The following is a 57,671-nucleotide window of genomic DNA, read 5'->3' on the forward strand; positions in this document are numbered from 1 at the left end:
CCGGGCGGTTTCTACTTGGGCAACTCCGCCGGTTCGCGCCGCTGGAACACCCCATCGGGCCGCGCCAACTTCCGCCCCAACGTTCTGCCCAAAGACCTGATTCACGAACGCACCCACGCCACAGGCCGTGTGCCGGACCTGATCATGCAATCAATGCGCTCCCACGATCAGTACAACACCACCATTTATGGCCTGGACGACCGCTACCGCGGCGTAAAAGGTCAGCGTGACGTGTTGTTCGTCAACGAAGCAGACATCATCCGCCTGGGCTTCAAGCCAGGGCAGAAGGCCGACATCGTGTCGCTGTGGGAAGACGGCCGCGAGCGCCGCGTGAAGGGCTTCACCTTGCTCGCGTTTGATATTCCGGCAGGCCAGGCAGCCGCTTATTACCCGGAAGTGAACCCGCTGGTGCCGCTGGAAAGCACCGGGGAAGGCAGCCATACCCCGACGTCGAAGTTCGTGGCGATTCGTTTGGAAGCGGCGAGCGACAGTGGCTTGATCATGGCGCGCTCTGCCTGACGACAACAAGCTCTACAGCCTGAAGATTCTTCAGGCACAAAAAAGGCCGCTTTTGCTTAAAAGCGGCCGTTTCGAAGTCACTACTGACAGAAGCTACAGACCCGCAAAAATCACTTAAGTTCCTTATACAAAACAGTAACTTATAGAATTGTATACAACTCACACCACTGGTCGGATTTCGATTGTCAGCGTCTCGATACAACCTCAGGATCGCGCCGTCATCCTCTTGAGGTCTGTCTATGAAGTTCTCCTCGATTCTCTTGTTGTCCTTTAGCCTGGTCAGTGGCGCAGCCATGGCCGGTGGCACCACCGAAGCCGGTGTGGGCGGCGCATTGGGCGGGGTTCTAGGTTCGGTCGTTGGCCAGCAGCTCGGCGGCAACACCGGTTCGGCCATCGGCGCAGCCGTCGGCGGCGCGGGCGGCAGTGCGGTCGGCGCAGACAAGCGCAGCCGTGGTGAAGCAGCAATTGGCGGTGCCTTGGGCGCAGCCGGCGGCAACGTCGTAGGCCGCAGCATGGGCGGCACCACCGGCAGCCTGATCGGCGCAGCCGCCGGCGGCGGCGCAGGTGGTGCGGTCGGCAACTACATGGGCAACAAGAGCGATGACGACGACCGTCGTGACCGTGGGCGAGATAACCGTCGCTATGACCGCGATGACCATCGTGGTCGTGGGCACGCCTACGGGCATCGCAAGAACAAACATCACTACCGCGATCGTTAATCTGTGAGAGGGGGCTTGCTCCCGATGGCAGTGTGTCAGCCAACACCTGTTTGGCTGAGCCACCGCCATCGGGAGCAAGCCCCCTCCCACATTTGCGTTGGCTGAGTGTTCACGTTCAGGTTCACACCACCAACCGCTGCAACGCCTCGCGCAACATTCCCGGGATGGTCACCGGCTGGTTCGACGCCCGGTCCACAAACACATGCACGAAGCGCCCAGCCGCACAGGCGTCATCCTCGCCCGCCTTGAACACCGCCAACTCGTACTGCACCGAGCTGTTACCCAATTTGCCGACCCGCAGGCCAATGTCTATACGATCGGGAAACGCGATCGAGGCGAAATAATCGCACGCCGAACTCACCACAAACCCCACCACTTCGCCGTCATGAATATCCAACCCGCCCTGCTCGATCAGGTAGGTATTCACCGCCGTGTCGAAAAAGCTGTAGTAGGTCACGTTGTTTACATGGCCATACACGTCGTTGTCGTGCCAACGCGTGATGATCGGCTGGAAGTGACGGTAATCGGCGCGTAACGGCATTGAGTCAGGCATGTGCAGGTCTCGTAGATGTGGTTTTACAGGTCATTCAAATGGGCTGCGGCCCAATCGCGTACCTCTGCGAAGGGGTAGTCCTCCAGCGCACCGAAACCCGCAATGCTGCGCGCTTTAAGCTTGGTAAACAACGGCACGCTGATACCGCCCAGAAAGCGCGTGAGCCGCTCCGCGCCTGGCAAATCCCCGGTGGCCTCATGGTGCCTGTGGATAAAATCACCGCACAGCGCCATGAAGTTTTTATCCACAAGCGGCGGCAAACCCGGCGGCGGCGGCAAGTGCGCAACGTGGCCGTGACACACCGAGCAATGCCCGCAACGCTGAGGGGCATTTTCATCACCAAAGTACTCAGCCAAACGCTGCCCAAGGCAACGCTCGGTGGCAAACAGCTCAAGCATGGCGTGGATCCGCGCCACCTCTGCCACCTCGTGCTGTTTGAAGCCTGTGTATAACTCCAGGCTTAACGCTTCTGGGTCAAAATCGGTATTCAGCAGGCTGTACACCTCCGTCATCTGCTTGCTTTCAAGCTCGATCAGGCCCTGCTCCTGGAAGTAATCCAACGCCTTGACCACGCGGTTGCGCTCGGCGCCATGCTGTTGATACAGCGCGTCGAAATCCACGGTTGCCCAGGTTCTGGCGCGCTGACAGACCTGGATAATCGCCGCGACAAACTGCTGCCGCTCGCCAGCAAACCGCGCGAGCAAGGCGTCGGGTTCGATCAGGTACTTGAAGCGGTATTCGGCATAAAACGCGTAGCGCGGCGCGATCACGCCCTTGAGTTCCAATTGCACCAACAGCGTCTTGAGCGGCAGCTCACGGATGTTGCTGTGGTCCGACAATGACCTCAGCAAGAACTCCCACTGCCCATCAACCCGCGCCGCTTGCAGCTCCTCCAGCACACGACGAATGCCGCCCTGCTCCGGCGTGTCGCCGTACACGAAATTCTCCAGCACATTCAGGCTGTCGCGGTTGGCCAATACCAGGCAGTCCGATGGCAGGCCATCACGCCCCGCGCGACCGATTTCCTGGCTGTAGTTCTCGATGGATTTGGGCAGGTCAAAGTGCACCACATTGCGAATATCGCTCTTGTCGATGCCCATGCCAAACGCGATGGTCGCGACGATGCAATTGGAGCGCCCGCCCATAAAGCGCTGCTGAATGCCCTCGCGCTTATCGTGGGGCAAACCCGCGTGATACGCCTCGGCCAGAATGCGATTGCGGGTGAGGTGCTCGGCAATCTGCTCAGCCGTTTTCTGCAACGTGACGTAGACGATGCTCGGCTGATTGGCGCGCTCTTTCATCCACGCAACCAGCCGCGCACGCTTATCAGCACCGGCAACCGGCTCCACCAACAAATTGAGGTTGGGCCGGTAGAAGCCGGTGGTGACCACGTCGTCCGGTGCAATAGCGAACTTCGCCTGCATGTCGGCAATCACCTTGGGCGTCGCCGTAGCCGTCAACAGCAGCACTTGTGGGATATTGAACTGACGCTGGTAGTCCGGCAGCTTCAAATAGTCCGGGCGAAAGTTGTGGCCCCACTCGGAAATACAGTGCGCCTCATCCACCACCAGCAACGAGAGCTGCACGCTTTGCAGGAAATTACGGAAGCGCTCGTTCTTCAAACGCTCCACGGAAATCATCAGGATTTTCAACTCACCTGAACGCGCACGGGCCATCACATCATTGGCCTCGTCGCGGGTTTGCGCCGAATCGATACTGCCCGCCGAAATGCCGTGGCGTTGCAGGAAGCCCAGTTGGTCCTGCATCAGCGCCAACAAGGGCGAAACCACCAGCGTCAAATGCGGCAATAGCACCGCCGACAGCTGATAGCACAGGGACTTGCCCGAGCCCGTGGGGAAAATAGCGGCAGCCGAGCGACCGGCCAGCACCGCACTGACGGTTTGTTCCTGGCCCAAACGAAATTGTGAAAAACCGAAGACCTGTTGGAGGGTGTCGTGCATGAGCTGTCACTCCATTGACCGCTGAATGAGCCCAAAACATAGACCAGTGCGTTCAGCGAATCGAGAAAGGTCGCAAGGAAAAAAGAGACAGGATAATACACAGGGTAAAGGATGGCCTTGGGCCGAAGCAGGACATTTCGCACAGTATTGCAGGACAACCAACAACCCACAGTTTGGATCTGAGCCAGGTGCTAAAATCAAGTTTTGCGACCCATGAGTACGCCGCAATGAGCGAACCAACGTTTGAGCAAAAACAGGATCATTTCCACAAGATCCGCCGCTCCAATTACCTCGCCAGCCTGCGCCTGGAAGGATTCAATACCCAACCTGCCGACGTCGACAAACCCTTGCCAACCCGCGAAGCCGTTCTTGCCAAGTACCGCGCCCACCGGGCACATTTGACTGACAGTAAATGATCGTTCCTCACGCTCCGCGTGGGAATGCCGCTTGGGACGCTCCGCGCCCTGCCATCCACCCACTCCTGCGTGCACCCACCATGAACCTGGCTCCCAACTTCCCCGAAGACGCCGCCATGCAGCAACTCCTGCAATTGCTGCACGAAGAAATCGGCCTGCCGGAACACAAGACTATTCGCCTCGACACCTCGATCAACTTTGACCTTGGCTGCGATGGCGCCGAAGCCACGCAATTCATGGAAGCGCTGGAACAGGATTTTGCGCTCGACCTGGGTGACTACGACGCTTATCGTTATTTCCAGCCGCCGGTGTTTGATGTGTTCCTGAAACGCCGCGCCAAGGGCCGTGGCGATAAAATCGCGCTGACCATCGGCATGCTTTACCTGGCGATCAAGCACCACAACTGGGACACGCAAACGCTGGAAGACCTCAACTGACTTCAAGCACACGCCACGTCTAATTGTGGGAGCGGGCTTGCTCGCGAAAGCGGTAGGCCGGCCAATAATTCAGCTGGCTGACCCGCCGCCATCGGGAGCAAGCCCCCTCCCACCTTCGGGTCCCTCGCCCGCTAACCTTTCGCGCATAAAAAAGCCGCCTGCAAGAGGCGGCTTTTTCACAACAACCGAACCTTACAACTTAGGCCCGGCAGCCTTGATCGCATCGCTCACTTCAAACTTCTTGAAGTTCTCTACGAACAGAGCGGCCAGCGCTTTCGCGGCTTCGTCGTACGCAGCTTTGTCAGCCCAGGTGTTACGTGGGTTCAACAGGCCGGTGTCAACGCCCGGTACGGCCAGTGGCACGTCGAGGTTGATGGTGTCGAGGTGCTCGGTTTCAGCACCGACCAACGCGCCGCTCTGGATGGCTGCGATCACGCCGCGAGTGGTCGGGATGTTGAAGCGCTTGCCGACGCCGTAGCCACCGCCGGTCCAGCCGGTGTTGACCAGGTAGACCTTGGAGCCGAAGCCGCGCACGCGCTTGATCAGCAGCTCAGCGTATTCGCCGGCCGGGCGTGGGAAGAATGGCGCGCCGAAGCAGGTGGAGAAGGTCGACTTGATGCCGCTGCCCGAACCCATTTCGGTCGAGCCCACCAGTGCGGTGTAGCCGGACAGGAAGTGGTAGGCCGCTTGCTCTTCGCTGAGGATCGAGACTGGCGGCAGTACGCCGGTCAGGTCGCAGGTCAGGAAGATCACCGCGTTTGGCTCGCCGCCGAGGTTGTGCTCGGAGCGCTTGGCAACGTGTTCCAGCGGGTAGGCGGCGCGGCTGTTCTGGGTCAGGCTGACGTTGGTGTAGTCGGCGTGCTTGGCATCGTCGATCACTACGTTTTCGAGCACGGTGCCGTGCTTGATGGCTTTCCAGATAACCGGCTCGTTCTTCTCGGACAGGTCGATGCACTTGGCATAGCAACCGCCTTCGATGTTGAACACCACGCCTTCGCCCCAGCCGTGTTCGTCGTCACCGATCAGGTAACGGCTTTCGTCGGCGGACAGGGTGGTTTTGCCGGTGCCCGACAGACCGAAGAACAACGTCACGTCGCCTGCTTCGCCGATGTTGGCAGCGCAGTGCATCGGCAGTACGTCGGCGGCCGGCAGCAGGAAGTTCTGCACCGAGAACATGGCTTTTTTCATTTCACCGGCGTAACGCATGCCGGCGATCAGGACTTTTTTCTGCGCGAAGTTGAGGATCACGCAACCGTCGGAGTTGGTGCCGTCACGCTCTGGCACGCACTCGAAGTTGGCCACGTTAAGCACTTGCCACTCTTCACGACCGGCCGGGTTGTATTGGGCCGGGTTGATGAACAGGCAACGACCGAACAGGTTCTGCCAGGCAGTCTGGGTGGTCATTTTCACGGCCAGGTAGTGGTCCTCAGCGGCCCCTACATGAACGTGGGAAACGAAATGCTCTTGCGCGTTGTTGAATGCTTCTACGCGGCTCCACAGGGCATCGAACTTGTCGGCCGGGAACTTGCGGTTGATCGGGCCCCAGGCAATGGCAGCCTGGGTGGAAGGCTCTTCAACAATGAAGCGATCGACCGGCGAACGGCCGGTACGGTGACCGGTTTCTACGACCAGCGCGCCAGTATCGGCAAGCACGCCTTCACCGCGCTGCAGGGCTTCTTTGACCAGATCGTCAACACTCAGATCGGTGTATACGGCGTTATTGGCTTGCGTCATGAGGTTCCCCGTCGGCCTATGGCCGAGTGCTCCAAACGTTTTGTAGTAGAAAGTTGCGCACTACTACCGCGAAAAAAGTGGGCCGGATTATGCCAGAAAAGCCCAAAAAGAGTAGGGGCCTCCCGTCAGAACTGCGCTAATCCGGCGTTTTTCAGGTGATTCACCTGTGCTTAAACGTTTTAGTGGCGGGTGTCGGAGGGGGTGTCGATGCCTGCGCCGGCAAATAATTGGGCTACATCGGCGGCATCGAACAGGTAACGCTGGTTGCAAAACTGGCAGTCGATCTCGATATGGCCACCGTGCTCCACTACCAAATTCTGCGCATCTTCCAAACCAAGGCTGACCAAAGCATTGGCTGAACGCTCGCGCGAGCAACTGCAACGAAAGCGCAGACCCTGTGCGTCGAACAGGCGCACGGCCTCTTCGTGGTAGAGGCGGTGCAGGATGGTTTCGTTGTCCAGGGCCAGCAGTTCTTCAGCGGTCAGGGTGCCAGCCAGGGCGGTCAGCTTGCGCCAACTGTCGGTGCGCTCATCGTCGTCCTTGATGCGGTCAGCCGGCAATTGCTGCAACAGCAGGCCACGCGCACGCTTGCCGTCGGCGTTTAGCCAGAACTTGGTGCCGACTTGCTGCGACATCACGAAATAATTGGTGAAGCAGTCCGACAGCGTTTCGCCGTCGAGGTCGACGATGCCCTGGTAGCGCTGGCCTTCGGTCGGGTCGACGGTGATCGCCAGCACGCCATTGGTCATCAGGTCGCCGAGGGTGGCGTCGGCGGTGATCAGGTCGGCTTCGTAACGGGCCAGGCCACGGATCTCGCGCTCGCTGGAGCACTCGATCATCAGCATCGGAATCGGGCCATCGGAACGCGCCTGCAGAATCAGCAAACCGTCGAACTTCATGGTGCCGACCAGCAGCGCCGCCGCCGCCATCAATTCACCGAGCAGTTGCGCGACCGGCTCCGGATAGGCGTGCTTGGCGAGGACTTCGGCATAGCTGCGCTCCAGCGAGACCAGTTCGCCGCGGGCGTCGTTCTCGTCGAAGATGAAGCGTTGGGTGAAGTCGGTATCCGGTAGATCAGTCATAGGTCTCGGTATCTGAATGATGACAAATTGATGACAAGGTTTATAAAATAAAACGCTTTAGCACCAATTTGGTGCGGTTTTCTCCTGAAAAAAGGAGAGCAATCGAGCGATGAGGAACAGTTTATGAACAATCCGGGTTTGTTCCAAGCCACGTGGAACCTCCGGCGATGGGCCGTTTGCAATCTGGTCGCTGTTGCACTGTTGTGTTTTTGGCTGTGGCCCACGGGCCAGATGCTCTGTGTGATATTCGACGAATGGCTGTTCCACCTGCTCAATGACCCGCTGGCGAGCCATTCGATGTGGTTACACGTGTGGGCCGTGGCCAGTTTGCGACCGTTCGACGCGGTGGTCGGGGTCATTTTGCTGGCGCTGCTGGTGCGTGGTGACTGGGTGTTCAAGGCGATGCAGCTACGCCAAGCGTTTTTCGGCTTTTTCGGCATTCTGTTGTTGTTGCTGTTTATCCGCATGCTGTTTTCCAAACTCGCCGCGCAAATGGGTTGGCAACACAGCAGCCCGTCGATGGTGATCAGCGGCGCGGTGCAAATGAGCGATTACTTCCCGGGCCTTGAGAAAACCTGGGAGTTGAAGGACCGTTCAAGCCAGAGTTTCCCAGGCGATCATGCTTCGGTGCTGTTGATCTGGGCGATGTTCATGACGGTGTTCGCCAAGCGCATTGGCCAGGTGCTGGTGATCTGGGGCCTGGCACTGTTGTTCATGATGCCGCGGCTGGTAGCGGGCGCGCATTGGGGGCAGGACGATTACATCGGCGGTGTGCTGCTGGCGCTATTGGCACTGGGCTGGGGGTATTACACGCCGTTTGCGGCGAAGGTGTCGGAGGGGTTGTTACGGCTGACCGCACCGATCTTCAGGTTACTCGGCAAACTGCCAGTCATCGGGCGATTGAGCGTCATACGCGCAACTGCGTAACACCACAGGCTCAATGTGGGAGTGGACGTGCTCCCACATTTGATCGCCTTCTGGTTGCAGATTTGCGCATCAATCGTCATTGCCACTGCCGCGAAACTTGAACAAATCGCGGCGCTGCTTCTTGCTCGGTTTGCCGTCGGTGGTCATGCCGGTAGCACCCGCCTTGCGCATGGCCGCTGCGTTTTCGCGCTTGGCGATGCTGGCGTCGGTCTCGGCGTACAGCGCCTGCGCTTCGGGCGCACCACGGCGCACGACTGAAAGCGCCTGCACCACGATGGTTTTTTCATCAAACCCGTTACGAATCTGCAACTCATCACCCACGCGCGGCTCCTTGCCAGGTTTGCAGCGCTCACCGCGATGGTGCACCTTGCCGCCCTCGATGGCGGCCTTGGCCAGGGCACGGGTTTTATAAAAACGCGCCGCCCACAACCACTTGTCCAACCGGACCTTTTCTTCCTCTTCCTGCTTCTGAGCCACTTGAATTCCTCGCTCTGAAAAATGTCGCAACTGTACCGTTGAAACCCATCGACGCATAAACCCCCGAGCTCACCTAAGATACGCCAGGTAGCACCCTGTTTTCGCGAGGATACGCTGTGACCGACTTCCCTGCTTCACTCACCTCGCCCAACCAGCGTTGCGTGGGCTGCCAGCAAAGCGAACCGCTGAGTTTCGATTTTGCGTTCGCCTATCAGCCTATCGTAGACCTTCGGGACCACTCGGTTTTTGCCTATGAAGCGTTGGTACGAGGCACGCACGGTGAAGGCGCGCACTCCGTGCTAGGGCACGTCAACGAGAGCAATCGTTACCGCTTCGACCAGCGTTGCCGCACACAGGCGATTGCCGGGGCCGCTGCGCTGGGCATGCAAACCCACCTCTCGATCAATTTTCTGCCGAATGCCGTGTACCGGCCGGAGCTGTGTATCCGCAGTACGCTGGAAGCGGCGCGTGCGCATAATTTTCCGCTCAATCAGCTGATTTTCGAGACGCTGGAAAGCGAGCATGTAGATAACCATCGCCATTTGACGAATATTCTGCGTGAATACCGCGAATTCGGTTTCAAGACCGCGATCGACGATTTCGGCGCGGGCCATTCCGGGCTGAATCTGCTGGCCGATTTCCAACCTGATTTGATCAAACTCGACATGGCGCTGATTCGCGATGTCGATCAAGACCGTGTCCGTCAGGTGATCGTCCGGGGGATTGTCACAATCTGTGAGCAGTTGGGCGTTACTGTCATTGCCGAAGGCATCGAAAGTGCCGGCGAGCGCGATTTTTTGTCCGACTGTGGAATTTTTCTGATGCAGGGTTACTGGTTCGCCAGGCCTGCATTCAAAGCCTTGCCTGAGGTTTCAACTCAGGCCTGGGCGAATTAACCGGTTAACCCTATTGAAGACATTTGACCATTTGACCGTTGTGGGTCTGCGTGAGTGGGTGGCACTTCCCGACTTGGGAGTGGCTGGCCTGCGCGCGAAAATCGACACCGGTGCCAGCACCTCAAGCCTGCACGCCACCGAGATAGAGCCGTTTGAGCGCGACGGTGAAAAGTGGGTGCGCTTCACCGCGCACTTGGGCACTGTGGTGCAACTGCGTCACCGCCGCTGTGAAGCGCCGCTGGTGACGATGAAAACCATCAAGAGCTCCAACGGCCATGCGCAGGTGCGCTATGTGATCAGCACCACCCTGGCGTTGGGCGATCGGGTATGGCGGGTGGAATTCACCCTCGCCTGTCGCAAGGCCATGCGTTACCGCTTATTGCTGGGCTCCAAGGCGTTGATTGACGGCCATCTGGTGGTCAACCCCGGCGTCAAGTACGTTCAAGACAAGCCGGTGTTCCCGGTCTCTACTATTTCTGCCCCAGGTGCTGCATGAAGATTGCTGTGCTGTCGCGAAACCCGCGTCTGTATTCCACCCGCCGCCTGGTCGAGGCCGGCACCGAACGTGGCCACGAAATGGTGGTGATCGACACGTTGCGTGCCTATATGAACATTGCCAGCCACAAGCCGCAGATCCACTACCGTGGCAAGCCGCTGGAAGGCTTTGATGCGGTGATACCGCGTATCGGCGCCTCGGTGACGTTTTATGGCTGCGCGGTGTTACGCCAGTTTGAAATGATGGGCGTGTTCCCGCTGAATGAATCCGTGGCCATCGCACGCTCGCGCGACAAGCTGCGCTCGCTGCAACTGCTCTCACGCCGGGGCATTGGCCTGCCGGTTACCGGCTTTGCGCACTCCCCGGACGACATTCCCGACCTTATCGACATGGTCAACGGCGCGCCGCTGGTGATCAAGGTATTGGAGGGCACTCAGGGCATCGGCGTGGTGCTGTGTGAAACCGCCACCGCCGCGGAGTCTGTGATTGAGGCGTTCATGGGCCTCAAGCAGAACATCATGGTGCAGGAGTACATCAAGGAAGCCGGCGGTGCGGACATCCGCTGTTTCGTGGTGGGCGACAAGGTGATTGCGGCGATGAAACGTCAAGCCAAGCCAGGCGAGTTCCGTTCCAACCTGCACCGTGGCGGCAGCGCCAGCTTGATCAAAATTACCCCGGAAGAACGCATGACCGCACTGCGCGCAGCCAAGGTAATGGGCTTGGCGGTAGCGGGTGTGGATATTCTGCGCTCCAACCACGGCCCGCTGGTGATGGAGGTGAACTCGTCACCAGGCTTGGAAGGCATTGAGACCACCACCGGCAAGGACGTGGCGGGGATCATCATTCAGCATCTGGAAAAGAACGGCGGGCCGAACATGACCCGCACCAAGGGCAAAGGTTAGTTAGCTGCAAGCACAAGCTACAAGCTGCAAGCACAAGCACAAGCACAAGCTACAAGCTGCAAGTAAGGGCAAAAGCAGCTTGCTCTTTGCTTGCAGCTTGAAGCTTGACGCTAAAGCTTGTCGCTGCCCTTAAACTGCATCTCTTGGCAGCATCAGCCCCAGCGGCAAGCGTACACGCGCTTCCAGGCCGCCCTCTTCGCGGTTGCGCAGCTCGACATTGCCGCCATGCATCGAGGCGATCCGCCGCACAATCGCCAGCCCCAGGCCCGTGCCTTTGCCACCCCGGGCACGGTCGCCACGGGTGAACGGGTTGAAAATACCTTCAAGTTCGGCCGGGTCGATGCCCGCGCCACTGTCCATCACGCTCAACACCACATAAGGCGCTGTGCTGTCGCCGGACACGTACGCGGCCACTTCCACGTCCGAACCCGCATGGTGCAAGGCGTTGCCGATCAGGTTGTTCAGCAGGCGCTTCATCGATACCCGACGCAATGCGAACGGCTGGATCGGCTCCAGGCGCATGCGCACCTGTTCACCGTTCTGGTTGTAGGGCGCCACCACCTCACGTACCAGGTCCGTCAGGTCGACTTCTTCTACCACTTCATCGCGGCCGTCGCGGATAAACGCCAGGAACTGGTCGAGAATCGCGTCCATGTCCTCGATGTCACGGACCATGTCATCCGTGAGGTCGGAATGGTTGCCCATCAGCTCAAGGGACAGCCGCAACCGTGTCAGCGGCGTGCGCAGGTCATGTGAAACACCCGCCAGCATCAGCTCACGCTCGCGCCCGGCCTGCTCGACGTCTTCCGCCATCTGGTTAAACGCGCCGTACACCTCGGTCATTTCGCTGGGCGTATCGCTGACCGGCAGGCGCACACTGCGCCCCTGCCCCAGTTGGCGGGCGGCAAACACCAGGCGTTTCAGCGGCTGGTTAAGCTGACGCACAAAAATCCACGCGGACGCCGTTGAAAGCAAGCCGATGGCCAGGAACCAGCCCAACACGTTCCAGATTTTTTGCCCACGCAGCGGATGCGGGTACAGCGGCACTTTCAGCCAATCCTGACCCAGGCTTGGCGCACGCACCCACAACGCGGGGGAGACATGCATACGCAGGCGCACCTCGGTGTCGTCACCGAGTTCGGCCTGCATCTGGCGCTGGTAAATTTCACTGTAGGGCCAATGCTGCTCGCCCTCGGGCACGCCGGAGCCGGCAACACGCACCAGGGTCGCAGCCTTGGCGATCTTTTCACGGTTCTCAGGGTCGGCCGCCCAATAGGCGCGCAGCGTCAGCGCGACGCCGTGGCTGTATTGTCGGTCCACCAGCACGTCTTCGTTCATCAACAGATAAACCAGCGTCAGTGCCTTGGAAAACAGAACGACGATCAGCACCAGCCAAAGGGTGCGCGAGAAGAAACTTTGCGGGAACCACAACGGGGTTTTCATAGGAGACAGCTGGACACCTTGCAAGAACGAGCGGCGCTCGCAGAATTGCAGACGCCGGGCATCCCGTCGACCCTCATGGAGTCAAACGCCGGGATGCCCGCCCCTGCAAATCATCGATCACTTGGTTGCAGTGCCATCCGGCACAAACACATAACCCACGCCCCACACCGTCTGGATATACCGCGGCTTGGACGGGTCCGGCTCGATCATGCGGCGCAGACGCGAGATCTGCACGTCGATGGAGCGCTCCAGTGCATCCCACTCCCGGCCACGGGCCAGGTTCATCAGCTTGTCGCGGGTCAGTGGCTGGCGAGCGTTCATCACCAATGCCTTGAGCACCGCGAATTCGCCGGTGGTCAGCATGTGCACTTCTTCGCCACGCTTGAGCTCACGGGTCGCCAGCGACAGTTCGTAGTCGCCAAAGGTAACGCTTTCGTCTTCGCTGCCTGGCGCGCCCGGTACCGGGGCTGCCTGGCGACGCAATACGGCTTTGACCCGGGCCATCAACTCGTCAGGGTTGAACGGCTTGGCCAGGTAGTCATCAGCGCCCAGTTCGAGGCCTTTGATGCGGCTCAGCTCATCGCCCTTGGCGGTGAGCATGATGATTGGAATCTGGTTGTTCGCGCCGCGCAGGCGTTTGCAGGCGGTCAGGCCGTCTTCGCCAGGCAACATCAGGTCGAGCACGACCAGATTGAACACTTCGCGCCCCAACAGGCGGTCCATCTGCTCGGTGTTCGGCACCGCGCGTGCACGGTAGCCCTTGGAGTTGAAAAACCGCTCCAGCAGGCTGCTCAGCCCCGGATCGTCATCAACGATAAGAATTTTTTCGCCTTCAGCAGTTTGTGCAGTGCTGCTCATTAGATGCTCCTCTTGTCTCGGCGCGCATTATGGCCTAGCTGCCGTTATACGCACCGTGTGCATTGTTAGCAGATTTTTCCTTCACCGCCAGTGACCCAGCGCCCTGTAACCTCGGGCGCAGTAGCCCCCAAGGGCAGAACGCTGGTTATAATGCGCCGCCTTTGTACAGGGTAATGTCAGACTTTACTGCTTACTGCCTCACCCGTTTTTTCAGCGACGGGCAGCAATTTTCCGGTTTCGAGGGTCAACAGGCAGCCTCTTGACCCAGGCGCAGGCCCAGTCGGGCCGCTCAACCCGCCTCGCAACGCCTTGTTTTCCGGGCCTGCGAGCTGCTTTCAGAATTTCAGGTGGTTTTATGGACAGCATCAACAGCCGCATCGCCGAGGAACTCGGTGTACGCCCACAACAGGTCGAAGCGGCCGTCGCGCTACTGGATGAGGGCTCCACGGTGCCTTTCATCGCCCGTTACCGTAAAGAAGTGACTGGCAGCCTCGACGACATCCAGCTGCGGCACCTGGAAGAACGCCTGCGTTACCTGCGAGAACTCGACGAACGGCGCATCAGCATCCTCGCCAGCATCGAGGAGCAGGGCAAGCTGACCCCGCAATTGGAGCGCGACATCAAGCTCGCCGACACCAAGACCCGCCTTGAAGACCTGTACCTGCCGTACAAGCAAAAGCGCCGCACCAAGGGCCAGATCGCCCTGGAAGCGGGCCTGGGCGACTTGGCCGACGGCCTGTTCAACGACCCGTCGTTGAGCCCGGACACCGAAGCCGCACGTTTCATTGACGCGGAAAAAGGCGTCGCCGACGTCAAGGCCGCGCTCGAAGGCGCCAAGTACATCCTGATGGAGCGCTTCGCCGAAAACGCCAGCCTCCTCGAAAAACTGCGCACTTACCTCAAGCAAGAAGCCATTCTCAGCGCCCGCGTTATCGCCGGCAAAGAGGAAGAAGGCGCCAAGTTCCGCGATTACTTCGAGCACGACGAACCGCTCAAGAGCATGCCGTCGCACCGTGCGCTGGCGATTTTCCGCGGGCGCAACGAAGGTATCCTGAGCTCTGCGCTGAAAGTTGGCGACGAGCTACCGGGCAGCATGCACCCGTGCGAAGGCATGATCGGTCAACAATTCGGCATCCAGAATCAGAATCGCCCGGCGGACAAGTGGCTCGGTGAAGTGGTGCGCTGGACCTGGAAGGTCAAGCTCTATACCCACCTTGAAACCGACCTGCTCGGCGAGCTGCGTGACGGCGCCGAAACCGAGGCGATCAACGTGTTCGCCCACAACCTGCACGACTTGCTGCTGGCCGCTCCGGCCGGCCCGCGCGCAACGCTGGGCCTCGACCCGGGCCTGCGCACCGGTTGCAAGGTTGCGGTGGTCGACGCCACCGGCAAGCTGCTCGACCACGCCACCGTTTACCCACATGTGCCGCACAACAAGTGGGATCAGACCCTGGCCATTTTGGCCGCCTTGTGTGCCAAGCACGCGGTGGACCTGATCGCTATCGGCAACGGCACCGCCAGCCGTGAAACCGACAAACTGGCTGCCGAGCTGATCAAAAAATACCCGGCGATGAAAATGACCAAAGTCATGGTGTCCGAGGCGGGCGCTTCGGTGTACTCGGCGTCGGAACTGGCCTCCAAGGAATTCCCGGACCTCGACGTGTCGATCCGTGGCGCGGTTTCCATCGCGCGCCGCCTGCAAGACCCGCTGGCCGAACTGGTGAAGATCGACCCTAAATCCATCGGTGTCGGCCAGTACCAGCACGACGTGTCGCAGCTGAAACTGGCGCGCGGCCTGGATGCGGTGGTGGAAGACTGCGTAAACGCCGTGGGCGTCGACGTGAACACCGCTTCCGTGGCGTTGCTGGCACGAATTTCCGGGCTTAACGCCACGCTGGCGCAGAACATCGTCACCCACCGTGACGAAAATGGCGCGTTCAAAACCCGTGCGGCGCTGAAAAAAGTCGCCCGCCTGGGTGAAAAAACCTTCGAGCAAGCCGCAGGTTTCCTGCGTGTGATGAACGGCGATAACCCGCTGGACGCTTCTGCCGTTCACCCGGAAGCCTACCCGCTGGTGCAGCGTATTGCCGCCGAAACCGACCGCGACATCCGCTCGCTGATCGGCGACGCCGCGTTCCTCAAACGCCTGGACCCGAAAAAGTACACCGACGAAACCTTCGGTGTGCCGACCATCACCGACATCCTGCAAGAGCTGGAAAAACCCGGCCGCGACCCGCGCCCAGGGTTCAAGACCGCCGAGTTTCAGGACGGCGTCGAAGACCTCAAGGATTTGCAACTGGGCATGATCCTCGAAGGCGTGGTCACCAACGTGACCAACTTCGGCGCGTTTGTGGACATCGGCGTGCATCAGGACGGTTTGGTGCATATTTCTGCGCTGTCCGAGAAGTTCATCAAGGACCCGCGCGAAGCGGTGAAAGCCGGTGACGTGGTACGGGTCAAGGTCATGGAGGTCGATATTCCGCGCAAACGTGTAGGCCTGTCGATGCGCATGAGCGACACCCCCGGCGAGAAAATCGACGGTGCGCGGGGTGCACGCCCTGGCTCGGCACCGCGCCAGTCGCAGAACCGCTCTGAAAGCAGCGCACCGCGCAAGGAAACTGCCACGGCAGCGCCGAGCAACAACGCGATGGCGTCGCTGTTCGCGAATGCCAAACAGTTGAAGAAGCGCTGATGGAAATTCCCGCCGGTTTGACCCAAAGCGCGTTCAGCGAGCTGATCGGCTGCCGCCTGCAGCGCCTTGAAGAAGGCGTTGCCGAAGTGGCCCTGAGCCTGGAGCCGCAACTGCGCAACCGCGCGGGCAAGCTGCATGGCGGGGCGATTTTCAGCCTGGTGGACATTACGATGGGGCTGGCGTGTTCCAGCACCCATGGTTTTGACCAACAGAGTGCGACCATCGAGTGCAAAATCAACTATATCCGCGCCGTCTCGCAGGGCGAGGTGGTGTGCACCAGCCGGGTGATTCACGCCGGCAGGCGCACGCTGGTGGTGGAGGCGGATGTGGTCCAGGACGAAAAACTGGTCGCAAAAGCACAAGGCACCTTCGCTGTTCTATAGATCCCCACCCTTGATTTGAGTTAATTTCGGCGCTGCGACAACAGCGTCGGAATTTTCTTGCCGCGCCATAGCCAAACTCATGGAGTGAAGAAGGCTTTTTCAGAGCGGGTCAAATCGACTCAAAACCAGGCGATCACGCCAGTTTTAACTTCACCCTTGTAGACCGTCCTGCCCACCCCCATATTGGGGCGACTGACGCGTGAAGGAATCCAACTTGAGCGAACTTCTCAACCGCCGCCTGGCCCTGCTCGGCAAGCGCGAACACCTCTCTTTGCTAGAGCAATGCTTGCACGGCATCGAGCGCGAATGCCTGCGCGTCACCGGTGACGGTCGTCTGGCACAAACGCCGCACCCGGAAGCTTTGGGCGCTGCGCTGACCCACGAACAGATCACCACCGACTACTCGGAATCGCTGCTGGAGTTCATCACTCCCGCCCTGCCCAACCCGGCCGATACCCTGAGCAGCCTGGACAAGATTCACCGTTTTGCCTACACCAAGCTTGGCAGCGAATACCTGTGGAGCCCGTCGATGCCGTGCCCGTTGCCGGCCGAGGAAGATATTCCGATTGCCTACTACGGCACCTCCAATATCGGCCAGCTCAAGTACGTGTACCGCAAGGGCCTGGCCCTGCGTTACGGCAAGACCATGCAGTGCATCGCCGGTATCCACTACAACTTTTCGCTGCCGGAAAAGCTCTGGCCGTTGCTCAAGGAGACTGAAGGCTTCGTCGGCACCGACCGCGACTATCAGTCCACGGCGTATATCGCGCTGATCCGTAACTTCCGCCGCTACAGCTGGCTGCTGATGTACCTGTTTGGTGCCTCGCCGGCGCTGGACGCGGGTTTCTTGCGCGGTCGCTCGCACCAGTTGGAAATGCTCGACGCCGACACGCTGTACCTGCCGTACGCCACCAGCCTGCGCATGAGCGACTTGGGTTACCAAAGCAACGCCCAGGCCGGCCTCACGCCGTGCTACAACGATTTGAGCAGCTACACCGACAGCCTGCGCGAAGCGGTGGCGACGCCTTACGCGCCGTACGTCGAAGTGGGCACGCACAAGGACGGTGAGTGGGTACAGCTCAACACCAACATCCTGCAGATCGAAAACGAGTACTACTCCAACATCCGCCCCAAGCGTGTGACCTACACCGGCGAGCGGCCGATTCAGGCGCTGGTCGCGCGTGGCATCCAGTACATCGAAGTGCGCTGCCTGGACATCAACCCGTTCTTGCCGATGGGCATCGACCTGCCGGAATCGCGCTTCCTCGACGCGTTCCTGCTGTATTGCGCGCTGAACGACAGCCCGCTGTTCGCCAACAGCGACTGCGGCAACGCCACCTCCAACTTCCTCAGTGTGGTCAAGGAAGGCCGTCGCCCCGGCCTGCAATTGCAGCGTGAGGGCCAAGCCGTGGGCATGACCGAGTGGGCCACCGAGTTGCTCGAGCAGATTGCGCCGTTGGCCGCCTTGCTCGATGAGAGCCACGGCATGCAGGAACACAGCCAGGCGCTGGACGCCCAGTTGGCGAAGGTCAAGGACTCGTCCCTGACGCCATCGGCCCAAGTATTGGCGGCAATGGCCGAGCGCAAAGAGAGTTTTGCGCAGTTCTCGCTGCACCAGAGTGAGGTGCATGCCGAGTACTTCCGCAAGGAGCCGTTGCCGGCCGAAGAGCAGGCGCATTTTGAGCAACTGGCGCGCACGTCGCTGGCGCAACAGGCGGAGCTGGAGCAAAACGAAGTGGGCGACTTTGACGTGTTTGTCGGGTCGTACCAGGCCAGTATTCTGGCGATCAGTAACTAAGCCCGGGCTTGATGCCCTCCGGGAACTGAGGTTTATGTGGGAGGGGGCTTGCTCCCGATGGCGGAGTGTCAGTCAGTGAATCATTGACTGAAAGACTGCTATCGGGAGCAAGCCCCCTCCCACATTTGCCTGCATTGAATCTACTATTGGCATTCCCCCTTCTCCTCATAAGCTAATTCGAAAATGTTATTTATTTTCGGATTCTTAGATCATTTAGTCTCCTCACTCGCCGACCCTCGGCCGCCTGATTGAGGAGCTTCCCCTTGAAACGTTTAACCCCTCTGCGCCTCTTGGCCGCCTTGTCCCTGGCCGGTGCCAGCCTGTTTGCCCAGGCGGCGGACGTGACCATCGCTTACCAGACCACCGTAGACCCGGCCAAAGTCGCTCAGGCCGACGGCGCGTATGAAAAAGCCACCCACGCCAAGATCGACTGGCGCAAGTTCGACAACGGCTCCGACATCATCGCCGCCATCGCCTCCGGTGACGTGCAGATCGGCTACCTCGGTTCGAGCCCGCTGACCGCCGCGATTACCCGCAAAGTGCCGGTGGAAACCTTCCTCGTCGCCACCCAGATCGGCGGCGCCGAAGCGCTGGTAGCGCGCAACGGTTCAGGCATCAACAGCCCGCAGGACTTGATCGGCAAAAAAATCGCCGTGCCCTTCGTTTCAACCGGCCACTACAGCCTGTTGGCCGCACTGAAGCACTGGAACATCGACCCCTCGAAAGTGACCATCCTCAACCTCGCGCCACCGGCGATCATCGCCGCCTGGAAGCGCGGTGATATTGACGCCACTTACGTGTGGGACCCGGCCCTCGGCGTGGCCAAGGAAAACGGCAAGGTGCTGATCACCTCCGGCGAACTGGCCACGTTCGGCGCGCCGACCTTCGATGCGTGGATCGTGCGTAAGGATTTTGCCGAGAAGCACCCGGAAATCGTCAGTGCTTTTGCCAAAGTCACTCTGGATGCCTACGCCGAGTACCGCAAAGACCCACACGCCTGGCTTGCCGATAAAACCAATATCGACAAGCTGGTGAAGCTCTCCGGCGCCAAGGCCAGTGACATCCCATTGCTGCTGCAAGGCAACGTCTACCCGCTGGCGGCAGACCAGGTGACGCTGCTCGGCGCTCCGACCACCAAGGCGGTGACCGACACCGCCGCGTTCCTCAAGGAACAAGGCAAGGTTGACGCGGTACTGCCGGACTACGCGCCTTTCGTCAGCGCCAAGTTCATTACTCAGTGATTCAGGAGTCATCGCGATGGCCTTGCTAAAACTGGAGCGCATCAGCGCACAGTACCCAGGCGCCACAAAACCGGTACTGGCAGATATTTCACTTGAGCTTGGGCCTCAGCAATTGCTCGTGGCCCTCGGCCCGTCCGGCAGTGGCAAGACCTCGCTGTTGAACCTGATTGCCGGTTTTGTCGAACCCTCTGCCGGGCGCATCACCCTCGACGGCGTGCCGGTCAAAGGCCCCGGCGCTGAACGTGGCGTAGTGTTCCAGGACGATGCCCTGCTGCCCTGGCAAGACGTGCTGGCCAACGTTGGTTTCGGCCTGGAACTGGCCGGCATCGCCAAGGCGGCGCGCGAGGTGCGCGCCCGCGAGATGCTTGCCCTGGTCGACCTGGCCGGTTTCGACAACCGCCGCATCTGGCAACTCTCCGGCGGCCAGAAGCAGCGTGTGGGCCTGGCGCGTGCCTTGGCTGCCGACCCGCGTGTGCTGCTGATGGACGAACCCTTCGGCGCCCTCGATGCCTTCACCCGTGAGCACATGCAAGAACTGCTGCTGCAAGTCTGGCAGCGCACCGCCAAGCCGGTATTCCTGATTACCCACGACATCGAAGAAGCGGTATTTCTCGCCACCGACTTGATTCTGCTGGCGCCCAACCCCGGCCAGATCGTCGAGCGCCTGAGCCTCGACTTCGGCCAACGCTACGCCGCCGGTGAATCGGCGCGGGCGATCAAGTCCGACCCGCGTTTTATCGAAACCCGCGAACACGTGTTGGGCAAAGTGTTCTTGCAACGACAGGTGAGCGCATGAGCAGTTTTGAACTTCCCGCCAGCGTCGCCAAGCCGGCGGCGCACGCGGTTATTCCACTGCGGCGCAGCCTGAGCACGCGCTGGATCAGCCTGTTGACGCTGCTCGCGTTGCTGGCGATCTGGTGGGCCGTCACCGCCACCGGTTTGATTGAACCGCTGTTCCTGCCGCCGCCCTCTGCGGTGTTGCAAAAAGGCTGGTTGCTGGCGACCACGGGCTACATGGATTCCACCTTGTGGCAGCACCTTGGCGCGAGCCTCAGCCGCATCGGCTTGGGGCTGGGGTTTGCGGTACTCACCGCCGTGCCGGTCGGGGTTGCCATTGGCGCCAACCGTATTGCGCGCGGCATTCTCGACCCGCTGATCGAGTTTTACCGGCCGATCCCACCGCTGGCTTACCTGCCATTGATCGTGATCTGGTGCGGCATCGGCGAGCTGTCCAAGGTGCTGCTGATTTACCTGGCGATTTTTGCGCCGATTGCCATCGCCACCGCGACCGGCGTGCGCACTGTCGACCCGGCCAAGCTGCGCGCTGCGCAGTCGCTGGGAGCAACGCGGGCGCAGTTGATTCGCCATGTGATCCTGCCGAGCGCGCTGCCCGACATCCTCACCGGCGTGCGCATTGGCCTGGGTGTGGGCTGGTCGACATTGGTCGCCGCCGAGTTGATCGCGGCCACCAGCGGCCTGGGTTTTATGGTGCAGTCGGCTGCGCAATTTCTGGTCACCGATGTGGTGGTATTGGGGATTCTGGTGATCGCCCTCATCGCCTTCGCCATGGAAATGGGCCTGCGCGCCCTGCAGCGTAAATGGGTGCCTTGGCATGGCCAGGCACACTGAGTGAGAAGCGCATGAACAGCCTGACCATTACCCCGTTAAGCATCGCCCTTGGCGCCCAGATCAGTGGCGTCGACCTCACCCAACCGCTGCAACCCGAACAGCGCGACGCCCTCGAACAGGCGTTGCTCACGCACTCGGTGCTGTTCTTCCGGGACCAGGCCATCAGCCCGCAACAGCAGGCGCGGTTCGCGGCGAATTTCGGTGACCTGCACATCCATCCGATCTACCCCAACGTGCCGGAACAGCCCGAAGTGCTGATTCTCGACACCGCCGTCACCGACGTGCGCGACAACGCCGTGTGGCACACCGACGTGACCTTCCTGCCCACCCCGGCACTCGGCGCGGTCCTCAGCGCCAAGCTGTTGCCGGCGTTTGGCGGCGACACGCTGTGGGCCAGCGGGATTGCGGCGTATGAGGCACTGTCGGCGCCGCTCAAACACTTGCTCGACGGCCTGACGGCGACTCATGACTTCACCAAATCGTTTCCGCTGGAGCGCTTCGGCAACACCGCCGAAGACCTCGCGCGCTGGGACGCCACCCGCAAGCGAAACCCGCCGCTGTCACACCCGGTGGTGCGCACGCACCCGGTGAGCGGGCGCAAGTCGTTGTTTGTGAATGAGGGGTTTACCACCCGGATAAATGAGCTGGAGCCCGCCGAAAGCGAAGCGATTTTAAAGCTGCTGTTCGCCCACACAACACGCCCTGAGTTCACCCTGCGCTGGCGTTGGCAGGCAAATGACGTAGCGTTCTGGGATAACCGCGTGACCCAGCATTACGCGGTGGATGACTACCGGCCGCAGCGGAGGGTTATGCACCGGGCAACGATTCTGGGCGACACGCCTTTCTAAGCCGACCGCGATGTCAGCCACACTGAAGATCAAATGTGGGAGCGGGCTTGCTCGCGATGGCGGTCTGTCAGTCGATAAATATAGCGTCTGACCCACCGCCATCGCGAGCAAGCCCGCTCCCACATTGACCGAGGTTATTCAGCGGTGGATGGCTTTTCCCACAAGTTAATCCCGCCTTCCTGTGCGAACCGGTCGATCTCCGCCAACTCTTCGGCGCTGAAGCTGAGGTTGTTCAACGCGCCGACGTTTTCGATGATCTGCTCCGGCCGGCTCGCGCCGATCAGGGCACTGGTCACCCGTGGGTCACGCAGGGTCCAGGCCAATGCCAATTGCGCGAGGCTTTGGCCTCGGCGCTGGGCAATTTCATTCAGCGCGCGCACGTGGGCGATGTTGGCTTCGGACAAGTGTTTGGCCTGCAACGAACCGCCGCCTGGACGGTTGACCCGCGCATCCGCCGGCACGCCGTTGAGGTACTTGTCGGTGAGCAAACCCTGGGCCAGCGGCGTGAAGGCAATCACCCCGGCACCTAGTTCTTCGGTGGTGTCCAACAGGTCTTTTTCAACCCAGCGGTTCAGCAGGTTGTAGGCCGGTTGGTGGATCAGCAACGGCACTTTCCACTCGTTGAGCAACGCGGCCATTTCGCGGGTTTTCACGCCCGAGTAAGAAGAAATACCAATGTACAACGCCTTGCCCTGCTGCACGGCAGTGGCGAGGGCGCTGGCGGTTTCTTCCAGCGGGGTGTCGGCGTCAAAACGGTGCGAGTAAAAAATATCCACGTAGTCGACGCCGAGGCGTTGCAGGCTTTGGTCCAGGCTCGCCAGCACGTATTTGCGCGAGCCGCCGCCCTGGCCGTAAGGGCCTGGCCACATGTCCCAACCGGCTTTGCTGGAGATGATCAATTCATCACGGTAGTGCTTGAAGTCTTCGCGCAGCAACCGGCCGAAGTTGATCTCGGCGCTGCCGTAGGGCGGGCCATAGTTGTTGGCGAGGTCAAAGTGGTTGATCCCCAAGTCGAACGCCGTGCGCAGCAAGGCGCGCTGGGTGTCGATCGGGGTGCTGTCGCCAAAGTTGTGCCACAGCCCCAGGGACAGTGCCGGCAGCACCAATCCACTGCGCCCTACACGGCGATACGGAATAGATTCATAGCGGTTTTCGGCAGCAATGTACGTCATCGAATCCTCTCTGGGCTTAGGGCAAACAAGCCCTGGGAATATGCTTATTCCCAGGGCTTTTAACCCGTTTGTTCGCTTAAATCTGCCCTTTCCTTGTACAGCAATTTCCTACCAGAGTGGAACGACATAGCTGACATAGAGGCGGTTTTCGTCCTGCACGGTGGCGCCGGTAATGTCCGGGCTGGCGTGGGCGTTTTTCCAGGTCACGCCGAGGCCTTTGAGGGTGCCGGTGGGAACTTGGTAGGCGACGGCAACGTCACGCTCCCATTCGCTGGTGGTGCCTTGCGCGGTGCGAATATCATCGCCATGCGCGTAGGCGGCGGAGAACGTCAGGCCGGTGAGGCCGAGCTTGCCGAAGTCATATTTGTACTGCGCCAGCCACGTGCGCTCACCAGCGTGCTGGAATTTGTTCAACTGCAGGTTGGTCAGCGCCGGCGTATCCGCACCGGAGCCCGGGCCTTGGCGTGCGTCACCGCTGTTCAGGCCAGAATCGAGGTAAGGGAAATCACTGTCGCCGCTGTTTTTCTGGATGCCCAGGCCGACGGTATGGCCGTCCAGGCTGTAGCTTTCAAGCAGGCTTGCGGTGGTCTGGTTGATGCGGCCCTTGCCGGTGCCGTCGCCGTAAAGGCCAGCGGCGGCAAAGTCGCTGTCGCCGTCGGCGTTACCGCCCACACCCAGGCTGCGGAACACGCGCACGTCGCTGTCGATGGCACCGACCGACAAGGCGTCGTGGCGCTTGGCACCGAGGAAAAACTGCTGGTAGTAATCTTCAAGGTTGGAATACCAAAGGCTGACCGTGGTGCCCGGCAGGCCGGTGTAGTCGGCGCCGCCGAACAGGAAGCGGTCGCTCTCTTTAGTACCGCCCGCTGTGATCATGCCCTGGTCGCCGGTTTCGTTGCGTATCTTGGTTTTAAAAATATCGCCGCCGGTGAAGGTGAAATCAGAGAGGTCCCTGGACACCAGTTGCACACCGGTATTGGTCTGCTGGTACAGGCGGCCGTCGGTGTTGGCCAGCACCGGGTTGCTAGCGTAGAGCGTGCCGAGGCGCAGTTCATCTTTGGCAAAGCGCATTTTGAACGTGGGGCTGAGCACGCCGAACTGGTCGGCAGACTTGCCGTCATCCAACGGGAACATGCTGCCGGGGTAGCGGCCCTGATGACTCTTGTCGTTGAGGTCGCCGCCCGAATCCAGTTTCAACCCATAAAACGCCTGCACATCCAGGCCAAAGCCTACCGGGCCTTCGGTGTAACCGGACTTGAAGTTGAACTCGAAACCCTGGCCCCAATCACGAATGCTGTGGGCCTTGGCGTTGCTGTTCACCACGTCTCGCCCTTGTTGGTTGAGGTAGCGATTGAGCAAGGTCACATCGGCGTGGCTGTCATCAATAAAATCGGCATGCGCGGACAGCATAAAGCTCGCCATGGCGACACCCACCACAGGGCTTATTAACGTCTTCATTGTTACCGGTCTCCGTCACTGTTCTGAAATGAAAGCGTCAAACGCTTCACACAATTACGCAGTGACCAGATGACAGTTACGCGTCAAAACAGCGCTTTGACAGATGAAATTAAGTTTAAGAAAGCCCCGTAGAACGGGGCTTTGCGGGGTTCAACCGGTTAGCGCACCAAGTGCAGGAACTGCAAGTGTCGCTCGTACTGGTCGAGGATGTCGTTGATGATCTGCTCCTTGGTGTAGCCGACCAAGTCGTAGTCTTGGCTGCCCTCGCTCAAGTGCACTTCGGCGCGGTAATAGCGACGGTTATTGAGCTGCTTGGAGCCCATGCCACCGCGTGCAAATGACGGCGTGAAATAGCCGCGCATCTGTACCTGGTAAACGAATGGATGCTCTTCGCCGTGGCCAATTTCGAGGCTGACGCTGTCGTTGGACGGGTCCGGCTGAGTGACGACACTCAGGCCTTTTTCGACAAACACCGCCGTCACTTCTTCGATCGCTGGCCGCACCGTGGTTTCAAGGAAACGGTACACCTCATCCCTGGACGGGAAATGCACCGCCTGGCCCAAACGTTGGCGCCAGCCGCCTGTGCCCTTGCGCGAACCCGACACCGGTGCCAGGGAATGCAACTGCGCAATCTGCTTTTGCGACTCAAGGTAGAAGGCTTTGTGCAGCCCCCACATCATCAACAGCAAAATCAGCGAGAACGGCAGCGAGGTCAGCACTACTGCCGACTTCAGCGAATCGATACTGCCGGCAAACAGCAAGGCACTGGTGACCAGCGCGGTCATCGCGCCCCAGAATACGCGCAGCCATTTCGGGCCGTCTTCGTCAGCGTTGCCGCCTTTGGACGACAGGGTCGACAGCACCACGGTGCCGGAGTCGGCCGAGGTGACGAAGAACACGAAGCTGATAAACACCGTGACCGCGATAACGGTCTTGCTCCACGGGTAGGTTTCGAGCAGCAGGTAGAGGCTCATCGACGGGTCGTCAATGGCCGACTGGCCGAGCGCAGTCATGCCGTGGTTAAGCACTTGGTCGATGGCGCTGTTGCCGAAAATCGACATCCACGCCAGGGTGAAACCCAGCGGAATCAGTAGCACGCCAAACACGAATTCGCGGATGGTACGGCCACGCGAGATGCGCGCAATAAACAGGCCCACGAACGGCGACCATGCGATCCACCAGGCCCAGTAGAACACCGTCCAACCGCCCAGCCAGTCGCTGGGTTTGTCGTAGGCGTACACGTCGAAACTCTTGGTCGGCAACGCACCCAGGTAGTCACCGATGTTCTGGATCAGGGTGTTGAGCAAATGCTGGGTAGGCCCGGCAAACAACACGAACAGCAGCAGCGCACAGGCCAGCAGCATGTTGATGTCGGACATCACCCGCACGCCCTTGTCCACGCCGGCCACGGCGACCAGGATAGCGGCGCCCATCATCAGCGTTATCAGGCCGACCTGAATCCACTGGGTATGCGCGATGCCGAACAGGTAGTCGAGGCCGGAGTTGAGGTGCAGCACGCCAAAGCCCATGTCGGCGCCGAGGCCAAACACCGTGGCAATGATGCCGAAGCCATCCACTGCGTAACCGATAGGCCCGTTAATGCGCTTGCCGATCAGCGGGTACAGCGCCGAACGCAGCGCCAGCGGCAGGTTATGCCGGTAGGCAAAGTACGCCAGCGCCATGCCGACAAAGGCGAACACGCCCCAGCCGTGCAGGCCCCAGTGCAGAAACAGAATCTGCATGGCCTGGCGCGCAGCATCGGCGTTCAACGGCGCGCCCTGCGGCGGTTGCACCAAGTGCGTCAGCGGCTCCGACACGCAGAAGAAAAACAGCGTGATGCTGATCCCGGCGGCGAACAACATGCCGGCCCAGGACAGGTAACTGAATTCGGGCTCGTCGTGGTCGGCACCGAGTTTTATCTTGCCGTAGCCCGATAGCGCGGTGACCACCACGAAGACCAGATACAGGGTCATCGCCAGCATGTAGTACCAGCCGACCGTGTTGGCCGCCCAGTTTTGCGCGGCCAGCAGCCAAGCACCGGCCTGTTGCGGGATAGCGATAACCGTGATGCCAAACAGCATGATCACGGTGGCGGCAAAGTAGAAAACGGGCGCATTCATGCGCACTTGGCCGCTGGATGGGGTGGACGATGCACTCATGAACGATGCACCTCGAAGGTGTCGGATGTGGCTGTAAATAACGGACTCAGCAAAGGTAAGCCTCCTGTTGTGAGCGGGCAGCGAACCACCGGGTTTAACTTGAACGAACATTCAAGTTAAACATGGATAGGCGGTTTTGGACTAATCGCGGGGCTGAGTGGTCGGCTATACCTACACTAGCTCAAGGAAAGGTATGACGGGTGAGCGACGGAAATCGTTCAGCGATTGCCGGGGGAATTTGGAATGCGGTTAAACATGTGGGAGGGGGCTTGCTCCCGATAGCGGTGGTTCAGCTACACCTGTGCTGGCCGACACACTGCAATCGGGAGCAAGCCCCCTGCCACATTGGATGTGTGTTGAGTCGCTACTTTTGCGCCCCATCATCATGCTGCAGGTTCGCCTGCGTGATGTTCGCCCCCGCCGGCACACTGCGGGTCAGCCACACGTTGCCGCCCACCGTCGAACCCTTGCCTATGGTAATGCGCCCCAAAATCGTCGCCCCGGCGTAGATCACCACGTCATCCTCAACAATCGGATGCCGGGGATGGCCCTTTTGCAACTGCCCGTCCTCATCCGCCGGGAAGCGCTTGGCGCCCAACGTCACGGCCTGGTAAATACGCACGCGCTCGCCAATGATCGCGGTCTCGCCAATCACCACGCCCGTGCCGTGGTCGATAAAGAAACTCGGGCCGATCTGCGCGCCTGGGTGAATATCAATACCGGTGGCCGAGTGCGCAATCTCCGCACTGATGCGCGCCAACAGCGGCAACCCGGCGCGGTACAGATGGTGCGCGAGGCGATGGTGAATCACCGCCAGAATCCCCGGGTAGCACAGCAATACCTCATCCACACTGCGCGCGGCCGGGTCGCCGTGATAGGCGGCCAACACGTCGGTGTCGAGCAGGCTGCGCAGTGAAGGCAGCGCCAGGGCGAAATCCTGAATCAAGCGGATGGCCAGCGCGTCGACTTCGACGTCATCCTTACCGCCCTGGCGTGCGGCGTAACGCAGCTCCAGGCGGGCCTGGCCCAGCAAGGCATTCAAGGCGACGTCGAGGGTATGCCCGACGTAAAAGTCTTCACTTTCTTCACGCAGGTCCACCGGCCCCAGGCGCATCGGAAACAACGCCCCGCACAGCGCTTCAAGAATCTGCGCCATCGCTTCACGCGCGGGTAATTCGCGCCCGCCGTGCTCGCCACTCAAGCGGCCATTGCGTGCTCGCCACTGGTCCCGGGCGTCGCGCAGTTCGTTGACGATGGTGTGTAATTGCCAATGACTGGAACGCTCACTCAAGGGGAGGCCTTCGGTAGTGGTAAGCGGCAAGCTTGAAGCGGCAAGCAAAAGCAGCTTGGCTTTTACTTGAGCGGGTCACTTGCAGCTTGTAGATGAAATTCCCGCTTACTTTACGACATGCCAATGCATCATCCTTAATAACCAATCATGCCGAGCAAATAACCAAACCGCATAGTGGATTGGCGGTTGCCCGATGAAAAGTGCCTGCCTATAGTCCCCCCATCACTTAGCCACCGTGCGTAGCCATGATCAAACAACAGCTCGACCGTTTTAACCGCCTGCAACTGCTGGGCGGCGCCACTGCCCTGGAAAAGCTCGAGCGGCTGTCGGCCTGGTTGGGCAGGGACATTTACGTCAAACGCGACGATACGACGCCCTTGGCCATGGGCGGCAACAAGCTGCGCAAACTCGAATACCTGGCCGCCGATGCCATCGCCCAAGGTGCCGACACCCTGGTGACCGCTGGCGCCATCCAGTCCAATCACGTACGCCAGACCGCCGCCCTCGCGGCCAGGCTGGGCATGGGCTGCGTTGCGTTGCTGGAAAACCCCACCGGCACCGAAGACCCCAGCTACTTGGGCAATGGCAACCGCCTGCTGCTGGAGCTGTTCGACGCCAAGGTTGAGCGGGTCGAAAACCTCGACAACGTCGACGAGCAACTCAACGCCGTCGCCGACCGCCTGCGCAGCAATGGCAAAAAACCCTACTTGGTGCCGATTGGCGGCTCGAACGCACTCGGTGCGCTGGGTTACGTGCGCGCCGGGCTGGAACTGGCCGGGCAGATCGAAGACAGCGGTATTCAATTCGCCGCCGTGGTGCTGGCCTCCGGCAGTGCGGGCACCCACAGCGGGCTGGCATTGGCGCTGAGTGAGGTGCTGCCGACTGTGCCGGTAATCGGCGTGACCGTGTCGCGCACCGACGAAGCCCAGCGCCCGAAAGTGCAGGGCTTGGCCGAACGCACCGCCGAGTTGCTGGGCGTGGACGTGCCAGAGGCTTTCAAAGTGATTTTGTGGGACGAATACTTCGGCCCGCGCTACGGCGAGCCGAACGCCGGCACCTTGGCGGCTGTCAAACTGCTGGCCAGTCAGGAGGGCCTGCTGTTAGACCCGGTCTACACTGGCAAGGCCATGGCGGGTTTGCTGGATGGCATCGGGCGCCAGCGGTTTGAGGACGGCCCAATCATTTTTCTGCACACCGGCGGGGCGCCGGCGCTATTTGCGTATGACTCGGCGTTCAATTGAATAAACGCAGATCAACCTATGGAAGCAGGCTTGCTCGCGATTGCGCGGTGTCAGGTAGGTATTTTTCAACTGATACATCGCTATCGCGAGCAAGCCCGCTCCCACAATGGACCAGCTGAATATTCTAAAATGGAATAACAAATTAGATTTATATTATTTTCAAGTCTTAAGAACTGGCTTTATAGTCGCGCCGCAGGCGAAGACGCCAATCGCGCTTTAAGGCAGGATACGAGTACCGCATCACCTGCTCCGCTCAACATAAAAAACACAGAGGCTGTTCATGACTATTTCAGTATTGCGTCGCACGTTGCTGGTGGGAACATTGGGCCTGGCGCTGGGTGCAGGTTGGATGGGCCAGGCGGTTGCCGGCGAACAGTTGGACTCGATTAAAAAGGCCGGCGAACTCAAGGTTGGCCTGGAAGGCACTTACCCACCATTCAGCTTTGTCGGTGAAGACGGCAAGCTCACCGGTTTCGAAGTCGAGTTGTCCGAAGCGCTGGCCAAGAAGCTCGGCGTCAAGGTCAAGCTCAGCGCCACGCCGTGGGACGGCATCCTCGCCGCCCTGGAATCCAAGCGCTTGGACGCTGTGATCAACCAGGTGACGATCTCCGAGGAGCGCAAGAAAAAATACGACTTCTCTCAGCCTTACACCGTCTCCGGTATTCAGGCGCTGGTTCTGAAAAAGAACGTCGATTCGATCAAGACCGCCAACGACCTGGCGGGCAAAAAGATCGGTGTAGGCCTGGGCACCAACTACGAACAATGGCTCAAGGAAAACCAGCCTAAAGCCATTATCAAGACCTATAACGATGACCCAACCAAGTTCCAGGACCTGCGCATCGGCCGCATCGACGCCATTCTGATCGACCGTCTGGCCGCGCTGGAATACGCCAAAAAAGCCCCGGACACCGCCGCTGCAGGCGACGCCTTCTCGCGTCAGGAAGCCGGTGTTGCGTTGCGCAAAGGTGACCCTGAGTTGCTCGCCGCGGTTAACAAAGCTATCGACGAACTGCGTGCCGATGGCACCTTGAAGAAGCTCTCCGAGAAATACTTCAACGCTGACGTCACTCAATAATGGAAGCAGGTTTACAACTCGCGCTGGACTCCGCGCCCTTTCTGCTCAAGGGCGCGTACTACACGGTGATTCTCAGCCTCGGTGGCATGCTGTTCGGCTCGCTGCTGGGCTTCGGCCTGGCCTTGATGCGCTTGTCGCGCTTCAAGCCGTTCACCTGGGTCGCCCGCGTCTACGTGTCGTTCTTTCGCGGCACGCCCTTGCTGGTGCAGCTGTTCCTGATCTACTACGGCTTACCGCAAGTGGGCATCGAGCTGGACCCGATTCCAGCCGCCATGATCGGCTTTTCGCTGAACATGGCGGCGTATGCCTGTGAAATTCTGCGCGCCGCGATCAGCTCCATCGAGCGCGGCCAGTGGGAAGCCGCCGCCAGTATCGGCATGACCCGTGCGCAAACCCTGCGCCGGGCCATCCTGCCGCAGGCGATGCGCACCGCGTTGCCGCCGCTGGGCAACAGCTTTATTTCACTGGTCAAGGACACGGCGCTGGCCGCCACCATCCAGGTGCCCGAGCTGTTCCGTCAGGCTCAGTTGGTGTCTGCACGGACCTTCGAAATTTTCACCATGTACCTCTCCGCCGCCCTGATCTACTGGGTCCTGGCGAGCATCCTGGCGCATTTTCAAAATCGCCTGGAAGACCGGGTCAACCGGCATGACCTGGAGTCTTGAAGCATGATCGTGGTTGAAAAACTGACCAAACAATTCAACGGTCAGGTGGTACTCAACGGCATCAACCTTGAGGTCAAGGCGGGCGAAGTAGTCGCCATCATTGGCCCCAGTGGTTCCGGCAAAACCACCTTTCTGCGCTGCCTGAATTTTCTTGAAGAGCCCACCAGCGGCCGCGTCAAGGTCGGTGACATCGAGATCGACAGCAGCAAACCGCTCAACCAGCAACAAGGCCTGGTACGGCGCTTGCGCCAGCACGTGGGTTTTGTGTTCCAGAACTTCAACCTGTTCCCGCACCGCACCGCGTTGGAAAACGTTATCGAAGGCCCGATCGTGGTCAAGAAGATGCCGCGCGAAGCGGCAGATGCGCTGGGCCGCAAACTGCTGGCCAGGGTCGGCCTGGCGGGCAAGGAAGCGTCGTACCCGCGGCGTTTGTCCGGTGGCCAGCAACAGCGTGTGGCGATTGCCCGTGCGTTGGCCATGGAACCGGAGGTGATTCTGTTTGACGAGCCGACCTCGGCCCTTGACCCGGAACTGGTTGGCGAAGTACTGGCGACGATTCGTAGCCTGGCCGAAGAAAACCGCACCATGGTCATCGTCACCCACGAGATGAGTTTTGCGCGTGATGTGGCCAACCGGGTGGTCTTCTTCGACAAGGGCGTGATCGTCGAACAGGGCGACGCCAAGGCGCTGTTTGCCAACCCCAAGGAAGAGCGCACCCGGCAGTTCTTGAGCAAGTTTTTAGCGCATTAGCGCGCAACAGCTTTTTGGCCGGGCCTGGTCAACTGTAGGAGCGGGCTTGCTCGCGATGGCATCAACCAGGTAGGCCTGATGGTCCGAGGTGCCTGCATCGCGAGCAAGCCCGCGCACGCCAAAAAGCGCTTTTGAGCTAACCGCTCACAGTGAGCTGCGTTCCTACAGGGAGTGCTCATTAGCCGCCGGTAAATCACCCTGCCCCAACCCGCAAAAATCCCCCCGTCAGTCAGACCCTTCTGAATTTGCTTGAACCCGCCGTTTAGCCCTTTGCCGCCATTGACGCCCCGCGGCCAACCCTCTTATCTAGCGTCCAGAGGATTGGATCCCATCCCGGCTACTCACTGAATCGTTCCTTTCGGCACCCCGCGCACCATTGCGCCACGGGCGCCGGAACGATTGCTGCTGGCTGCATAAAGGAGATTACTGATGACGCGCACTGCAACCCCGGCCATGCTCACCGCACCGACCTTGCCCCAGGCTAATCGACACGGCATCAATGCCCTCGCCGCCGCCCAACTGCAGGTGGACATAGGCCCCTACCCCGGCATGGAGGAAGGCGACCTGATCGAGCTGTTCTGGAACAACTGCTTCGCCGACTCGCGTCGGATTACCGCGTGCAAAGTGGGCACGTCGACACGCCTGCGCGTCCCGCAAAGTTTTGTGCAGGATGGCTCGGCACGCGTGCACTACCACGTCATGCAAGTAGGCTACGCCCCGGCACGTTCGGCGGTAGCCTGCGTGCAGGTAAAAACCGACTGCCCGGGCGGCCAGCTTGCGGCGCCGCTCAACACTGAAAACTGCGACGAAAACCAGAACCTCAACCGTGTGAGCCTGCCCGAAACCATCCGGCGTTACGGCGTCAACAGCAGCCAGGTACGACGCGGCATTCCGCTGACCATCGAGCCCTATTGGGGCATGGCAACAGGCGACGCAATTACCCTGCGCTGGGGTGATGTGCGCATGGACCTGCCGATAATCCAGGCCAGTGGCATCGGCCTGCCGGTGCAGGTGTGGGTGCCCTCGGCGGTGATTGTCGAAGCGGGCGACGACACGCGCCTGGAGGTGACGTACTGCATTCTCGACCGCGTCGGTAATAATTCACGCTGGGCACCGGTGCGCGCCCTGAACATCGCCGCCTGCTCGCCACAGACGCCAGCCCGCACGGCCGGGGCCGCGGCTACCTACCAACCGCGTCACCCCGGCTCGCCTTGCGAGCCTGGGTGATCGCCGGTCTATGCATATTCCTAAAAGTTAGTTTATTTAAAGATTTAACACGCCTAGGGTATATGCACCGGACCACCGGACATCTCTGATTTTTCTGTTTTTATTTCATTGAATGCGAGGTCGGTATGATCAAAATTACCCCGGTGCGTAACGCCAGGGCATTACGTGCAGCCAAGGAGCGGCGCTGATGTCTAACGTGGCTGTAACACTCCCCCAAAGTGACTTGGATGTAGCCCCACTTTTATTGCCGGCCAGCGTGCTGCGCGACGACGCCCAAGCGTTGAGCGCAGCCGTGGAGTTGGCACAGGCTGCACGCCTGCAAGCGGCCAAGCGCGACCAGCAGCGCAAACTGCCTTGGGCGCAGATCGAGCAGTTCACCCGCAGCGGGCTCGGCAGTATTTCCATTCCGCGTGAATACGGCGGCCCGCAGGTGTCCTTCGTGACCCTGGCCGATGTGTTCGCGATTATCAGCGCGGCTGACCCGGCCCTTGGCCAAATCCCGCAGAACCATTTCGGCATCCTGTACCTGTTGCAAGGCTGCGCCACCGAGCGCCAGAAAAAGCAGCTGTTCCAAAGCGTGCTCGACGGTTGGCGCATTGGTAACGGTGGCCCGGAACGCGGCACCAAGAACACCCTGGAGCTCAAAGCGCGCATCACCGCAGACGGCGACGGTTATGTGGTCAGCGGCCAGAAATTTTACTCAACCGGCGCACTGTTCGCGCATTGGGTTGCCATCAAGGCACTCAACGCTGACGGCAAACAAGTCATGGCGTTTGTACGCCGTGGCAGCGAAGGCCTGCGCATCGTGGATGACTGGTCGGGCTTTGGCCAACGCACCACGGCCAGCGGCACGGTGCTGTTGGACCAGGTGGCGGTGGACGCAGAGCTGGTGGTCGAAAACTGGCGCATTGGCGAAAGCCCGAATATCCAGGGCGCCGTCTCGCAGTTGATTCAGGCCGCCATCGACGCCGGCATCGCGCGTGGTGCCCTCGATGACACCATCGCCTTCGTGCGTGAACGCTCGCGCCCGTGGATCGACGCCAAGGTCGAGCGCGCGAGTGATGACCTGTACGTGATCGCCGATATTGGCAAGTTGAAAATCGAACTGCATGCCGCCGAAGCCCTGTTGCGCAAGGCCGGTAAGGTGCTCGACGAAGTCAGTGCTGCGCCGATCACCGCGCAATCCGCCGCGCGCGCCTCAATTGCCGTGGCAGAAGCGAAAGTGCTGACCACCGAAGTGTCGTTGCTGGTCAGCGAAAAGCTTTTCGAGCTGGCCGGCAGCCGCGCGACCCTCGCCGAATTCAACCTCGACCGCCACTGGCGTAATGCGCGCGTGCACACGCTGCACGACCCGGTGCGCTGGAAGTATCACGCGGTGGGTGCTTACCGCTTGAACGGCACGTTACCCGCTCGCCACTCCTGGATTTAACCGACCAGTCTTCTGGAGAAACGCATGACTTTTTCCCCGAACGTCGCGGTTATTACCAGCGATGAACACGCCCTTATTGTCGCCAGCGACTTGGCCGAAGATTTCCGGCGCGACAGCGCCCAGCGTGACCGCGAACGCCGCCTGCCCTTGCCTGAGCTGGACGTGTTCTCCCGCTCCGGCCTGTGGGGCATCAGTGTGCCCAAAGAATACGGCGGCGCCGGTGTGTCCAACGTCACCCTGGCCAAGGTGATTGCGCTGATCGCGCAGGCGGACGCCTCGCTGGGCCAGATCCCGCAAAACCACTTTTATGCCCTGGAAGTGCTGCGCGTAAACGGCAGCCCCGCGCAGCTACAACGCCTGTATGCCGACGTGCTGGCCGGCCAGCGGTTCGGCAACGCCTTGGCGGAACTGGGCACCAAGACCGCCCACGACCGCGTGACCTCGCTCACCCGCGACGGCGATGGTTTTCGCATCAACGGCCGCAAGTTCTACGCCACGGGCGCTATTTACGCGCAGCGCATCCCCACCTCCGTGGTGGATGAACACGGCGTGCAGCAACTGGCCTTTGTGCCTCGCGAAAGCGCAGGCCTGAGTGTGATCGACGACTGGAGCGGCTTCGGCCAGCGCACCACCGGCAGCGGCTCGGTGGTGTTCGATAACGTGTGGGTGGCCGCCCAAGACGTGATTGCGTTCCAGAGCGCCTTCGAACGCCCGACCACCGTCGGCCCACTCGCGCAAATTTTGCACGCCGCCATCGACACCGGCATCGCCCGCGCCGCCTTTGAAGATGCGCTGCACTTTGTGCGCACCAAGACACGCCCGTGGATCGACTCTGGCAACGACAAGGCAACCGAAGACCCGCTGACCCTGAAAAGCTTCGGCCACCTGAGCATCCGCTTGCACGCCGCCGAAGCCTTGCTTGAGCGCGCAGGCGAGTTCCTCGACCGTGCCCAGGCCGAGAGTAACGCCGAAACCGTCGCGGCGGCGTCCATCGCCGTCGCCGAAGTGCGCGCCTTGAGCACCGAGATTTCCCTGGCCGCCGGCAGCACCTTGTTCGAGTTGGCCGGCAGCCAGGCGACCCTGGCCGAACACGGCCTCGACCGCCACTGGCGCAACGCCCGCGTGCACACCCTGCACGACCCGGTGCGCTGGAAGTACCACGCGGTGGGCAATTACTACCTGAATGATGAAAACCCGCCGCTGCGGGGGACTCTCTGAATGGCCAAGAAAAAAATCCTGCTGAATGCCTTCAACATGAACTGCATCGGGCATATCAACCACGGTTTGTGGACCCATCCTCGGGACACCTCCACGCAGTACAAAACCGTCGAATACTGGACCGAACTGGCGCAAACCCTGGAGCGCGGGTTGTTCGACGGTTTGTTCATCGCCGACATCGTTGGCGTGTATGACGTGTACCAGAACGCCATCGATGTGCCGCTCAAAGAGTCGATCCAACTGCCGGTCAACGACCCGCTGTTGCTGGTGTCGGCAATGGCCGCGGTGACCAAAAACCTCGGCTTCGGCCTGACCGCCAACCTCACCTATGAGCCGCCGTATCTGTTCGCGCGGCGCATGTCCACGCTCGACCACCTGAGCCGTGGCCGGGTTGGCTGGAACATCGTTACCGGCTACCTCGACAGCGCCGCCAAGGCCATGGGCCTCACGGAGCAGGTCGAGCATGACCGGCGCTACGACCAGGCCGATGAATACCTGCAGGTGCTGTACAAACTCTGGGAGGGCAGCTGGGAAGACGACGCGGTGCTCAACGACCCACAGGCGCGGGTTTACGCCCAGCCGGGCAAGGTGCACAAGGTCGAACACCACGGCGAGTTTTACCAGGTGGAGGGTTATCACCTCTGCGAGCCGTCGCCGCAGCGCACGCCGGTGCTGTTCCAGGCCGGCAGTTCGGAGCGTGGCTTGCTGTTCGCCGGGCAGCATGCCGAGTGCGTATTCATCAGCGGCCAGAACAAGGCGTCGACCAAGGCGCAGGTGGACAAGGTGCGCGCCAGCGCAGTCGAGGCCGGGCGCAACGCGGATGACATCAAGGTGTTCATGGGCCTCAACGTCATCGTTGGCGCCACCGAAGCGTTGGCCTGGGACAAGCACGCCGAGTACCTCAGCTACGCCAGCGCGGAAGCCGGTGTGGCGCACTTTTCGGCGTCCACGGCAATTGATTTTGCGCAGTACGCACTGGACGAACCGATCCAGTACGTGAAGAGCAATGCTATCCAATCGGCGACCAAGAACTTGCAGAACAACGACTGGACCCGCCGCAAGTTGCTCGAACAGCACGCGCTGGGCGGGCGCTATATCACCCTGGTGGGCTCACCCGAACAGGTCGCCGATGAGCTGGAATCGTGGATCAGCGAAACCGGCCTGGATGGCTTCAACCTCACGCGCATTGTCACGCCGGAAAGCTACGTGGATTTCATTGATCTGGTGGTACCCGAGTTGCAGCGGCGCGGGTCGTACAAAACCGCCTATGAGGCAGGCACCTTGCGCGAAAAAGTCTTCCATGGCAGCGCACGCCTGCCCGAACAACACACCGGTTCCACCTACCGGCACTGATCAAAAATGTGGGAGGGGGCTTGCTCCCACATTAGATCCTCACTGTGTGCTCCAACACCTTATGACTGGAAATCGATTATGAAAAAGACGCTGCTCACCCACCCAGTCAAAGCACTGGCCCTGGCCTTCGGTTTGTTCAGCTGCGCGGTGTTCGCCGCCGACGCACCGCTGAAAGTCGGTACCACCGCCGCCTTCGCGATCCCGCTGGAAGCCGCCGTTGAAGAGGCCGGCAAACAAGGCCTGAACGTCGAGCTGGTGGAATTCACTGACTGGATCGCGCCCAATGTCAGCCTGGCCGCCGGCGACATCGATGTGAACTACTTCCAGCACATCCCGTTCCTTGAAAACGCCAAGGCCGCTGCCGGCTTTGACTTGGTGCCCTACGCGCCGGGCATCATCAACAACGTCGGGCTGTATTCCAAGCAGTACAAAAACCTCAACGACCTGCCACAAGGCGCCAGCGTGGCGATTGCCAACGACCCGATCAACAGCGGTCGCGGCTTGCAACTGCTGGCCAAGGCCGGTTTGATCACGCTCAAGCCGGGCGTGGGCTACAAGGCCACCGAAGAAGACATCGTGGCCAACCCGAAGAAGCTCAAGATCCTCCAAGTGGAAGCGGTGCAACTGGTGCGCGCTTACGACGATGCAGACCTGGTGCAGGGCTACCCGGCGTATATCCGCCTGTCGAAGACCTTTGATGCCGAGTCGGCGCTGCTGTTTGACGGCCTCGACCACCCGGAATACGTGATTCAGTTCGTGATCCAGCCGAAAAGCAAAACCGACCCGCGCGTGATCAAGTTCGTCGACATCTACCAGCACTCGCCGGTGGTGCGCGCCGCCCTGGATAAATCCCTCGGCAAGCTCTACCAAGTCGGCTGGGAAGATAAAAAATGACCGCCGCCAACGCCCAATTGCGCGACCTGGGCTTAGCGCCCAGGGGCGCCGAACAAACCGAGCTGCACCCTGATTTGAACCGTGCCCATGTGCGTTTTATCAACGTGGGCAAGACTTACGACGGCCGTGTGCAGGCCTTGCAAGGCATCGACCTGGCGATTCAGCACGGCGAAGTGTTCGGCATCATCGGCCGCAGCGGCGCCGGTAAATCCTCGCTGATCCGTACCATCAACCGCCTCGAACAACCGAGCAGCGGGCGGGTGTTGATCGATCAGGTGGACATCGGCGACTTCGACGAAGACCGCCTGGTGGCGCTGCGTCGGCGCATCGGCATGATCTTCCAGCACTTCAATCTGATGTCGGCCAAGACCGTGTGGCAGAACGTCGAATTGCCGCTGAGAGTGGCTGGCGTGCCCAAGCCGCAACGCGAGCAAAAAGTGCGTGAGCTGCTCGAACTGGTCGGTTTGCAGGACAAACACAAGGCCTACCCCGCGCAGCTTTCCGGCGGGCAAAAACAACGCGTCGGCATCGCCCGCTCGCTGGTGCACGACCCACAGATTTTGCTCTGCGACGAGGCCACGTCGGCCCTCGACCCGGAGACCACCCAGTCGATACTCGGCTTGCTGCGCGAGATCAACCAACGCCTGGGCCTGACCATCGTGTTGATCACCCATGAGATGGCGGTGATTCGCGACATCTGCGACCGCGTGGTGGTGCTCGAACACGGGCACATCGTCGAGCAAGGCCCGGTGTGGCAAGTGTTCGGCAACCCGCAGCACGCGGTCAGTAAAACCCTGCTGGCGCCGCTGCAACACGCGTTGCCGCCAGAGCTGCAAAACCGTTTGCAGGCCACCGCGGCGTCGACCGAAGCCGCCGTGGTGCTGCGCTTGCAGTTCACCGGCAGCGCTACCGACGAGCCAGACCTGGCCGCACTGTTCAGCGCTCTCGGCGGGCGTGTGCGGTTGCTGCAAGGCGGTGTGGAACGGATTCAAGGGCACGCCTTGGGGCAAGTGCTACTGGCGGTAAATGGCTCGCCGCAGAATGCCGAACAACTGCGCAGCCTCGCCGGGCGCTGGGCACAACAGGTGGAGGTGCTGGGCTATGTGGTTTGATCGTTTATTACAGGGCGCCATCGACACGTTGCTGATGGTCGGTGTGTCATCGCTGATCGCGCTGCTGGTGGGGATTCCGCTGGCGGTGTTCCTGGTCACCAGCGACAAGGGCGGCATCTACCAAGCCCCGGCGCTGAACCGCGTGCTGGGGGCGTTCGTCAATCTGTTCCGCTCCATACCCTTCCTGATTTTAATGGTTGCGCTGATCCCGTTTACCCGGCTGATCGTCGGCACCACCTACGGCGTGTGGGCCGCCGTGGTGCCACTGACCATCGCCGCCACGCCGTTTTTTGCGCGAATTGCCGAAGTGAGCTTGCGCGAGGTCGACCATGGTCTGATCGAAGCCGCACAGGCCATGGGCTGCCGCCGCTGGCACATCATCTGGCATGTGCTGCTGCCGGAAGCACTGCCGGGCATCGTCGGCGGGTTCACGATTACCTTGGTGACGATGATCAACTCATCGGCCATGGCCGGGGCGATTGGCGCCGGCGGCTTGGGCGACATCGCCTACCGCTATGGCTATCAGCGGTTTGATACGCAGATCATGCTGACCGTGATTGTGCTGCTGGTGATGCTGGTGGCGGTGATTCAGCTGGGCGGCGATCGTCTGGCGCGGGTGCTGAACAAACGCTGAAACGCTTCGCGGCTCCCCTTCCGGGGAGCACACGGCGATGTGCCGCTCATCAGAACTGTCAATTCTCACAGCTAGACGCGGTTTTCTTCTATGGCGTCTTATTGACCTTGCCTCTTACGTACGTAGTCCCCACGTGCTCATCCTGCAAGGAACAAGCTCATGTCCGATGAACCCATTGATCTCGACGTTGCCCCCTATCCGCCTGCTTTCGTCGCGTTGGATAAAACCAAATACCCTGAAGAAGCCGTCTACGGTCTTGGCACAGATCATGTGACACCAGAGGCGCGCTTCTTTTTTGAACCATGGCCAGCGGTCAGTAATGGCGACTACTTCGGCTTGCGCATCCACGAACTGAACAACCCTGCCGCCTTTGATACCGTCAGAGACCCCAAGCTGACGCGTTACGAGTTGCGGGTTCCGAAACAACAACTGCCGGAGGGCACAGTCGACATGCTCGGTCGGGTCGTACGCGTTGCCAGCGGCCAGGTAAGTCGCTCTATCACGCAAAAAATCCTGATCAAGACCACCAAGCCCGGCGGAGAAGACCGCAGGGTCCTGGAGCCATGGCACAGTGAGTTGGTCATGACGATCATATCCGCGGCGGCTGGCACTCCCCTCGTAGACGGCGACACCCTGGACGACGAAACGATCGCAGGCGGGTTGATTTGCCTGGTAAACAAGTATCCGAACATCCGCAAGAACGATGAAATCTCGGTCATGTTTGACGGCAAACCGATCACCTACAGTGTGAGCCCTGCAGAAGCTGGCGGGCCTGGGCCGATCCGGGTGCCGATCAGCGAGAGTGATATCCGCAGTGCCTCCCAGTACGGTTCGGTAGAGGTTTTTTTCAAGGTTAAAGACGTGGTGGGGAACGTCTCGGGGGGTAAATACCCCTATTCGAAACCCATCACACTGCGCAGTGAACTGGACGAAACACTACTCGCCGGCCCAAGCTTCACAGCGAAAGCGCCTGGCGCCGATGAGGGTGAAGAAACCAAAATAGCCGACCTCGACACCCAATCCGCCTTCGAATTCTCGTTAACGGCGGCAGTCACTCGCCTGCGGGTTGCGCCTAAACCTGCGCACAAGATCATTTTCTTTCTGGACATCACGCCGAAGGAAGGTGCGTCTTGGGTTAAAGAATTCCCGCCCATTATCGACCGGAATCTGGGGAGCGAGAGGCTTCCCATCAGTTTCGATTTCCTCAATGGCCTGGCAGGCGGAATGTTCCGGGCACGCTTTGAATGGCGCAACGCTGCTGGGGCACTGGTGAATAAATCGGTCACCACTATGGTTAAAGTGGTGGGCACTCAGATATTGATGCCGCCTGTGATCACGGCCCAGATTGAAGAGGGCTTGATTGTTGAAAGCGCAGACCTGTCTTTGCAAATACCGACCTATCAGCCCCACGATCCGAACTGGCCGGAAGCACTGTGGATAAAACCGTTGCAAACCATCGGTGGCCTGGAAGCCTATTCCGAAACGCAGTTTGCGGGTCCACAAGGTGGTACGCGCCGCGTGACCGTGCAAAACCTGCAAAAGCTAAAAGGCAAAGGCTACGTCGCAGTGGGTTACTCCACTAACGAAAGCAGGGAGGGCGCCGAAGTCATTCGCAACTCTAGAACACTGATCGCCCAGATCGGTGAGCGCGATCCCGTGCTGTTAGCGCCGATTGTTCAAGGGGTCTTAGACAACAACATCGACCCGAAAAAAATCAAAGACCCCGAGATTTTGATAAATATTCCCTACGACGGCACGGTAATCGGCAACGTACTGGCCTGGAGCGTGGTAGGGCAAAACCAGGCGGGATCCGCCAGCGGCAGCATCCCAATCACCAAAGCGAGCGCAGGCGCAGCTTTGCCCTCCCAAGGCATCCCGGTGCCTCGGCTTGTCCTGGATAACAACGAAGAAACCATCATCAGCTTTACCTACAGCGTTACGGATAAAACCACCACCCCGCCGAAAATTTTGCGCTCTGAAGTGCGCTACATCAGCGTGGGCAAGGCATTGAAGCTGGAAATTCCAAAAGTGCTTGAGGCCGGTACGCGTCAAGACCAAATCAACCTGCAAGACGTGCTACACGGCGCGCACATTGAAATAGCGATCAAGCCGTTGCGCGATGAAGATCAAGTCTTTGCCCAATGGAAAGGCAGTTACGGCGTCAGCAGCATTGAGCTGCAGCTAGAGGGTGACTCAACAACTAACAAAGTGGTTGCCTTTGTCCCGCCTGAGGTTATTGGCAAGGCTATTCGACGGAACGGCAACACCATTTCGGTCAGTTACAACTTTACCCGAGGGCCTTTCGACTACCGCTCCGTAACCCGCGACTACAGACTGCCGCCGCCGGCCGGGCTGCCGGCGCCGAGAATCGATGCTTTCGAACTCGGAGTGTTGCCCCTCTACGAGCTCAAAGAAGGCGCCCGTTACCAGGCTGGTATGTGGGACTTTATTGATGCAAACCAATACGTTTGGTTGACCGCCACAGGTACTTTTGCCGATGGCAGCCCGTACGAACGGGACATTTTCTCCGAAGCCTTGGTCACAGAATTCGGCGTCACCCATGGTATTTCCGCTCCGGTGCCGGTAGATGAGCTTCGTCAACTCAAAGAAAACTCGCACCTGACGCTTCGTATGTGGGTCAATTATACGCAAAGCCCCGATAAGGACACAGCGGTACCCTTTGGGGCACGCGATTACATTATCCAGCCCATTCCCAGCGTTCTGCCAGCACCGGCCTTTGCCAATCAGGCTGGCGCTGCAATCGCCATCGAGCCGCTCGTGTACGAGCACAATGCTTTTGTGACCGTTGCCTATACAGGCATGACCGCAACGCAGACGATTACCTTGCAATGGTCCTTCCCGGACGGTACGCAGGCCACGATTGCACCGCAGAAGGGCCTCGCCGGTGGAAAGGTCGACTTTCCCATCAATGCGCAGATTCTGGCTGCGAGTGTCGGTAAAATCATCACTTTACACTACACGTCGTTCTCTGGAACAAAAACGACCTCGTCAGACATCCAGACCCTGACTGTTCAAACCCTGCGCCTGGCGGATTTGCCACGGGCATTGATCAACGGCATTGCCACTGCCGGGAAGCTCGACGTGGACAACTTCCAAGGCACGTTTGCATTAACGCTGCCAAAGTGGCCGCTGAGTGTTGAGCGACAGTTGGTGACTATCACAGCACGCTCGCATGGGGTGCTACCGCTTAAAGTGCTGGAAAACTACCCCATCAATGCGACCGAAGTCACCAAAGGGCTGGTGAATACGCCGTTCCTTAAAAGTTGGTTATTGGCATTACCCACCAACAGTGCAGTAGAGTTGAGTTGCGAGGTGGCCTATGACGGCAAAGCGGAAAGCCTGGGGAACGTTCAATTCCCAACTACCACGTACTCCGTAATTACCGCCCAAACACTTATAACGGACACGGCCAGCCTTCAAAACTTCTCATTTGGCGGCTGGAGACCCGGCATAGCGGTGGCGGATGCCAGAGACCTGAGTTTCTCGGCACAGGGCCTGTTAAATTATACCTACTCCAACTATTCTGCCGGGCCGATACTCATAAAAACCTTTTACAATATGCGCATCGGTACACGCTACATGTTCAGTATCAATATTCGAAGGGAAGATGGTCGTTACTCTCTGCCCCTCGTTTCTTTGTACACGAACCAAGGTTTGCTGGTGGCGCCAACGTATATCGGGTCGATGGCGTACTTCCAAATGGCCGGCTATTTCATTGCCAATACCGCCACCGTGGAATGCATGATTTACAGCAATAACGCGGGATCCTATGGCAATGATTACAGGGTCGCCAATCTCGTGGTTACTCGCGCATAGACTCAAGACCGGTTAAAAAAGCGTCGCCTTTAAGCGGAACAGGTTCTTTGAACTGTTCCGCTTTTTTATGCACACGGCGCCCTCTGTAAACCCCTTCGCGTATAGTCAGCCCCTCACCCAGCCCCCGAAGCACTAGCCATGAAACTCGCCCCCGACGACCTCGACCAGATCACCTCCACCACCCTCGGCCACTACAACGAGGTGGCCGAGGATTTCCGTGAAGGCACCCGCGATCACGATGTGAGCCAGAACATCGACGCACTGCTGCGGCACATCCGGGGTTCGGCGCCGTTTACCGTGCTGGATTTCGGCTGTGGGCCGGGGCGGGATTTGCAGACGTTTACGCGCATGGGGCATGTCGCCGTGGGGCTTGATGGCTCGGGGCGCTTTGCGCAGATGGCGCGCGAAGACAGTGGCTGCGAGGTGTTGCAGCAAGACTTCTTGAAGCTGGACCTGCCTGCCGAGCGCTTTGACGGGGTGTTTGCCAATGCGGTGTTGTTTCATATCCCCAAGCAGGAATTGCCGCGCATTCTCAAGCAACTGCATGGGGCGTTGAAGCCGGGCGGCGTGCTGTTCAGTTCCAACCCTCGCGGTGAAAACCAGGAAGGCTGGAATGGACCGCGGTATGGGTCTTATCACGATGTTGAGGCATGGCAGGCGCTGCTGACCGATGCCGGGTTTGAAGCGTTGGAGCATTACTACCGGCCAGCGGGGTTGCCGCGTGAGCAACAACCGTGGCTGGCCAGCGTGTGGCGCAAAGCGTAGATCCGACTTGCTCGCGAATGCGCTGTATCAGCCAATACTTCAGTGACTGATAGACCGCTATCGGGAGCAAGCCCCCTCCCACAAGTGTGGAAGCGGGCTTGCTCGCGAAAGCAGTGCACCAGTCACCAGATAGGCTGGCTGAACCACCCACATTTTTAACTGCCACACACTCCAAGTGTGGGAGCGGGCTTGCTCGCGATAGCGGTGCACCAGTCACCAGATAGGCTGACTGAACCACCCACATTTTTAACTGCCACACACTCCAAGTGTGGGAGCGGGCTTACTCGCGATAGCAGTGCACCAGTCGCCAGATAGGCTGCCTGAACCACCCACATGTTTAACTGCCATACACTCCCCATGTGTGAGCGGGCTTGCTCGCGATAGCGGTGCACCAGTCACCAGATAGGCTGGCTGAACCACCTACATGTTTAACTGTGTTGTTCCTGCTGGTCTTTCTTCGGCTCGCGGATTTTGTACCAGGCCACGTAGAGCGCCGGCAGGAACAGCAACGTCAGCAAGGTCGCAATGATGATTCCGCCAATCATCGCGTAAGCCATCGGCCCCCAGAACACTTCGCGCGCAATCGGGATCATGCCCAGGCTGGCTGCCGCTGCGGTGAGCAGGATAGGTCGACGCCGGTGCTCGGTGGCTTCCACCACCGCGTCCCACGGCGTGTAGCCGTCGTTCTCATAGGCATCGATCTGCGTCACCAGAATCACCGAGTTGCGGATGATGATGCCGATCAGCGCGAGGATGCCCAGGATCGCCACAAAACCCATCGGTGTTCCCGTCGGGATCAACGCCAGCACTACGCCGATCAGGCCGAGCGGCGCGACACTCGCCACCAGAAACATCTTCTGCACGCTGTGCAGTTGGATCATCAGGAACGTCGCCATCAGGAACAGCATCAGTGGCACCACTTTGGCGATGGGGCCTTGGGCCTTGCCGCTTTCTTCGACGGTGCCGCCAGTGGCGACCTTGTAACCCACCGGCAAACCCGCGGCGAATTTTTCGATGGTCGGCGCCAGCTGTTTCACCAGGTCAGTGGGCTGCATTTCATCGCGCACCGAGGCCTTGACGGTAATGGTCGGCTTGCGGTCGCGACGCCACACCAGTGGCTGCTCCAGTTCATAGCGCACGGTGGCGAAGGCCAGCAGTGGAATCGAGGTGCCGTTGGGCGTAACGATTTGCAAGTTTTGCAAGGTTTCCGGCGTACCACGCTCGGCGTCTTCGGCGCGGCCGACCACGTTGATCAGGTAAATATCGTCATGCACTTGGGTCACCGAGGCGCCGCTGACCACGCTGTTCATCAACTGCGCCACGTCTTCCGACGACAGCCCCAGTTGCCGCGCCTTGTCTTGGGCGATGTCGACCCGCAGCACTTTGCCCGGCTCGTTCCAGTCGTAGATGATCTCGCCCAAGTGGGTGTTTTGATCGAGCAATGTCGCCAGCTCAATGGCGTGTTTACGCACCTGGTCGGTGTCTTTGCCAGACACGCGGTACTGGATCGGGCGCCCCACCGGCGGGCCCATTTCCAGTGGCTGCACATAGCTGCCGACGCCGACGAAGTCCTCACGCAGGCGTTTTTGCAAGCGCGCAATCAACGCGCTGCGCTCTTCCAGGCCTTTGCTGACGATCACCAACTGCGCGTAGTAAGGGTTTTCCAGTTGCTGGTCGAGGGGCAGGTAAAAACGAATCGCGCCCTGGCCGATGTAGGTGCTCCAACGCGCGATGTCCGGGTCGTCCTTGATGATCGCTTCAAGGCGGTCGACGGCCTTGCGCGTCTCGTTGATCGAGACGTTTTGCGGCAAGTTCAGGTCCACCAGAACTTCCGGGCGGTCCGACGACGGGAAGAACTGGTTCTGCACAAACTGCATCGAGAACACCGACGCCACAAACAGCCCCACGGTGATACCGATCGCCCACCAGCGGTTGCGCATGGCCCAGAGCATGCCGCCATTGAAGGCACGCCCGATGCGCCCCGGTTCGTTGTTATGCGGTTTCACGTTGGTGCTGAGGATGTGCACGCCAATCACCGGCGCAAACAGTACGGCCACCACCCACGACACCAGCATCGCCACGGCAATCACCGCGAACAGCGTGAAGGTGTATTCGCCCGCCGAACTGGCGTTGAGGCCGATCGGCACGAAGCCCGCAACGGTGACCAGCGTACCGGTGAGCATCGGGAAGGCCGTGGAGGTGTACGCGTAGGTCGCGGCCTGTTCTTTGGTTTCGCCTTTTTCCAGGCGCGTGATCATCATCTCGACGGTGATCATCGCGTCGTCCACCAACAGGCCGAGGGCAATGATCAGGGCACCCAGCGACACCCGCTGCATGGTGATGCCGCTGTATTCCATGAACACAAACACCAGCGCCAGCACCAACGGAATCGAGCACGCCACCACCAGCCCGGCACGCATGCCGAGGCTGATAAAGCTCACCACCAACACAATAATCACCGCTTCAAACAACGCGCTGGTAAAACCGCCGACGGCCTCTTCGACCACTTCCGCCTGGTCGGAGACCTTGTGTACGCCGACACCCACCGGCAGGTCGGCGGTCAACTCGTCCATGCGCGTGTGCAAGGCTTTGCCGAATGACTGGATGTTGCCGCCCTTCTGCATGGCGATGGCCAAACCAATCGCCGGCTTGCCGTTGAAGCGGAACATCGGCCGCGCCGGGTCGACGTAGCCACGGGTGATATCAGCAATGTCGGCCAGACGATAGAACCGGTCATTCAGCCGCAGGTTGACGTTGGCCAGGTCTTTTTCCGAGGCGAACTGCCCCGACGTGCGTACGGAAATGCGCTCCGGCCCAGCCTCGATCACACCGGCGGGCGTCACCGCATTTTGCGACTGCAGGCTTTGCACGACCTGGCGCTGATCAACCCCCAGGGCCGCCAGTTTGCGCGTGGAAAAATTCAGGTAAATCACTTCGTCCTGCTGGCCGATCATCTCGACCTTGCCCAGCCCCGGCACCGAACGGATCTCGGCGCGCACCTGCTCAACATAGTCGCGCAACTGGCGCATCGACAGGCCGTCGCCGGTAAAGGCATACACCGAGCCGAATACGTCACCGAACTCGTCATTGAACGACGGCCCCTGCAAACCCTGCGGGAAGGTGCCGCGAATGTCGTCGATCTTCTTGCGCACCTGGTACCAGATCTCGGGGATGGCCTTGGCGCTGGTGGTGTCCTTGAGGAACACGAACACCGTGGACTCGCCCGGCCGGGTGTAGCTTTTCACGTAGTCGAGGGAGTCGAGCTCTTCGAGTTTTTTCTCGATGCGGTCGGTCACCTGTTTGAGCGTTTCCTCCTGGGTGGCGCCCGGCCAGCGGGTCTGGATCACCATGGTCTTGATGGTGAACGAGGGGTCTTCCTCACGGCCCAGGTTCATGTACGAGAACACGCCCATCAGCAGCGCGACGAACATCAGGTACCAGACGAAGGACTGATGCTTGAGCGCCCAGTCGGATAAATTGAAACTCCCTTTCATCGCGGGCTGCCCTCGTCGATTTTGACTTTTTGCCCGGGTTTCAGGCTGTTCACACCGGCGGTGACGATGCGTTCGCCGGCCTTGACGCCGCCGTTGAGCACGGCACTGTCGGCGTCGCGGCTGATCACGCTGATGTCACGCGGCTGCACGGTCTGGCTTTGCGTGTCGAGCAGCCAGATACGCGTTTTGCCGTCCACTTCCTGCAACGCGCTGAGGGGCACCTCGATGCGTGGCGCGATGGCCGAACTCAGGGTCACGCTGATCGCCGTGCCCAAACGAAACGCCGCTGGCGTCTCGGTCAACGTCAGGCGTGCGCGGCGAGTGCGCGTAGCGCTTTGGGCCTGGGGTTCGATCTCGCGCACGATGGCAGTCGTGTTGACGCTCGGGTCGAGTTGCCCCGCGACCTTGAACACCACATCGCTGGGCAGGCGCTCGGCGAGTCCGGCGGGCAGGTCGATCACCGCTTCCTTGATGTCCGGGCGCGCCAGGGTCACCACTTGCTGACCGGCGCTGACCACCTGGCCAGCCTCGGCGTTCCAGGCAGTGACGATGCCGGCGTGGTCGGTGCGCAGTTCGGCGTAGTTGAGTTGGTCCTTGGCCTGGTTGACCGAGGCTTTGGCTTGGTCGAGGGTGGCCTGGGTGGTTTTCAGGTCGGTCTGGGCCACGTCCAACTGGGCTTGGGCGCCGACGCCGCGGTTGAACAATTCCTGCTGACGCCGCGCGTTGGCCTGGGCGTTGATGAACTGCGCCTGCACGCGGGCAAGGTCACCTTGGGCCGAACGCAGTTGGTTTTGTTGGTCGGTTGGGTCGAGCACCGCGAGCAAGGCGCCCTTCTCCACTTGCGCGCCCACATCCACCGCGCGGCGGGCGATACGCCCCGGCACGCGGAAACCCAGGTTGCTTTCGTAGCGGGCCTGGAGGGTGCCAGCGAAGCGCCCGAGGTTTTCCTGGTCTTCGGCTTTGACTTCCATCGACAGCACCGGGCGCACCAGCTCGGGCGGCGCCTCTTGCTTGGAGCAGGCGACCAGCACCAGGCTGGCGGCGATCACAGCCGTCAGGTGCTTCATGGCTGCACTCCTTGGGCCTGAGCCTGATCCGGCGGCTGGGCGATCTCGACGAGCATGCCGGGGTGCAGTAATTGCCCACCGGCCACCACGACTTTTTCGCCGCCTTTGAGGCCGTCGCCAATAATCACTTTGCCGGTGAGGTAACGCACCACGCTGACTTTATGCAGTTGCGCTTTGCCGTCGGCGTCCACCAACCACACGGCGGGTTCGTTGAGGTCTTTGGTGAGTGCCGACCAGGGCAGCTCGATACTCGATTTGGCCGGGCCGTTGGCGGTGGCGCTGACCACCGACCCCAACCGCATACCGTCGGGCAACGCCGCCAAGGCAATCTTGACTTGCACGGTGCCGGTATTCGCGGCCACGGCGGGCGTGACTTCGCGAACTTTGCCCTGCGCCTTGATGCTCGGGTTATCCAACAGGCTGACGGTGATCGGCGCGTTCGGCGGCGGCTGCATCAACAGCGATTCATACACGTTAAACACCGCATCGCGCTCGCCATCGCGGGCCAGGCTGAAAATCGGCACGGTGGCCTGCACCACCTGACCGACTTCGGCCTGGCGCGCAGTAATCACGCCGGGAGCATCGGCAATCAACGCGGTATAACCGAGTTGTTCGCGGGCATCGGCCAATTGGGCTTGCGCGGCGGCCAAGGCACTTTGGCTGCTGCGCAGCGTGGCTTGCGCAGTGTCGTATTCGCTACGGCTGGTGTAACCCTTGGGCAGGAGCTTTTCCTGACGCACAAACGCGGCGGCGGTTTGCTTGACGCGCGCCTGCTCGGCCACCACCTGAGCCTGGGCGGAATCGACGCGAGTCTGCAAGTCTTTGGGGTCGAGCTTGGCCAGCACTTGCCTGGCGGTGACGCGGTCGCCCACATCCACCATGCGCTGGATAATCTTGCCGCTCACACGGAACGACAAGTCGGTTTGCACGCGGGCCTGAATATCGCCGGTCAAGGTCACGGCTGCGGCGAAATCCACCGGCTGCACGGTCTGCACGAATACCCGCGAATGCGCCTTGGGTTCGGCCTTTTCCTCGCCGCAGCCGCTGAGCAGCGCCAACAAGCCAAGGCTGAATAAAAATATCGAAGTGCGACCGCCCATGCAGGCTCCTTTTGCGTGATGCCGACTTGCCAGTGTGTATGCGACTGTGAGCGTAGATCAGGGTTCCACGTTATAGCTGTTCTACGCCAAGAGACTCAGGATATTTGCGACATCCACCCTCTGTGTCAACGCGGTTAACATGCAACCTCCCTCTAATCGCGAACTCTCCCATGCTGAACACCCTCGCGGTGGCCAATTACCGCTCGATCAATAAGTTGGTGGTACCGCTGGACCGGTTGAATCTGGTCACCGGGCCCAATGGCAGCGGCAAGTCCAACTTGTACCGCGCCCTGCGCCTGCTGGCCGAAACCGCTCAGGGCGGGGTGATCAATGCCCTGGCGCGTGAAGGCGGGCTGGACTCGACCTTCTGGGCCGGGCCGGAAACCATCAGCCGGCGCATGCACAACCGCGACGTGCCGGTGGAGCCCATCGTGCGCAACGGTGTCAAACGCCTGCGCCTGGGGTTTGCGGGGGAAGATTTCAGCTACGCCATTTCCCTGGGAATGCCCGAACCCAGCCAGTCGTGTTTCTCGCTGGACCCGGAAGTGAAAAAGGAATGCATCTGGGCCGGTCCCGTTTACCGCCCGGCCAGCCTGCTGGTGCAGCGCTCCGGGCCGATGGTTCGGGCGCGCGAAGGCCGTAGCTGGGATGTATTGGCCCAGCACACACCGAACTACCATAGCCTGTTCGATCAGGTCGGCAGCCTGCGTGGCTCACCCGAGGTATTGCTGCTGCGTGAAAGCATTCGTGGCTGGCGCTTTTATGACCACTTTCGCAGCGATGTGGATGCCCCCGTCCGCCAACCACAATTAGGCACGCGCACGCCGGTGTTGCATCACGATGGGCGCGATTTGGCGGCGGCCCTGCAAACCATCCGCGAAATCGGCGACCCGGCGGCATTACAGCGGGCGGTGAGCGATGCATTTCCGGGGGCGCACCTGAACATCCAACCGCTGCAGGGCGGGCGTTTTGCGATTGAGTTTTATCAGGAAGGTTTGCTGCGCCCGTTATCCGCAGCGGAACTGTCAGACGGGACCCTGCGTTACCTGCTGCTGATCGCAGCGCTGCTGACGCCACGGCCGCCGACGATGATGGTGCTGAACGAGCCGGAAACCAGCCTGCACCCGGATTTGCTGCCGGCGTTGGCGCGCTTGATTATCCAGGCATCCCGGCAATGCCAAGTGTGGGTGGTGTCGCATGCCAGCCGCTTGATTGCGGCGTTGCAGCAGGATGAGGCGTGCAATTCGATTGTGCTGGAGAAGGTGATGGGCGAGACGCGGATTGTGGGCCAGGTGATTTTGGATGCGCCGGCCTGGCATTGGCCTGAGTAGGTGGCGCCTGTAAGGGCCGCATCGCGAGCAAGCCCGCTCCCACATTTTGATTTGTGAACACACTCAAAGGCGGTAGCGGGCTTGCTAGCGATAGCGGTAGAACAGTCAGCGCAAAATCAGCCCTGCCACTTGCCGCCTTCAACAATCACACTCTCGGGCTTGGTCTCGTCGCTCAGCTCTTTGCGCACATATTGATCGTAAAGCTTGAGCAGGAACTTCTCCTCACCCAATTTCGCCAACTCGGCATTCACCCAGTCGCGCAGTTCGATATTGCCCTTTTTCACCGCTGGCGCAATCGGCGCTTCATCACCGAGTTTCTCCTCCAGCACGCGGTAGCCCGGGTTCTGCTTGGCCCAGCTGAACAGCACCAGGTTGTCTTGTGCATACGCATCGCCCCGCCCGGCCGACAGTGCTTGCAGCGACTCGGAGTTCTTCTCGAACTTGAGCAGTTTCCAGTCCGGGTGGTGCTTGGTCAGCCAGATGTCGGCGGTCGTGCCGGTGGTGACGATGGTGGTGCGGGTGGCCAGGTCATCCAGGCTTTTCACTGAGCTGTCTTGCGGTACCAAGGCCTGCACCGCGACTTTCAGGTTGGGGTTGGTGAAGTCCACCGCTTCCTTGCGCTCAGGGGTTACGGTCATGTTGGCAAGGATCAGGTCAACCTTGTCGCTCTGCAGGAACGGAATACGACTGGCCGGCTCCACGGCGACAAACTCGACTTTGTTTTCATCGCCGAGCAGGTCTTTGGCGAATTGGCGGCCGATGTCGGTATCAAAACCAACGTAACGACCGGCTTCATCTACAAAGCCGAACGGTGGCTTGTCGGTGAATACGCCGACGATCAGCTTGTCGCGCGCTTTGATTTTGTCGAGGTAGCTCACAGCGGCGGCAGGTTTGACCGGCTCTTCGGCCTTCTTGTCGCAGCCGGCCAGTAAGGCGACGGCAAACAGTGGCAGCAGTAATTTTTTCATGGCAGCTCCAGTTCCTTGGTTTTTTTGGGCAGTGTTGAAACAAAGGAGAACTTCTCCAGAAACTGCTGCGCGCGTGCGGTTTGCGGGTTCGTAAAGAATTCTTCGGGGGTGGTTTGTTCGAGGATGCGACCGGCCTCCATAAACACCACGCGGTCGGCGACCGCGCGGGCGAAGGCCATTTCATGCGTGACGATCAGCAAGGTCATGCCATCGCGGGCCAGGCCCTGAATCACTTCCAGCACTTCCTTGACCATCTCCGGGTCAAGGGCTGCGGTGACTTCGTCGAACAGCATGACCTGCGGGTTCATGCACAACGAGCGGACAATCGCGATGCGTTGCTGTTGCCCACCGGACAACTGACGCGGGAAGGCGTCACGTTTGTCGGCGAGGCCGACGCGCTGCAAGAGTGTTTCCGCTTGGGCACGGGCTTCGCGAGGCTCGCGTTTTTGCACTTTCAGCGGGCCGAGCAAAATGTTCTCGAGCACGCTCATGTGCGGGAACAGGTGATAGCTCTGGAACACCATGCCCACGTCCTGGCGCACTCGGCGCCAGTCGGTGCTCTTATCCAACAGCTCCTTGCCGGCAAAGCGCAGGTGCCCGCTGTGCGCAACTTCCAGCCCGTTCAGGCAGCGCAGCAACGTGCTTTTGCCGCAACCGCTGGGGCCGAGGATGACCACCACTTCGCCGCTTTGCACGCTCAGGTCGATGCCCTTGAGCACCTGCTGGTCGCCGAAGAATTTGTTGAAACCCTGAAACTCGATCAATGCACTCATGCTTGGGCCCAGCGCCGTTCCAGCACCTTGGAGGCGGCCGACAACGGGTAGCAAATAAAGAAGAAAAACAGGAACAGCGCGCCGTAGATCAACACTGATTCGTAGGTGCGCTCGATGATTTGCTGGCCGACCTTGATCACGTCCACCACGCCGATCAGCACCGCCAGCGAGCTGGTCTTGATGATGCGTGTGTAGACGTTGATGGTCGGCGGCGTCATGCGTTTCAGGGCTTGGGGCAGCAACACGTAGCCGTACAACTGCGGGCCAGACAAGCCGATCGACAACCCGGCTTCACGCTGGCCACGCGGCAGCGAATGCAAGGCGCCGCGCACCACTTCGCCCACCTCGCTGGCACCCCACAACGACAACACCAGCACTGCGCACCAGAAACTCGGAATGCTCAGGCCGAAGAAAATCGGCAGGCCGAAAAACAGCAAGTACAACCACACCAGCACTGGAATCGCCCGGAACAGCTCCAGGTAGACACGCAATACTGTGTTGATCAGCCTGTTATTCAAGGTGCGCAGCACGCCGTACAGCACGCCACCGAGGGTGCTGAAGGCAATGCTCAAAAACGAAATAGACAGGGTTTGCGCAGCGCCCTTGCCCAGTTGCGGCAACGACACCCACAACAATTCAAGACCCGAACTGGCCATGCTGGAGCCTCCTTTCCAGGCGGCTGAGCAGCAGCGACAGCGGCAAGAACAACAGCACGCAAATCAGCGTCAGCACGGCGAGCATTTCGTAGGTTTTGTAGTAGAGCGCGATGTAGCTCTTGGTGGTGTAGAGAATCTCCGGCACCGCCACGGCGGAAACCACGGTGGTCTCCTTGAGCAGAAAGATGAAATTGGCAAACAGTGCCGGCAGGCTGAGGATGCCGGCCTGGGGCAGAATCACGTGACGCAGCAGTTGCCAGTCAGACAAGCCGATGGACTTGCCCGACTCGATCTGCGCCAGCGGCACCGCCTCCACACCTGCGCGCAGCACTTCGGTGAGGTAAGCACCGCCGAGAAACGTCAGGGTGATGATCGCCGCCCAGAAGCCGGAAATATTGAAACCCAGCGCCGGCAAGGCGAAATACACGAAGAACAGTTGGATCAGCAGCGGCGTGTTCCGCGCCAGCTCCACGTACACCGCCACCAGGCGCGACAGGTACGGCGTGCGAAACACCAGCAGCGACGCGTTGATCAGCGCCACCAGCAAGGAGGTGGCAATGGCGATCAGGCCGACTTGCAGCGTCACCCCCACGGCGTTGAGAAACGCCGGCAAGGTGCTGAGGATAAATGCGAAATCGAAGGTCATCTGGGGTCCATGACGCCGCAAGGGTATGCAGCGAGCGCAATACGAACCGGCGTGGGTAACGCCGGGTAGCGCGAACTTTAAAGGTATAAAAAGTAAAATTTAAATACCCAAATAGCATATTCATATCACCCAAACAGATAACCCCCTTGCCCCAACCCATCTCCCATGCAGAACGCAGTCAACTGTGGGAGCGGGCTTGCTCGCGATGGCATCAACTCGGTGTACCTGAGGGTCCGAGGTGCCTGCATCGCGAGCAAGCCCGCTCCCACAAAAAAAGTGTTTTTGATCCAGGCATAAAAAAACGCCGACGCTGTGGTAGCCGTCGGCGTTCAAACCTTGAAGGGGGTTTTGAGTTACATCAGAACGCAGGCACTACCGCGCCTTTGTACTTCGCATCGATGAAGGCTTTGACTTCCGGGCTGGTCAGCGCCTTGGCCAGCTTCTGGATTGCGTCGCTGTCTTTGTTGTCCGGGCGAGCCACCAGGAAGTTGACGTACGGCGACTTGGCGTCTTCGATGATCAGCGCGTCTTTCGCTGGGTTCAAGCCAGCTTCCAGCGCGTAGTTGGTGTTGATCAGGTCCAGGTCAACCTGGTCGAGTACGCGCGGCAGCAGGGCCGATTCCAGCTCTTTGAATTTCAGGTTCTTCGGGTTGCTGGCGATGTCTTTTGGCGTGGCCAAGGCATTGGTCGGGTCTTTCAGGGTAATCAGACCATTCTTTTGCAGCAGCAACAGCGCGCGGCCACTGTTGGAGCCTTCGTTCGGGATGGCGACAGTAGCGCCATCTTTCAAATCTTCAATTTTCTTGATTTTCTTCGAGTAGCCGCCGAAGGGTTCAACGTGCACGCCGATCACGGTGACCAGGTTGGTGCCTTTGCCTTCGTTGAAGTTTTTCAGGTACGGCAGGGTCTGAAAGTAGTTGGCGTCCAGACGCTTCTCGGCCACTTGCACGTTAGGCTGCACGTAGTCGGTGAATACTTTGATCTCAAGATCCACGCCTTCTTTGGCCAGGGTCGGTTTGACCAGTTCAAGGATCTCGGCGTGCGGGATCGGGGTCGCGGCCACGACCAGTTTCTCATTGGCCTGGGCGAAGCTGGCAGTCAGGGCAGCCGCCAGTGCGGTAAACAACAGAACCTTTTTCATGCAGTGTCCTTATCGAAATTCCGGGGCGTCTCTGACGACCGTTTTTGTGGTGTGCCAGCGAAGTGCTATCGCGGCATGCGGTGGACAATACCTAGATTTTTTATTCCCGAACAATATCTTTTATTCACGTTGATATTCCATTTTGCTCATACAGGAATTTAAGCAGTGTTTGCTGCTCAGCAGGGCTGGCACTCGCGAAAATCCGCTGCACTTGCTCCAGCGCTGAGCCCGCCGTCGGCAAATTCAAATGTTCAGGCAAAATCTCATCGCCACTGCTGACCAGCAACGCAAAGTGAATGACGTTTTCCAGCTCACGCGTATTGCCCGGCCAACTGTGGTGTTCCAGCACGCGTTGGGCGGCGTCGCTGATCAGCGGCACCGGTAAATCCAGGCGCTGGCTGTAAATGCCGAGGAAGTATTCAGCCAGCGACAAGATGTCGCCGGTGCGCTCGCGCAGCGCCGGCAGGTCGAGTCGGCCTTCGCTCAAATAATGGAACAGCCGCTCATGAAACTTGCCGACCGCCACCGCCTGCGCCAAGTCGATGCTGGTAGCAGCGACCAGGCGCACATCCACCGGGCTGGGCTGATGAGCACCCACACGAGTGACCTCGTGGTTTTCCAGGGCGGCGAGCAATTTGACCTGGATCGGCAACGGCAAGTCGCCGATCTCATCCAGGTACAAGGTGCCGCCGTTGGCCGAGCCAAACCACCCGGCGCGGCTGCTGGCCGCGCCACTGTGGCTACCGGCGGCGTAGCCGAACAGTTCAGCGTCGGCATACGTGGGGCTGATCGCGCCGCAATTAACCGAGACAAACAGCCCGGTGCGGTCGCTGCCACGGTGGATATGCCGCGCCAGCAATTCTTTACCGCTACCGGTCTCGCCGCGAATCAGCACGGGCAAGGCACGCGGCGCGAGGCTTTCCAGGTCTTCGCGCAGCTTGCGCGAGCGTGGGTCGACAAACACCAAGGCTTTGGCGCGGATACTCAGCGGGCTTTTTTCGGCATCGGGGAAGGTCAGCAGCGGCTGGCCGAATGTGTCATGACTCATGGCAGGCTCCCGCCCCGAATCCACTAGGGACGGGGCGTTGAAAAAATTCAGGCACTACGCCGGGCGTGGTGCTCAAGGCGGTTTTGCAGGCGATAAAGGTAGGCAAAACCCTGCTCCCAGCGCTGGTGGCCGGACTTCACATTGATATGGCCGGCGCCAGACAAAATGCCCGCTTCGGCGCCCCAGTGACGTGCCAGTTCCAACGCGCGTGGGGCGCTGACGGCACTGTCGTTGTCGGAGCTGACCACTTGGCTGGGAAACGGCAACAGGTGAACCGGAATCGGTGCGAAATTGCGCAGCGCGGGCGAACAGGCAGGCCGTTCGACGTCCGCCGGAGCCACCAGTAAAGCGCCGCGCACCTGACGTAAAGACTGCACAGGCGCGGTGGCGGCCCAATGCGCGACGGTGATGCAACCCAGGCTATGGGCGATCAGAATGACCGGCGTGCTGTCGGCAGCAATCGCCTCGGCCAGCGCAGCCACCCAGTCTTCGCGACGCGGCGTCAGCCAATCGGCCTGCTCCACGCGCGCACTGTTAGGCAGGCTGTTCTGCCAATGGCTTTGCCAATGTTCTTCTGGCGATCCTTGCCAGCCCGGCACGATCAGATAACGAATCGACTCGCTGTGCATGGGTGTGCCCTCCTGCAGCGTTTAGCGTTGCTGACCAGTATAGGGGGGAGTCACTCACCCAATAAGGAATAAAAAAGAATTTATTAATAACCAAAATGAATTCACGCTTTAAACCGCGCCATGCCTTGCCCGGCGACTTCGCTCCAACACTCATAAGCACTGCGCCCCCGACAGCGAGCCATCGGAGGCGGAACTGACCGAGGGTCAGCGAGAATGATTCATCGACCCCTCTGCGCCAATGGTCACCCCAAACTTGCTTCTCATCGGTTCATAATAAGCCAACGCCTGCCCCAGTCGTTGGTGATAGTCATCGGGGAGTTTAACGTCGGCATTCATCAGCTCGACCAAGTCTTCACTTACCGGTAACAGGCCATACTCTGATGCGTGCAAGACATCGTTCACCATGCTGGGCCCCGTTATCTCGAAAATTTTCTTCTGATAAATTTTAAATACCTGCTCTTCCGCGGCGGTCGGATGACTGCTGAGTAAAGGCCGATTGGCCTTCAACCATTCCTTGTTAGCTTTAT

The 57,671-nt window shown here is 60.0% G+C and carries 51 protein-coding genes (2 of these 51 cut by a window edge); 29 read left to right on the forward strand and 22 right to left on the reverse strand.

What is annotated here, in order from left to right; genetic code table 11:
• Both ACOZK9_RS13615 and ACOZK9_RS13620 read left to right on the forward strand, forming a co-directional pair.
• Positions 1-519, forward strand: partial view of an FdhF/YdeP family oxidoreductase gene (locus tag ACOZK9_RS13615; protein WP_122252015.1) — the final stretch only. 1,830 nt of this gene lie to the left of the window's left edge; only the last 519 of its 2,349 coding nucleotides appear in the window; the start codon falls outside the window, past its left edge; its stop codon occupies positions 517-519.
• Positions 520-758: 239 nt separating this feature from the next.
• Positions 759-1,238, forward strand: a complete 480-nt coding sequence (locus ACOZK9_RS13620; protein ID WP_122252016.1) for a YMGG-like glycine zipper-containing protein — start codon at positions 759-761, stop codon at positions 1,236-1,238.
• Positions 1,239-1,359: 121 nt separating this feature from the next.
• Here the strand turns inward: ACOZK9_RS13620 and ACOZK9_RS13625 are convergent, their stop codons facing one another.
• Positions 1,360-1,791, reverse strand: coding sequence for an acyl-CoA thioesterase (locus ACOZK9_RS13625; protein ID WP_058413094.1), 432 nt, complete (start codon positions 1,789-1,791; stop codon positions 1,360-1,362).
• Positions 1,792-1,814: 23 nt separating this feature from the next.
• Positions 1,815-3,752, reverse strand: a complete 1,938-nt coding sequence (locus tag ACOZK9_RS13630) for a RecQ family ATP-dependent DNA helicase (protein ID WP_421556009.1) — start codon at positions 3,750-3,752, stop codon at positions 1,815-1,817.
• A 227-nt stretch (positions 3,753-3,979) separates the two neighbouring features.
• On the opposite strand from ACOZK9_RS13630, the gene ACOZK9_RS13635 reads away from it, so the two are divergent.
• Both ACOZK9_RS13635 and ACOZK9_RS13640 read left to right on the forward strand, forming a co-directional pair.
• Positions 3,980-4,168 carry a YhfG family protein gene (locus ACOZK9_RS13635; protein WP_122252018.1) on the forward strand — a complete coding sequence of 63 codons (189 nt, stop codon included), beginning with the start codon at positions 3,980-3,982 and terminating at the stop codon, positions 4,166-4,168.
• Positions 4,169-4,248: 80 nt separating this feature from the next.
• Positions 4,249-4,605: a DUF1493 family protein gene (locus ACOZK9_RS13640; protein ID WP_421556010.1), complete on the forward strand. Its 357-nt coding sequence runs from the start codon at positions 4,249-4,251 to the stop codon at positions 4,603-4,605.
• 192 nt (positions 4,606-4,797) lie between these two features.
• Here the strand turns inward: ACOZK9_RS13640 and ACOZK9_RS13645 are convergent, their stop codons facing one another.
• Together ACOZK9_RS13645 and hslO are read right to left on the reverse strand one after the other, a co-directional pair.
• Entirely contained in the window at positions 4,798-6,339 is a 1,542-nt protein-coding gene (locus tag ACOZK9_RS13645) for a phosphoenolpyruvate carboxykinase (RefSeq protein ID WP_058413090.1), read from the reverse strand.
• Positions 6,340-6,518: 179 nt separating this feature from the next.
• Positions 6,519-7,421, reverse strand: a complete 903-nt coding sequence (gene hslO, locus ACOZK9_RS13650) for an Hsp33 family molecular chaperone HslO (RefSeq protein WP_058413089.1) — start codon at positions 7,419-7,421, stop codon at positions 6,519-6,521.
• 123 nt (positions 7,422-7,544) lie between these two features.
• Here hslO and ACOZK9_RS13655 point away from each other — a divergent pair, with 123 nt between their 5' ends.
• Positions 7,545-8,348 carry a phosphatase PAP2 family protein gene (locus tag ACOZK9_RS13655; RefSeq protein ID WP_421556011.1) on the forward strand — a complete coding sequence of 268 codons (804 nt, stop codon included), beginning with the start codon at positions 7,545-7,547 and terminating at the stop codon, positions 8,346-8,348.
• A 69-nt stretch (positions 8,349-8,417) separates the two neighbouring features.
• On the opposite strand, the gene ACOZK9_RS13660 is transcribed toward ACOZK9_RS13655, so the two are convergent.
• Complete coding sequence (locus tag ACOZK9_RS13660) at positions 8,418-8,825, reverse strand: RNA-binding S4 domain-containing protein (RefSeq protein WP_421556012.1); 408 nt, start codon at positions 8,823-8,825, stop codon at positions 8,418-8,420.
• Positions 8,826-8,941: 116 nt separating this feature from the next.
• On the opposite strand from ACOZK9_RS13660, the gene rimA reads away from it, so the two are divergent.
• Genes rimA through rimK form a run of 3 tightly spaced genes read left to right on the forward strand, consistent with a single transcriptional unit; the run spans position 8,942 to position 11,119 of the window.
• On the forward strand, positions 8,942-9,721 hold the full coding sequence (gene rimA, locus ACOZK9_RS13665; RefSeq protein WP_058413086.1) for a S6 modification regulatory phosphodiesterase RimA: 780 nt from the start codon (positions 8,942-8,944) through the stop codon (positions 9,719-9,721).
• A 13-nt stretch (positions 9,722-9,734) separates the two neighbouring features.
• Positions 9,735-10,217: a retropepsin-like aspartic endopeptidase RimB gene (rimB, locus tag ACOZK9_RS13670; protein WP_058413085.1), complete on the forward strand. Its 483-nt coding sequence runs from the start codon at positions 9,735-9,737 to the stop codon at positions 10,215-10,217.
• On the forward strand, positions 10,214-11,119 hold the full coding sequence (rimK, locus tag ACOZK9_RS13675) for a 30S ribosomal protein S6--L-glutamate ligase (protein ID WP_025855543.1): 906 nt from the start codon (positions 10,214-10,216) through the stop codon (positions 11,117-11,119). The genes rimB and rimK overlap by 4 nt, the downstream gene beginning before the upstream one ends.
• Positions 11,120-11,248: 129 nt before the next feature.
• On the opposite strand, the gene ACOZK9_RS13680 is transcribed toward rimK, so the two are convergent.
• Entirely contained in the window at positions 11,249-12,562 is a 1,314-nt protein-coding gene (locus ACOZK9_RS13680) for an ATP-binding protein (protein WP_058413084.1), read from the reverse strand.
• Between the two features lie 117 nt (positions 12,563-12,679).
• Complete coding sequence (ompR, locus tag ACOZK9_RS13685; protein WP_053255745.1) at positions 12,680-13,420, reverse strand: osmolarity response regulator transcription factor OmpR; 741 nt, start codon at positions 13,418-13,420, stop codon at positions 12,680-12,682.
• Between the two features lie 355 nt (positions 13,421-13,775).
• Between ompR and ACOZK9_RS13690 the strand changes: the two genes are divergently transcribed.
• The 7 genes from ACOZK9_RS13690 to tauD all read left to right on the forward strand — a co-directional run bounded on the left by ACOZK9_RS13690 (position 13,776) and on the right by tauD (position 22,011).
• Positions 13,776-16,112 carry a Tex family protein gene (locus tag ACOZK9_RS13690; RefSeq protein ID WP_058413083.1) on the forward strand — a complete coding sequence of 779 codons (2,337 nt, stop codon included), beginning with the start codon at positions 13,776-13,778 and terminating at the stop codon, positions 16,110-16,112.
• Positions 16,112-16,495: a PaaI family thioesterase gene (locus ACOZK9_RS13695; RefSeq protein ID WP_122252023.1), complete on the forward strand. Its 384-nt coding sequence runs from the start codon at positions 16,112-16,114 to the stop codon at positions 16,493-16,495. Before ACOZK9_RS13690 ends, ACOZK9_RS13695 begins: the two co-directional genes overlap by 1 nt.
• Positions 16,496-16,709: 214 nt before the next feature.
• Positions 16,710-18,293 carry a glutamate--cysteine ligase gene (gshA, locus tag ACOZK9_RS13700; RefSeq protein ID WP_421556013.1) on the forward strand — a complete coding sequence of 528 codons (1,584 nt, stop codon included), beginning with the start codon at positions 16,710-16,712 and terminating at the stop codon, positions 18,291-18,293.
• Positions 18,294-18,556: 263 nt separating this feature from the next.
• A complete protein-coding gene (gene tauA, locus ACOZK9_RS13705) occupies positions 18,557-19,534 on the forward strand; it encodes a taurine ABC transporter substrate-binding protein (protein ID WP_421556014.1) in 978 nt (325 codons plus the stop codon).
• 16 nt (positions 19,535-19,550) lie between these two features.
• Positions 19,551-20,330, forward strand: a complete 780-nt coding sequence (tauB, locus tag ACOZK9_RS13710) for a taurine ABC transporter ATP-binding subunit (RefSeq protein ID WP_421556015.1) — start codon at positions 19,551-19,553, stop codon at positions 20,328-20,330.
• Entirely contained in the window at positions 20,327-21,163 is an 837-nt protein-coding gene (gene tauC / locus ACOZK9_RS13715) for a taurine ABC transporter permease TauC (RefSeq protein WP_058413078.1), read from the forward strand. Before tauB ends, tauC begins: the two co-directional genes overlap by 4 nt.
• A gap of 11 nt (positions 21,164-21,174) precedes the next feature.
• Positions 21,175-22,011, forward strand: a complete 837-nt coding sequence (tauD, locus tag ACOZK9_RS13720; RefSeq protein WP_421556016.1) for a taurine dioxygenase — start codon at positions 21,175-21,177, stop codon at positions 22,009-22,011.
• A gap of 134 nt (positions 22,012-22,145) precedes the next feature.
• On the opposite strand, the gene mgrA is transcribed toward tauD, so the two are convergent.
• From mgrA to epsC, 4 genes are all read right to left on the reverse strand, one after another.
• Positions 22,146-23,183 (reverse strand): L-glyceraldehyde 3-phosphate reductase, encoded by a 1,038-nt coding sequence (gene mgrA / locus ACOZK9_RS13725; RefSeq protein WP_099241074.1) that lies wholly within the window; start codon positions 23,181-23,183, stop codon positions 22,146-22,148.
• Positions 23,184-23,291: 108 nt separating this feature from the next.
• Entirely contained in the window at positions 23,292-24,641 is a 1,350-nt protein-coding gene (locus ACOZK9_RS13730) for an OprD family outer membrane porin (RefSeq protein ID WP_421556017.1), read from the reverse strand.
• Positions 24,642-24,799: 158 nt separating this feature from the next.
• Positions 24,800-26,761 (reverse strand): choline transporter BetT, encoded by a 1,962-nt coding sequence (gene betT, locus ACOZK9_RS13735; protein ID WP_206670186.1) that lies wholly within the window; start codon positions 26,759-26,761, stop codon positions 24,800-24,802.
• Between the two features lie 403 nt (positions 26,762-27,164).
• Positions 27,165-28,091, reverse strand: coding sequence for a serine O-acetyltransferase EpsC (gene epsC / locus ACOZK9_RS13740; RefSeq protein WP_058413074.1), 927 nt, complete (start codon positions 28,089-28,091; stop codon positions 27,165-27,167).
• A gap of 245 nt (positions 28,092-28,336) precedes the next feature.
• Here epsC and ACOZK9_RS13745 point away from each other — a divergent pair, with 245 nt between their 5' ends.
• The 13 genes from ACOZK9_RS13745 (at position 28,337) to ACOZK9_RS13805 (ending at position 44,291) form a co-directional block, all read left to right on the forward strand.
• Positions 28,337-29,332 carry a D-cysteine desulfhydrase gene (locus ACOZK9_RS13745; protein ID WP_058413073.1) on the forward strand — a complete coding sequence of 332 codons (996 nt, stop codon included), beginning with the start codon at positions 28,337-28,339 and terminating at the stop codon, positions 29,330-29,332.
• Between the two features lie 280 nt (positions 29,333-29,612).
• A complete protein-coding gene (gene tcyJ, locus ACOZK9_RS13750; RefSeq protein ID WP_152750452.1) occupies positions 29,613-30,407 on the forward strand; it encodes a cystine ABC transporter substrate-binding protein in 795 nt (264 codons plus the stop codon).
• Positions 30,407-31,072: a cystine ABC transporter permease gene (tcyL, locus tag ACOZK9_RS13755; RefSeq protein ID WP_421556018.1), complete on the forward strand. Its 666-nt coding sequence runs from the start codon at positions 30,407-30,409 to the stop codon at positions 31,070-31,072. Before tcyJ ends, tcyL begins: the two co-directional genes overlap by 1 nt.
• A 3-nt stretch (positions 31,073-31,075) precedes the next feature.
• On the forward strand, positions 31,076-31,822 hold the full coding sequence (gene tcyN / locus ACOZK9_RS13760; protein ID WP_421556019.1) for an L-cystine ABC transporter ATP-binding protein TcyN: 747 nt from the start codon (positions 31,076-31,078) through the stop codon (positions 31,820-31,822).
• A 429-nt stretch (positions 31,823-32,251) separates the two neighbouring features.
• A complete protein-coding gene (locus ACOZK9_RS13765) occupies positions 32,252-33,049 on the forward strand; it encodes a hypothetical protein (protein ID WP_421556020.1) in 798 nt (265 codons plus the stop codon).
• Between the two features lie 187 nt (positions 33,050-33,236).
• Positions 33,237-34,478 carry an SfnB family sulfur acquisition oxidoreductase gene (locus tag ACOZK9_RS13770; RefSeq protein WP_421556021.1) on the forward strand — a complete coding sequence of 414 codons (1,242 nt, stop codon included), beginning with the start codon at positions 33,237-33,239 and terminating at the stop codon, positions 34,476-34,478.
• Between the two features lie 24 nt (positions 34,479-34,502).
• Entirely contained in the window at positions 34,503-35,696 is a 1,194-nt protein-coding gene (locus tag ACOZK9_RS13775; RefSeq protein ID WP_421556022.1) for an SfnB family sulfur acquisition oxidoreductase, read from the forward strand.
• Positions 35,697-37,049, forward strand: a complete 1,353-nt coding sequence (locus tag ACOZK9_RS13780; protein WP_421556023.1) for an LLM class flavin-dependent oxidoreductase — start codon at positions 35,697-35,699, stop codon at positions 37,047-37,049.
• A gap of 78 nt (positions 37,050-37,127) precedes the next feature.
• The gene (locus ACOZK9_RS13785; protein ID WP_058413065.1) at positions 37,128-37,943 is read left to right on the forward strand and encodes a MetQ/NlpA family ABC transporter substrate-binding protein; all 816 of its coding nucleotides are present in this window, start codon (positions 37,128-37,130) and stop codon (positions 37,941-37,943) included.
• Positions 37,940-39,055: a methionine ABC transporter ATP-binding protein gene (locus ACOZK9_RS13790; protein ID WP_421556024.1), complete on the forward strand. Its 1,116-nt coding sequence runs from the start codon at positions 37,940-37,942 to the stop codon at positions 39,053-39,055. Before ACOZK9_RS13785 ends, ACOZK9_RS13790 begins: the two co-directional genes overlap by 4 nt.
• Entirely contained in the window at positions 39,045-39,689 is a 645-nt protein-coding gene (locus ACOZK9_RS13795) for a methionine ABC transporter permease (protein ID WP_038843591.1), read from the forward strand. Before ACOZK9_RS13790 ends, ACOZK9_RS13795 begins: the two co-directional genes overlap by 11 nt.
• Before the next feature lie 159 nt (positions 39,690-39,848).
• Positions 39,849-43,526, forward strand: a complete 3,678-nt coding sequence (locus tag ACOZK9_RS13800) for a Rossmann-fold NAD(P)-binding domain-containing protein (RefSeq protein ID WP_152750462.1) — start codon at positions 39,849-39,851, stop codon at positions 43,524-43,526.
• A gap of 138 nt (positions 43,527-43,664) precedes the next feature.
• Positions 43,665-44,291 (forward strand): class I SAM-dependent methyltransferase, encoded by a 627-nt coding sequence (locus ACOZK9_RS13805; protein WP_152750463.1) that lies wholly within the window; start codon positions 43,665-43,667, stop codon positions 44,289-44,291.
• Between the two features lie 428 nt (positions 44,292-44,719).
• Here ACOZK9_RS13805 and ACOZK9_RS13810 read toward each other — a convergent pair whose 3' ends face one another.
• From ACOZK9_RS13810 to ACOZK9_RS13820, 3 genes are read right to left on the reverse strand one after another with little or no spacing between them, the layout of a single operon-like run.
• Positions 44,720-47,785 carry an efflux RND transporter permease subunit gene (locus tag ACOZK9_RS13810; protein ID WP_058413061.1) on the reverse strand — a complete coding sequence of 1,022 codons (3,066 nt, stop codon included), beginning with the start codon at positions 47,783-47,785 and terminating at the stop codon, positions 44,720-44,722.
• On the reverse strand, positions 47,782-48,852 hold the full coding sequence (locus ACOZK9_RS13815; protein ID WP_421556025.1) for an efflux RND transporter periplasmic adaptor subunit: 1,071 nt from the start codon (positions 48,850-48,852) through the stop codon (positions 47,782-47,784). The genes ACOZK9_RS13810 and ACOZK9_RS13815 overlap by 4 nt, the downstream gene beginning before the upstream one ends.
• Positions 48,849-49,952, reverse strand: coding sequence for an efflux RND transporter periplasmic adaptor subunit (locus ACOZK9_RS13820; protein WP_058413059.1), 1,104 nt, complete (start codon positions 49,950-49,952; stop codon positions 48,849-48,851). The genes ACOZK9_RS13815 and ACOZK9_RS13820 overlap by 4 nt, the downstream gene beginning before the upstream one ends.
• A gap of 170 nt (positions 49,953-50,122) precedes the next feature.
• Between ACOZK9_RS13820 and ACOZK9_RS13825 the strand changes: the two genes are divergently transcribed.
• Positions 50,123-51,283 (forward strand): AAA family ATPase, encoded by a 1,161-nt coding sequence (locus ACOZK9_RS13825; RefSeq protein ID WP_421556026.1) that lies wholly within the window; start codon positions 50,123-50,125, stop codon positions 51,281-51,283.
• 116 nt (positions 51,284-51,399) lie between these two features.
• Here the strand turns inward: ACOZK9_RS13825 and ACOZK9_RS13830 are convergent, their stop codons facing one another.
• The 8 genes from ACOZK9_RS13830 to ACOZK9_RS13865 all read right to left on the reverse strand — a co-directional run.
• Positions 51,400-52,251, reverse strand: coding sequence for a transporter substrate-binding domain-containing protein (locus ACOZK9_RS13830; RefSeq protein ID WP_122250370.1), 852 nt, complete (start codon positions 52,249-52,251; stop codon positions 51,400-51,402).
• Positions 52,248-53,024, reverse strand: coding sequence for an amino acid ABC transporter ATP-binding protein (locus ACOZK9_RS13835; protein WP_421556027.1), 777 nt, complete (start codon positions 53,022-53,024; stop codon positions 52,248-52,250). Before ACOZK9_RS13835 ends, ACOZK9_RS13830 begins: the two co-directional genes overlap by 4 nt.
• Positions 53,021-53,680: an amino acid ABC transporter permease gene (locus ACOZK9_RS13840; protein WP_058413055.1), complete on the reverse strand. Its 660-nt coding sequence runs from the start codon at positions 53,678-53,680 to the stop codon at positions 53,021-53,023. Before ACOZK9_RS13840 ends, ACOZK9_RS13835 begins: the two co-directional genes overlap by 4 nt.
• Complete coding sequence (locus ACOZK9_RS13845; RefSeq protein WP_421556028.1) at positions 53,661-54,326, reverse strand: amino acid ABC transporter permease; 666 nt, start codon at positions 54,324-54,326, stop codon at positions 53,661-53,663. The genes ACOZK9_RS13840 and ACOZK9_RS13845 overlap by 20 nt, the downstream gene beginning before the upstream one ends.
• Before the next feature lie 358 nt (positions 54,327-54,684).
• On the reverse strand, positions 54,685-55,467 hold the full coding sequence (locus tag ACOZK9_RS13850; protein WP_058413053.1) for a MetQ/NlpA family ABC transporter substrate-binding protein: 783 nt from the start codon (positions 55,465-55,467) through the stop codon (positions 54,685-54,687).
• A 124-nt stretch (positions 55,468-55,591) separates the two neighbouring features.
• Positions 55,592-56,515 carry a sigma 54-interacting transcriptional regulator gene (locus ACOZK9_RS13855; RefSeq protein WP_421556029.1) on the reverse strand — a complete coding sequence of 308 codons (924 nt, stop codon included), beginning with the start codon at positions 56,513-56,515 and terminating at the stop codon, positions 55,592-55,594.
• A 47-nt stretch (positions 56,516-56,562) separates the two neighbouring features.
• Entirely contained in the window at positions 56,563-57,144 is a 582-nt protein-coding gene (locus ACOZK9_RS13860) for an alpha/beta hydrolase (protein WP_058413051.1), read from the reverse strand.
• Between the two features lie 204 nt (positions 57,145-57,348).
• Positions 57,349-57,671, reverse strand: partial view of a dermonecrotic toxin domain-containing protein gene (locus tag ACOZK9_RS13865; RefSeq protein ID WP_421556030.1) — the 3' portion only. 2,626 nt of this gene lie beyond the right edge of the window; only the last 323 of its 2,949 coding nucleotides appear in the window; its start codon lies beyond the right edge, outside the window — the gene reads right to left on this strand; it ends in the stop codon at positions 57,349-57,351.

Source organism: Pseudomonas kitaguniensis (assembly GCF_049199985.1).
Lineage (GTDB): Bacteria > Pseudomonadota > Gammaproteobacteria > Pseudomonadales > Pseudomonadaceae > Aquipseudomonas > Aquipseudomonas kitaguniensis.

Excerpts from the sequence above, each read along its gene's own strand:
- ACOZK9_RS13805 (WP_152750463.1), top strand. The coding sequence starts at position 43,665 with ATGAAACTCGCCCCCGACGACCTCGACCAGATCACCTCCACCACCCTC.
- ACOZK9_RS13815 (WP_421556025.1), bottom strand. The coding sequence starts at position 48,852 with ATGAAGCACCTGACGGCTGTGATCGCCGCCAGCCTGGTGCTGGTCGCC.
- ACOZK9_RS13835 (WP_421556027.1), bottom strand. The coding sequence starts at position 53,024 with ATGAGTGCATTGATCGAGTTTCAGGGTTTCAACAAATTCTTCGGCGAC.
- ACOZK9_RS13860 (WP_058413051.1), bottom strand. The coding sequence starts at position 57,144 with ATGCACAGCGAGTCGATTCGTTATCTGATCGTGCCGGGCTGGCAAGGA.
- ACOZK9_RS13630 (WP_421556009.1), bottom strand. The coding sequence starts at position 3,752 with ATGCACGACACCCTCCAACAGGTCTTCGGTTTTTCACAATTTCGTTTG.
- tcyN (WP_421556019.1), top strand. The coding sequence starts at position 31,076 with ATGATCGTGGTTGAAAAACTGACCAAACAATTCAACGGTCAGGTGGTA.
- ACOZK9_RS13800 (WP_152750462.1), top strand. The coding sequence starts at position 39,849 with ATGTCCGATGAACCCATTGATCTCGACGTTGCCCCCTATCCGCCTGCT.
- ACOZK9_RS13795 (WP_038843591.1), top strand. The coding sequence starts at position 39,045 with ATGTGGTTTGATCGTTTATTACAGGGCGCCATCGACACGTTGCTGATG.
- ACOZK9_RS13620 (WP_122252016.1), top strand. The coding sequence starts at position 759 with ATGAAGTTCTCCTCGATTCTCTTGTTGTCCTTTAGCCTGGTCAGTGGC.
- ACOZK9_RS13845 (WP_421556028.1), bottom strand. The coding sequence starts at position 54,326 with ATGACCTTCGATTTCGCATTTATCCTCAGCACCTTGCCGGCGTTTCTC.
- ACOZK9_RS13625 (WP_058413094.1), bottom strand. The coding sequence starts at position 1,791 with ATGCCTGACTCAATGCCGTTACGCGCCGATTACCGTCACTTCCAGCCG.
- ACOZK9_RS13745 (WP_058413073.1), top strand. The coding sequence starts at position 28,337 with ATGATCAAACAACAGCTCGACCGTTTTAACCGCCTGCAACTGCTGGGC.
- ompR (WP_053255745.1), bottom strand. The coding sequence starts at position 13,420 with ATGAGCAGCACTGCACAAACTGCTGAAGGCGAAAAAATTCTTATCGTT.
- mgrA (WP_099241074.1), bottom strand. The coding sequence starts at position 23,183 with ATGACGTACATTGCTGCCGAAAACCGCTATGAATCTATTCCGTATCGC.
- ACOZK9_RS13820 (WP_058413059.1), bottom strand. The coding sequence starts at position 49,952 with ATGGGCGGTCGCACTTCGATATTTTTATTCAGCCTTGGCTTGTTGGCG.
- tauD (WP_421556016.1), top strand. The coding sequence starts at position 21,175 with ATGAACAGCCTGACCATTACCCCGTTAAGCATCGCCCTTGGCGCCCAG.
- ACOZK9_RS13645 (WP_058413090.1), bottom strand. The coding sequence starts at position 6,339 with ATGACGCAAGCCAATAACGCCGTATACACCGATCTGAGTGTTGACGAT.
- ACOZK9_RS13730 (WP_421556017.1), bottom strand. The coding sequence starts at position 24,641 with ATGAAGACGTTAATAAGCCCTGTGGTGGGTGTCGCCATGGCGAGCTTT.
- tcyJ (WP_152750452.1), top strand. The coding sequence starts at position 29,613 with ATGACTATTTCAGTATTGCGTCGCACGTTGCTGGTGGGAACATTGGGC.
- ACOZK9_RS13810 (WP_058413061.1), bottom strand. The coding sequence starts at position 47,785 with ATGAAAGGGAGTTTCAATTTATCCGACTGGGCGCTCAAGCATCAGTCC.
- ACOZK9_RS13855 (WP_421556029.1), bottom strand. The coding sequence starts at position 56,515 with ATGAGTCATGACACATTCGGCCAGCCGCTGCTGACCTTCCCCGATGCC.
- ACOZK9_RS13690 (WP_058413083.1), top strand. The coding sequence starts at position 13,776 with ATGGACAGCATCAACAGCCGCATCGCCGAGGAACTCGGTGTACGCCCA.
- tcyL (WP_421556018.1), top strand. The coding sequence starts at position 30,407 with ATGGAAGCAGGTTTACAACTCGCGCTGGACTCCGCGCCCTTTCTGCTC.
- ACOZK9_RS13695 (WP_122252023.1), top strand. The coding sequence starts at position 16,112 with ATGGAAATTCCCGCCGGTTTGACCCAAAGCGCGTTCAGCGAGCTGATC.
- ACOZK9_RS13775 (WP_421556022.1), top strand. The coding sequence starts at position 34,503 with ATGACTTTTTCCCCGAACGTCGCGGTTATTACCAGCGATGAACACGCC.
- tauB (WP_421556015.1), top strand. The coding sequence starts at position 19,551 with ATGGCCTTGCTAAAACTGGAGCGCATCAGCGCACAGTACCCAGGCGCC.
- ACOZK9_RS13770 (WP_421556021.1), top strand. The coding sequence starts at position 33,237 with ATGTCTAACGTGGCTGTAACACTCCCCCAAAGTGACTTGGATGTAGCC.
- ACOZK9_RS13825 (WP_421556026.1), top strand. The coding sequence starts at position 50,123 with ATGCTGAACACCCTCGCGGTGGCCAATTACCGCTCGATCAATAAGTTG.
- betT (WP_206670186.1), bottom strand. The coding sequence starts at position 26,761 with ATGAATGCGCCCGTTTTCTACTTTGCCGCCACCGTGATCATGCTGTTT.
- ACOZK9_RS13785 (WP_058413065.1), top strand. The coding sequence starts at position 37,128 with ATGAAAAAGACGCTGCTCACCCACCCAGTCAAAGCACTGGCCCTGGCC.
- ACOZK9_RS13765 (WP_421556020.1), top strand. The coding sequence starts at position 32,252 with ATGACGCGCACTGCAACCCCGGCCATGCTCACCGCACCGACCTTGCCC.
- ACOZK9_RS13680 (WP_058413084.1), bottom strand. The coding sequence starts at position 12,562 with ATGAAAACCCCGTTGTGGTTCCCGCAAAGTTTCTTCTCGCGCACCCTT.
- hslO (WP_058413089.1), bottom strand. The coding sequence starts at position 7,421 with ATGACTGATCTACCGGATACCGACTTCACCCAACGCTTCATCTTCGAC.
- rimK (WP_025855543.1), top strand. The coding sequence starts at position 10,214 with ATGAAGATTGCTGTGCTGTCGCGAAACCCGCGTCTGTATTCCACCCGC.
- ACOZK9_RS13790 (WP_421556024.1), top strand. The coding sequence starts at position 37,940 with ATGACCGCCGCCAACGCCCAATTGCGCGACCTGGGCTTAGCGCCCAGG.
- ACOZK9_RS13830 (WP_122250370.1), bottom strand. The coding sequence starts at position 52,251 with ATGAAAAAATTACTGCTGCCACTGTTTGCCGTCGCCTTACTGGCCGGC.
- ACOZK9_RS13780 (WP_421556023.1), top strand. The coding sequence starts at position 35,697 with ATGGCCAAGAAAAAAATCCTGCTGAATGCCTTCAACATGAACTGCATC.
- ACOZK9_RS13655 (WP_421556011.1), top strand. The coding sequence starts at position 7,545 with ATGAACAATCCGGGTTTGTTCCAAGCCACGTGGAACCTCCGGCGATGG.
- ACOZK9_RS13840 (WP_058413055.1), bottom strand. The coding sequence starts at position 53,680 with ATGGCCAGTTCGGGTCTTGAATTGTTGTGGGTGTCGTTGCCGCAACTG.
- tauC (WP_058413078.1), top strand. The coding sequence starts at position 20,327 with ATGAGCAGTTTTGAACTTCCCGCCAGCGTCGCCAAGCCGGCGGCGCAC.
- ACOZK9_RS13640 (WP_421556010.1), top strand. The coding sequence starts at position 4,249 with ATGAACCTGGCTCCCAACTTCCCCGAAGACGCCGCCATGCAGCAACTC.
- ACOZK9_RS13850 (WP_058413053.1), bottom strand. The coding sequence starts at position 55,467 with ATGAAAAAGGTTCTGTTGTTTACCGCACTGGCGGCTGCCCTGACTGCC.
- ACOZK9_RS13635 (WP_122252018.1), top strand. The coding sequence starts at position 3,980 with ATGAGCGAACCAACGTTTGAGCAAAAACAGGATCATTTCCACAAGATC.